The following is a 57,396-nucleotide window of genomic DNA, read 5'->3' as shown; positions in this document are numbered from 1 at the left end:
ACACATTAGAGAATGTCTCATTGCAACTTGGTCACGTTTATATGAGGAAAGATCAACTTGTAAGAGAAACGATGTCACTTTTAAACAATCAAGAAGGAAGAGTGACTGAGGAAGATATTATAGGTTGTATTGAAACGATGCAAAGTGAAGGGAAAGTCATCATAGAAGAAGAACGAGTGTATTTAGCAACTTTATTCTACTCTGAAAAAGGTGTTGTAAAGTCTATTCGTCGATTGATGAATCAAGAGGAAACACCTTCATTTCCTGAAGCAGAAGTGTTAAAAACATTAGGTGAAATTGAAGAACAGTTAAACGTGCAGTATGCACCGTTTCAGCAAGAAGCGATTCAAACGGCACTTCATAAGCCAATGATGTTATTAACAGGTGGACCAGGAACGGGGAAAACAACTGTTATTAAAGGGATTGTTGAAATGTATGCGTCACTTCACGGATTATCGTTAAATCCGAATGAATACAGTGATGATAATCCATTTCCAATACTATTAACAGCTCCAACAGGAAGAGCAGCGAAGCGGATGAGTGAATCGACAGGACTTCCAGCTTGCACAATTCACCGTTTGCTTGGCTGGACGCCAGAAGGATCTTTCCAGCGTAATGAAACGGATCCTGTCCAAGGTAAGCTCCTTATTATTGATGAATTTTCAATGGTTGATATTTGGCTTGCGAATCAGCTATTTAAGTCGCTACCGACGAACATTCAAGTTATCGTTGTAGGTGATGAAGATCAGTTGCCATCTGTAGGACCTGGACAAGTATTAAAAGATTTATTAAATGCAGGCGCAGTTCCGACAGTGAAGCTTACTGAAATTTATCGTCAAGCAGAAGGCTCATCTGTTATTCAACTTGCCCATGCAATCAAAGACGGCACGCTCCCGCCAGATTTAGCACAAAATAAAAAAGATCGTTCATTTATCAGCTGTACAGGGGCTCAAATTGTTGAGGTTGTGAAAAAAGTTTGCGAAAATGCTAAAACAAAAGGATTTAGTGCAAGGGATGTCCAAGTATTAGCGCCGATGTACCGCGGGCCTGCTGGTATTAATGTATTAAACGAAGCATTGCAACAAGTATTTAATCCGAAGAGGGAAAAGAGTAAAGAAATTGCTTACGGTGATGTTGTATACCGAAGAGGCGATAAAGTACTGCAACTCGTTAATCAGCCAGAGAGCCAGGTGTTTAATGGTGATATTGGAGAAATTGTTTCGGTGTTTTATGCGAAAGAAAACGTTGAGCAACAAGATATGATTATCGTTTCATTTGATGGAATTGAGGTAACGTATACAAAGCCCGATTTAAATCAAATTACGCATGCATATTGTTGTTCCATTCATAAATCACAAGGTAGTGAATTTCCGATTGTTATTATGCCGATCGTGAAAAGTTACAACCGTATGTTACGTCGTAATTTAATTTACACGGGCATTACAAGAAGTAAGAAGTTCCTTATTATTTGCGGGGAGGAAGCAGCTTTCAAATCCGGTGTAAATCGCCTTGATGATGCAATGCGTCAAACAACTTTGGCTAGTCGCTTGCAGGAATCACAAGGAGAAGTACAGATGGTCACAGTTAATGGCGAAGAAATGGACGTGGAAAACATTTCACCGTATGATTTCATGTAACAAGGTGAAATTATATAGTGAAACTTTCAAACGCATAGCGTTGAAAGGCTCCAGCGATGTATAAACGAATGCAGTTTGGACATAATGGCGAATAGAATCTGGGAGTCTGTAAGGAGATGAAAGCCATATGTTCATTTGTCCAAATTGCAAAGGGAAAGACATTGGAAAAATAGGTGTCAACCAATTTTATTGCTGGAATTGTTATATCGAATTATCGGTTTCAAAGGGGAAAATCCATACGCATCAAGTTGAGGAAGATGGTTCATTAAGCTCTCTTGATGATTTATTTGATGAGAATGAAAGAACGATCGGATAACGAAAAGGGGGATTTACTTTGAATCTACGCAATTCATTAATCGCATTAGGTGTTGGAGCTGCAGCATATCAATATGCTCGTAAGCAAGATGTATTTTCAAAACGCAATATGAAAAAAGCACGTAAGATGATTAAGTCTTACTTATAATCATTTCGATAAAGTGAAAAACTCCCTTATTGACGAGGGAGTTTTTTTATGCGCTCATATGCAAATAAAAAAGTCCGATTTCTGAGAAAAGATAAGATAGACCGTAGCAGCCAACGCCGAGTATTCCATACTGCCATAATTGCTTCGCTTTTTCTTTACGTGAGGAACGAATAAAGAACCCCTTCCAAATACCAAACCCGATACAAATCCATTCAAGAATCATAAAAAGTGCTGATAATCCAAGCATAAACAAAACCATAATTAGCCCTCCTGATTATATTAATTCATGCTGTATTCTCAGGGGTGGTTGTCCTTGTTATGTTATTTATATGTACGTCTTTAAAAAACAGTATGGTCCGTATGAAAAGATTTTAAAAGTTTCGCACATAACCTACCCCATTTATTTTCAAAATAAAGGTGGAGGAGGTTTTTCATGTGAAGAATCTTAAAATCATTTGGATATATCGTTTAGGATTATTATTACTTGTTTTTCTTTGTTTGCTCGTCTTTTTAAAAATTAAGCCACTATGGGCACCGATTATTTTTGTATTTAAAGTAGCAATCACGCCATTTCTTATCGCTTGTTTTATTGCGTATTTATTGCATCCTTTAATTGAAAAAATCCATAAGGAAGGGATGCCCCGTACACTTGCCATTTTGCTTATTTATATCCTTTTCTTTGGCGGAATTGGTTATGGGATTTATAAAGGAACGCCAGTCGTTATTAAACAGTTACAAGAGATTAATGAACAATTTCCGCAGTTTACAAAGATGTACGATTCGTGGATGGATGGCGTTACAGAACAAACAGCGAATTTCCCTTCGTTCATTCATGAAAAGGTGAAACAACTTTTTGTGGGTGTGGAAACGAAGATTCAAGCGCTTTTAAATAAAGTGATGAGTACAGCTCGTGGTGTACTCGATTCATTGCTCATTATTTTCTTAATACCGTTCATTGTATTTTACATATTAAAAGATTATGGTGAGTTTTATCATATCTTTTGGAAACTAGTCCCAAGTAAATGGCGAGGTACGGGGCAAATGCTTGCGAAAGAAATTGATAAGTCACTTGGAAGTTATATTCGAGGACAGTTATTTGTTTGTTTGGTATTAGGGGGAGTATCAGCTCTTTCTTTTTGGTTTATCGGTATGAAATATCCATTATTGCTTGGTATTATTATTGGGGTAACGGATATAATCCCGTACTTCGGCCCTATTTTAGGAGCGATCCCGACGTTAATGATTGCAGCAACAGTATCAACGAGCTTACTTATTAAGGCGGGTATTACGATTGCTATTTTGCAATTTGTGGAAAGTAACATTTTATCGCCTTACATTGTTGGTAAGTCACTTCGTATGCATCCCGTTATTATTATGCTTGCATTACTAGTTGGAGGGGAAGTAGCTGGTATTGTAGGGTTACTAATATCGGTTCCCATCTTAGCAGTTATTCGCACCGTCATTGTTCATGTGAAGCCTCTCTTGAAAAAAGAAGATGTGTAAGTATAGAAGCCCTCTATGTAAGAAATAGAGGGCTAATCGTATATTTATTTAGAAATCTGCTCGTGTATCTTTTGAACGAGGGAGCTCACATCATTTGTTTGAATATGTTTTATTTTTTTCCATTCGTTATCATACATAAATACAATTTGATTGTTGAAAAGACGCTTTTGTTCTTTTAGATTAGAAATTTTTGCGAAAGAGTACTCTTCAAATATTGGATTGTTACTTACATCTGGTCCATAAAAGAATAGCCTTTTGTTCGTTAAAATCAATAGGCCTGGTCTCGCGACGGAACGATAAATAAATATGTCTAATGAACATGCTGCGTAAAGTAATATTGTTTCGTTAGTCGCTAATATGTTTTTAGCTTTGCTAAGTAAGGTTGTCATTGTGATCGCTCCTTTATTTTATTAACAATAATTTAATTATAGCAAAAAAGGTAATATTTATAATTTTTTATAAATTATTCTTGTAAGGAGATTCCGATTTGTTAATAAACGCATAATATATGAAAAGGCTGTTAAGAATGAATAGTAGAATACCTATGATAAATAAGCAATTAATACAATATAAATGATTATCTACATTGACAAACTTAAGAGAATTCTATTATATTTAGTCATATAATACATTAAATCAATGACGGAACAAGTACGTTACAGTCCATTTATAGAGAGAAGCTTCCATATGGCTGAAAGAAGCTTTAAATGAAGGGTAACAGAAAGCTAATCCTGAGAGCAGCTAATCACTGCCGTCTTGCCACGTTACGGCACCATGAGGTGATGAATTGATTGTTATTGTAATCAATTCATAATTAGGGTGGTATCGCGAGTTAACTCTCGTCCCTTTTATAGGGACGGGAGTTTTTTATATTTAAGGAGGAAAATACAATGAAACAACTAACAGGCGCACAAATTCGTCAAATGTTTTTAGACTTTTTCCAAGAAAAAGGACATGCAGTAGAACCTAGTGCATCACTAGTTCCACATGAAGATCCATCTCTTCTATGGATTAATAGTGGTGTAGCTACATTAAAAAAATATTTTGATGGACGTGTAATCCCACAAAATCCACGTATTACAAATGCTCAAAAATCAATTCGTACAAACGATATTGAAAACGTAGGGAAAACAGCTCGTCACCATACATTCTTTGAAATGTTAGGAAACTTCTCAATCGGTGATTACTTCAAAGAAGAAGCAATTACATGGGCTTGGGAATTCTTAACGAGCGACAAATGGATCGGATTCGATAAAGAATTACTATCAGTTACAATCCATCCAGAAGATGAAGAAGCATTCACAATTTGGAATGAAAAAATGGGCGTTCCAAAAGAGCGTATTATCCGCTTAGAAGAAAACTTCTGGGATATTGGTGAAGGACCAAGTGGACCGAATACAGAGATTTTCTATGACCGCGGGGAAGCTTACGGTAATGACTTTAGTGACCCAGAATTATATCCAGGCGGAGAAAACGAGCGTTACTTAGAAGTATGGAACCTTGTATTCTCTCAATTTAACCATAATCCAGACGGTTCATATACACCACTTCCTAAGAAAAACATTGATACAGGGATGGGTCTAGAACGTATGACATCTATCGTTCAAGATGTGCCTACAAACTTTGATACAGACCTATTCATGCCGATGATTGGTGCAACAGAATCAATTTCTGGTGAGAAATATCGTAATGGCGATTTAGAAAAAGATATGGCATTCAAAGTAATTGCTGACCATATCCGTACAGTAACATTCGCTGTTGGTGACGGTGCTCTTCCATCTAACGAAGGTCGTGGTTATGTATTACGTCGCTTATTACGCCGCGCTGTTCGTTATTCGAAGAAATTAAACATTAACCGTCCATTCATGTTTGAATTGGTACCGGTTGTTGGAGAAGTAATGAAAGACTTCTATCCAGAAGTACTTGAAAAGAAAGATTTCATTGCGAAAGTTGTGAAAAATGAAGAAGAGCGTTTCCATGAAACACTTCATGATGGTGAAGCAATTTTAGCTGAAGTTATTGCAAAAGCAAAAGAAGAAAAAACAACTGTTATTTCTGGAGTAGATGCGTTCCGTCTATATGACACATACGGTTTCCCAATCGAATTAACAGAAGAATATGCAGAAGAAGCTGGTATGACAGTTGACCAAGAAGGCTTCGAAAATGAAATGGAAAAACAACGTGAGCGTGCACGTGCTGCTCGTCAAGACGTTGACTCAATGCAAGTTCAAGGCGGTGTACTTGGAGAAGTTAAAGTAGCGAGTGAGTTCGTTGGTTACGGTACAGTTGCAACGGAAAGTAACGTTGTTGCACTTGTGAAAAACGGTGAGTACACAGATAGCTTACAAGCAGGGGAAGAAGGACAGTTAATTCTTGACGTAACACCATTCTACGCTGAGAGCGGTGGACAAATTGCTGACCGTGGTTACCTTCTTGCTGACGGCGTGAAAGTTCTTGTAAAAGACGTACAAAAAGCACCAAATGGTCAAAACTTACACAAAGTAGCTGTGGAAGAAGGCACGTTAACGAAAGATGCAGCTGTGAAAGCTGTTATCGATACGAAAAACCGTAGTAGCGTTGTGAAAAATCATACAGCAACTCACTTACTACACCAAGCATTAAAAGACGTACTTGGAACGCATGTTAATCAAGCAGGTTCTCTTGTAACTTCTGAACGTCTACGCTTTGACTTCTCTCACTTCGGTCAAGTGCAAGCTGACGAATTAGAAAAAATTGAGCGTATGGTAAACGAGAAAATTTGGGAAAGTATTAACGTTGAGATTTCTCAAAAATCAATCGGAGAAGCAAAAGAAATGGGCGCAATGGCATTATTCGGTGAAAAATACGGTGATGTTGTACGCGTTGTACAAGTTGGCGATTACAGCTTAGAGCTTTGCGGTGGTTGTCACGTTGATAATACAGCTTCTATCGGTATTTTCAAAATCGTTGCTGAGTCTGGTATCGGTGCAGGAACTCGTCGTATTGAGGCGGTAACTGGTAAGTCTGCATACGAATTAATGAACGATCAAGTAGGTTTATTAAAAGAAGCAGCAGGAAAAATGAAAACAAATCCGAAAGATATTTTAACAAGAGTTGATGGTCTATTTGCTGAAGTGAAACAACTTCAAAAAGAAAACGAATCTCTTGCTGCGAAATTAAGCAATATTGAAGCTGGAAACTTAACTGATTCTGTAATGACAGTTGATGGTGTGAATGTATTAGCAGCGAAAGTAAATGTTGCAGATATGAACAACTTACGTACGATGATGGATGATCTAAAAAATAAATTAGAGTCAGCAGTTGTTGTATTAGCGTCTGTTAATGACGATAAAGTAAACATCCTAGCAGGTGTAACGAAAGACTTAATTAGCCAAGGTTACCATGCTGGTAAACTTGTGAAAGAAGTAGCTTCTCGTTGCGGCGGTGGCGGTGGCGGCCGTCCTGATATGGCACAAGCAGGTGGTAAAAACCCAGCTCAAGTCGAAGAAGCTTTAGCATTTGTACAAGAGTACGTTAAATCTGTTTCAAAATAAAGAGATAGTAGTGTACAATGGTAGGGAGAGGAGAAGTTCTTCTCCCTATACTTACTATATAAGTGAGGTGCTTGAAATGGACGGTTTTGATAAAACAATGAAGTTTAGCATTCAAGATGAAAAACAGAGTGTCCATGTAAATGATGTACTTTTAACTGTGTATGATGCACTTCAAGAAAAAGGCTATAATCCGATTAACCAAATCGTCGGTTATTTATTAAGTGGAGACCCAGCATACATACCTCGCCATAAAGATGCACGAAGCATCGTTCGTAAGCTTGAACGTGATGAGATCATTGAAGAGCTTGTGAAGTCTTACTTGAAACATCATCGTGAGGAGTAGTTTATGCGGATATTAGGTTTAGATGTAGGTACAAAAACAGTCGGAGTTGCAATGAGCGACGAAATGGGCTGGACAGCACAAGGATTAGAAACAATTAAGATTAACGAAGAACGAGGTCACTTTGGTTTTGATCGTATTTCTGAGTTAGTAAAGCAGTACAATGTGGACAAAATAGTAGTAGGTTTACCTAAAAATATGAATGGTACAATTGGCCCACGTGGTGAAGCGTGCCAACAATTTGCAGAAAACCTACGAGAGCTGTTACAATTAGACGTTGTAATGTGGGACGAGCGTTTGTCGACGATGGCAGCGGAACGTCTACTCATTTCAGCGGATGTAAGCCGTAAGAAGCGAAAACAAGTAATCGATAAGATGGCTGCAGTCGTAATCTTACAAGGATTTTTAGATAGTAAATAAGAGGTGACCAAAATGGAAGAAAATCAAATTACAATTGTAGACGAAAAAGGTAACGAACATTTATGTGAAATTATTTTCACTTTTGATGCTGAAAAATTTGGTAAAAAATCATACGTAGTCTTCTCTCCAATCGGTGAAGTAGACGAAGATGGAGACCAAATTTATGATGCAATGGCTTATGAGCAAAATGAAGAAGAGGGCGGAAGTTTACTTCCAATCGAATCTGAAGAAGAGTGGGAAATGGTACAAGAAATGTTCAACACTCTTGCTGATGAGCAAGAAGCTGAATAATAAGTACTGAAAAGATGGACGACATACAGTCCATCTTTTTTTTGTATTTATATGTAAAATGAAAGATTTTTTGTCGAAACTGTGTAATCCTTTGTAGTATAATGAGACGGATTGTAGAAAAATAAAATGGATACTAAAAAAGATAGGCGAATTTGTTGTGGCTTTCCATCATGCTGTATAGAAACATATACATATGGTCTACAATTGAATAAGGAGGAAGAGTTTTGATAGAGAATCAAGTGAAAAAGAAGCGTAGACGCATCTTTTTATTTTCGATTATTGCACTGCTTTTAGTTTGTGGTTCAGTCTATGCGTATATTTCATCCGCATTAGGACCAGTTGATAGCGGGAATAAAAAAGAGATTGAAGTAGAAATTCCGAAAGGATCATCTACAAGTAAAATTGGAGAAATTTTAGAAGAAAAAGGCGCTGTGAAAAACGGTACAGTTTTTAGTTTTTATACAAAGGCTAAATCGAAAAGTTTACAAGCAGGTACATATTTATTAAATCCTTCGATGAAGGCTAAAGATGTTATCGAACAAATGTCATCTGGCAACGTGCATCGTCCAGCTCTTTATAAAGTGACGATCAAAGAAGGAGCTCAAGTAACTGAAATTGCAGAAACGATTGCGGCAGAACTAAAGTGGAATAAAGATGATGTTACGCGTCAATTAAACGATAAAGCATTTATTCAAAAAATGCAGCAAAAGTATCCGAAGTTATTAACGGATAAAATCTTTGATAGTAATATTAAATACCCATTAGAAGGTTATTTATATCCTGCGACGTATTCATTTTATAAGAAAGATACGACGTTAGAAGAAATCGTAATTCCGATGCTTGAGAAAACAAATGCAATCATTGTTCAAAATGAGGCAAAAATGAAAGCAAAGAACTGGGATGTTCATCAGCTTTTAACATTATCTTCACTTATTGAAGAAGAGGCAACTGGTTTTACAGATCGTCAAAAGATCTCTAGTGTCTTTTATAATCGTTTAGAGAAAGGTATGCCGCTTCAAACGGATCCAACGGTATTATATGCACTTGGAAAGCATAAACAACGTGTATTATACGAAGATTTAAAGGTCAACTCACCGTACAATACGTATGTTGTAAAAGGATTGCCGGTAGGGCCGATCGCAAACTCTGGTAAACATTCAGTGGAAGCTGCGTTAGAACCTGCGCAAACAGATTATTATTATTTCTTAGCTGCACCAAGTGGTGAAGTGTACTATGCGAAAACATTAGAAGAGCATAATGCATTAAAGCAAAAATACATTACGAAAAAACAGTGAAATGGGGAGGGATAGCGAAAAAAGTCGCACATCCCTCTTTTTTGTGGTAAAATATATCGGGTTAAAAACTGGCAGAAGAATCGTTTTTAATATCAAAACGGGACGTACAAGCTAAGGGTAAAACTGGCTTGTATTTTTATTGCATTCTATGTGGGAAAAGACGTCATAGAGGCACTTCTCCATGTAAATAAGGAGGACCATTTATGGAGGATGCAGTTAACGAGTACCTATTATCATTTATTGATCCGAAAGATAAATTAATTCTTGAAATGGAAGAATATGCAACAGAAAATCATGTGCCGATTATGGATCGACTTGGAATGGAATTTATGCTGCAATTTTTACGTTTAATTGGACCGAAAAGCATTTTAGAACTTGGAACAGCAATCGGTTATTCTAGTATTCGTATGATGCAAGCTATTTCAAATTCACGTATTGTGACAGTTGAGCGCAATCGTGAGCGATATGAAAAAGCACTTGAATATATAGAACGTTCCCCAGTAACAGATCGTATTTCAGTTATTTACGGTGATGCGTTAGAGACAGGTGAACAAGTAAAAGAACACGGGACATTTGACGTTATTTTTATTGATGCAGCAAAAGGACAGTATCGTCGCTTTTTTGACTTATATGAACCGTTATTAAATCCTGGTGGCGTAATTATTTCAGATAATGTTATGTACCATGGTCTTGTAACGACAAAAGAGAAAATTGAAAACAGACGTACACGTGGTTTAATCCGTCGTATTAAGACGTACAATGAGTGGCTTATGAACCATGAAGGATACGATACAACGATTTTCCCAATTGGTGATGGAGTAGCTGTTAGTAAAAAGAGAGGGTGACCAAGGTATGAAGAAACCTGAATTGTTAGTAACGCCAAGAGCGGTGGCGGATATCGAACTTCTTGCGAAAGCAGGAGCAGATGCGGTAATGATCGGTGAGCAAAATTTTGGTTTACGTTTAGCAGGGGAGTTTTCACGTGAAGATGTAAAACAAACTGTGAAGATTGCACATGAAAATGGTGTGAAAGTATACGTAGCCATGAACGCTATGTTCCACAACGATAAAGTAGAAGAATTAACAGATTACGTTTCATTTTTAAATGAAGTAAATGTAGATGCAATTGTTTTCGGAGATCCAGCAGTATTAATGGCTGTTCGCGAAGTAGCGCCAAATATGCAGTTGCACTGGAATACAGAAACGACAGCAACAAACTGGTTCACTTGTAATTACTGGGGACAAAGAGGAGCGAAGCGCGCTGTATTAGCTCGTGAGCTGAGCTTAGATGAAATTGTTGATTTAAAAGAAAATGCTGAAGTGGAACTAGAAGTACAAATTCACGGTATGACTTGTATGTTCCAATCGAAGCGTTCATTAGTAGGAAATTACTTTGAGTATCAAGGACGTAATCTTGACATTGAAAAGAAAAAATATGAAGAGAATATGTTCTTATATGACCCAGAGCGTAACAATAAATATCCAATTTATGAAGATGAAAATGGTACTCATATTATGAGTCCGAACGATATTTGTTTCATCGATGAATTAGAGGAACTAATCGAAGCTGAAGTTGACAGCTTAAAAATCGATGGTGTACTAAAAAGCTCTGAATACATTATTGAAGTAACGAAGAAATATCGTCAAGCGATTGATTTATGTGTGGAAGATCGTGATGCATATTATGACTTGAAAGATGCTCTATATAAAGAAATAGAAGAAATGCAACCAGTAAATCGTCCGTTAGACACAGGATTCTTCTTTAAAGAAACGGTTTACTAAACGAGGAGGGTGTAGGAAATGACTGTACAAGAAATTTCACGAGTGATCGATGGCAAACGTGTTATTGTGAAGAAACCTGAACTGTTAATCCCTGCGGGTAACTTAGAAAAATTAAAAGTAGCTATCCATTACGGGGCAGATGCTGTATATTTAGGTGGACAAGAATTTGGTCTTCGTTCGAATGCAGGTAATTTTACGCTAGAAGAAATGGCAGAAGGCGTTGAGTTTGCAAAGAAGTATGGAGCAAAAATATACGTAACAACAAATATCTTTGCACATAATGAAAATATGGACGGGCTAGAGGAATATTTAAAAGGGATTGAAAAAGCTGGCGTAACGGGGATTATCGTTGCTGATCCGCTTATCATTGAGACTTGTAAACGTGTAGCGCCTTCTGTTGAGGTGCATTTAAGCACACAGCAATCACTATCCAACTGGAAAGCAGCACAGTATTGGAAAGAAGAGGGTTTACATCGTCTTGTATTAGCTCGTGAAGCAAGCTATGAAGAAATGAAAGAAATCAAAGAAAAAGTGGATATTGAAATTGAAGCATTCGTCCATGGTGCAATGTGTATCGCATATTCAGGAAGATGTACATTAAGTAACCATATGACAGCGCGTGACTCTAATCGTGGCGGTTGTTGCCAATCTTGCCGCTGGGATTATGATTTAGTTCAAACAGTATCACAACATAAAGATGCAAAAGAGCTTCCTCTATTCCAAGAAGAAGATGCTCACTTTGCGATGAGTCCAAAAGATCTAAATTTAATTTTATCAATTCCGAAAATGATTGAAATTGGAATCGATAGCTTAAAGGTAGAAGGACGTATGAAATCAATCCATTACGTAGCGACTGTAGCAACTGTATATCGTAAAGTAATTGATGCTTATTGTGCGGATCCAGATAACTTTGAGTTTAAACAAGAATGGTTAGATGAGCTTGATAAATGTGCAAATCGTGATACAGCTCCTGCATTCTTTGAAGGGGTTCCAGGACATCAAGAGCAAATGTTTGGAAATCATAGTAAGAAAACAACGTATGATTTTGCTGGTTTAGTGTTAGATTATAATGAAGAAACGGGCATCGTAACGATTGAGCAACGTAATCATTTCAAACCAGGACATGAAGTGGAGTTCTTTGGACCAGAAATAGAAAACTTTACGCAAACGGTGGAGAAAATTTGGGATGAGGATGGAAACGAATTAGATGCAGCGAGACATCCGTTGCAAATCGTGAAATTCAAAGTGGATCAACGAGTGTATGTGAATAATATGATGCGCAAAAGCATACTTCAATAAGAAAGAGTGATAGTCGAATGGGGACGAATAAGCCTGTTGTAATTGGAATTGCTGGTGGTTCGGGATCAGGTAAAACGAGTGTAACGAAAGCGATTTTTGACCATTTTAAAGGTCATTCTATTTTAATCTTAGAGCAAGATTATTATTACAAAGATCAAAGCCATTTACCAATGGAAGAGCGTTTAAAAACAAATTATGATCATCCGCTTGCGTTTGATAATGATCTGTTAATTGAACATTTGCAGCAGTTGCTTGCATATGAGCAAATTGATAAGCCTGTATATGACTATACATTGCATACACGTTCAGAAGAAATTATTCCAGTTGAGCCGAAAGATGTAATTATTTTAGAAGGAATTCTTATTTTAGAAGACCCACGTCTTTGCGAGTTAATGGACATTAAATTATTCGTTGATACGGATGCTGACCTTCGTATTCTGCGCCGCATGCAGCGTGATATTAAAGAGCGCGGTCGTACGATGGATTCAGTTATTGATCAGTACGTAACTGTTGTACGTCCAATGCACAATCAATTTATTGAGCCTTCTAAGAAATTTGCGGATATTATTATCCCTGAAGGTGGACAAAACCATGTTGCAATTGATATTATGGTGACAAAAATTGCAACAATTCTTGAACAAAAAGTAAATTTGTAATAGCATAGTAAAAGATATACGGTAGGAAGGGATTTTTTCCCTTCCCATCGAATACAATGAAACATGCAACCTCATCTATATATAGGTGAGGGCATATTTATATCAACTTTCCATACATATCTTCTTTATATAAAGAAGAATTGGAAATACGGGGTTGTATGTGACAACTCCGCTAGTGCAAGGGTACTAGAAACCTCCGCTAACAATGGAAGCGGAGGAGTTTTCATATGGAACTCCTCTTTTTTTCGGGGGATTGGTATATAAAAGGAGTGGAAAATATGTCAACAGAAAAAACATACCCTATGACACAAGAGGGTAAGCAAAAACTAGAGAACGAACTTGAGCAATTAAAAACAGTAAGACGTAAAGAAGTAGTAGAACGTATTAAAATCGCACGTAGCTTCGGGGACCTTTCTGAGAACTCTGAGTACGATGCAGCAAAAGATGAGCAAGCGTTCGTAGAAGGACGTATTACACAATTAGAAAATATGATTCGTAACGCAGTTATCATTAAAGATAATGGCGAAGTATCTACTGTTGTTACATTAGGTAAAACAGTAACATTTAAAGAATTACCAAACGGAGATGAAGAAGCGTACACAATCGTAGGTAGCGCGGAAGCTGACCCATTTGAAGGAAGAATTTCTAACGATTCTCCAATCGCAAAAAGCTTATTAGGTAAGCAAATTGGTGAGAAAGTAACAATCCAAACACCAGGCGGAGAAATGCAAGTAGAGATTGTCTCTGTAAAATAAAAAAAAGATTCTCCTATCGGGAGAATCTTTTTTTTTGTAGAATGAAAAAAATTGTGTAAACCTTAGAGTAATTCGACAAAAAATGTCAAAAAAACACTTTAAGCTTTGATATCATAATTGGAGAATATAGGTTTTAAAAGGGAAAAGGGGCTAATTATGAAACATAAAATCTTTACAGGATTGGTGTGTAGTATATCCATATTAGGACTTGCTGCATGCGGAACGAATGAAGAAACTACATCATCAAAGGGAGAAAAAGTAAAGCAAGAAGAAAAAAAGGATATTAAAGCAACTGAGAGTTCAAAAGCCTTAGAAAATCCAAAAGATAAAAAGGAATTTAATGATTTTGATGTAGCGTATCAATTAGCTATTGTTATGAAAATATTTCAAGATGTAACGATTAAGTATGATTACGCAATTGGAAATCCAGATTATTTATTGCGAGATTCGATGGATCAAAAAACAATAGATGATATGAAGAATATGTTACAAGAACAGGCGAAGAATAATGATAAAATTTTAAAAGATGAAGTGAATCAAGCGTATACATATTTAAAACAATCGAAAGTAAGTAATAAAGATGATATTCAAAAAATAATAGATGCACAAAATAATTATTTACATATTGTAGATAAGATGATTACTTGTATTGATTCTGTAACAGTTGAGAATGCAAAAGAAAAAAGAAATGAAATGGATAATCTTAGTAAGGATTATTTAAAAATAGCGGCTAATGTAACAACCACTGTAATTGAAGTTGCTAAAAACACTGGAGTGAATGAAACTGAATTTAGATCGCTTCTTATGAAATTTTTAGAGAAGCCAAAGAAACAATAATAACCTTATATAATATCTGTTTTTGTTTTGGGGATTGTATAAATAAAATAGTACCTCGTCTAAACTATAATAGACGAGGTGTTTTTTTATGAAAATAAAACGGAGAATTGCAATTGTTTTAATTTGTTTTATGGGCATTATGTTTTTATTGCTTTGTCGTTTAATTCAAATCCAAATTATAGATACAGAATCATTTACTAATCGCAAAATAAATTTAATTGAAAAAAGTGTTACGCAACGTACGCAATCCATTGCAGTAGACGATGGACGTGGGCAGTTTATAGATCGTAATGGTAAAGAAATAGGGGAGGAAAAGTATCCTGTTTTAATTGTTTTTCCATTTTTACAAATAAAAAATGACATGTTAGAGAAAATCGCGCATATCATTGGTGTGTCGAGACAAGAGATCAGAAGACAAATGAAAAATAAAAAAAATGCATTTATACTGCAAGGGGAAACTGCTCCATTTCGAGTGACACGAGAGCAGATGGAGAAGGTGAATCAATTACATGTATTAGGTATTGTAGCAGCTGAAGTGCGATTAAAACAAACTGGGGAGATAAATCATTTAATTGGTGATGTAGGGGAGAACGAAAGAGAATTTCAAAAGCGATATGGAGAAGTGAAAAAAATTTCAAAACAAACGCCGATAGGTATTTCAGGATTACAGCAATCATTTGATGAATTTTTATTGACTGATGGAGAGGCAAAAGTATTGTATCAAGTAGATCGGCAAGGAGAACCAATTTTCGGAAAGCAAGCGAAATATACTTCACCAGGAAATCCATTTTACCCAGTTAGGATTCAAACTACTTTACATAAAGGGTTGCAGCAAAAAGCAGAAGAAGTGATTGAAGCAAATGAAATAAAGAAGGGGGGATTAGTATTACTTGATGTAAAGACAAATGAAATATTAGCGATGGTCAGTAAGCCGTCTTTACAAGTAAGAGATAAGAATTTATATGAGACTACACTTGAAAATCAAATGTTAACGCCGCATTTTCCAGGCTCTGTTTTTAAAACAGTAGTTGCAGCTGCAGTCATTGATCAAAAAGTAAATTTGTTTAATCGGACATTTAATTGTAATAAAGATTTATATGGTGAAAACGACCCACAAGTTATGATGGGTACACTTAACTTCAAAGAGAGCTTTGCTAGGAGCTGTAACAGGACATTTTCCGAGTTAGGTAACGAGCTATTACAAAAGGATAGGACGGTGCTAGAAACATACGTAGCAGCTTTAGGAGCAAATGAAAAGGTCGGATGGAAAGGTTCTGTATTTCATACACCTCATTTCGAGCAAATGCCAGAAGAAAAAGGCTCTACTATTTGGGGGAATGAAGAAAACAAAAATAGTAAAAAAGCGGTAGAGCAAACAGCGATTGGACAGAAAGATGTACGTATATCACCTCTAGCAATTGCTAATATGATGGCGACGATTGCGAGGAATGGAAAAAAGATGGAAGTGAAAGCTGTTGAAAAAATAGTATATAAAAATGGAGCGGATTTTTTTACATTTGAGAACCATACGTTACATGGAAAACAGCTTTCGTATGAAACAGTGAAAACATTACAAGAGTTATTAAGAGGCGTTGTAACAAGGGAGAAAGGAACAGGAACGGCATTCCACTCGTTGCCGCTCAGTGTCGCTGGAAAATCCGGGACAGCGCAAACAGGGAAAGGGACGAGGGTGAATCGCTGGTTTGCAGGTTATTTTCCGTATGAGAATCCAAGATATGCTTTAGTTGTTGTTGATCTAGAGACTGATAACAAAGTGAATAAAGTCACACCTATTTTTAAAGATATGGTAGGAGCAATCTATCAATTGGAGAATGAAAAGTAATCTTGCAATTTATAGTGAATTGTTTTCATTTCATGAAAATATCATTGTAAATGTTCAACCTTTCTAGATTTAATGTTACAATAGCAATTAGGAAAAACTGCATGGAGGTTTGGAGAATGGCAGGAGGATCAAGATTCCAACAGAAACAACAAAAACGTCGTCAAAACGGTGTTTTAAATATTGCAATCGCTATTGTATTACTATTAGTAGCTATTGTAGCATATCAATTGTTCGTTCCTAGTACGAAAGAGCAAGCATCTTCTACTGATAAGAAAGTCTCTCAACAAACAACAAAGAATGAGAAAGCTGGAAAATCAGAAGATAAAGAATCTGCTAAGAAAAAAGAAAAAGAAAAAGAGCAAGCAGAAGCTAAGCAAAAAGCTGAAGAAGAGAAGTTAAAGGCTGAGGAAGAAAAGAAAAAAGCTGAAGAAGAAGCGAAAGCTAACGAGAAAGTATCAGCTGAAAAAACTGTATCCAAGGCAAAAGAGGCTTATACAAAACCTTCTTGGAAAGCTGTAGGAACAGAACAAGGTTCATCACCAGCGATGACGTTTAAACAGGGGTCATCAGATTGGAATGAGATGCAAAGTGCAATTGCTGCAGGTATTGAAGTACCGAAGGAGCAATTAGTATTCCATTTTGTTGGAAGAGACAAAACTGGAAAGAGTAAAGCTTATGGTGACGTTCAAGATAAGCAAAGTGGAAAAAGATATTACGTAAATATTGATTGGGTAGATAATGAGGGCTGGAAACCAGTACTTGTTCAAACTCTAAACTAAAAAAGAGAAGCTCCTTAGGAGCTTCTCTTTTTTAGTTAACGCAATTTCTTTAATTTAAAATGAACAACCGCGCTATAATACGGTCTTTTGCTTTCAGGATCCATAACCATTTGATGTGAGATGTGATGAACTTCAAGCATAAGTGCTTTATTATTATCGATTTGTTCACTAATTTTTCGTTCTAAAGAAGCTAAGTCTCCCGCTTCAAAAAATTCTACTTTATCTTCTAACATTTCAAAGGTAAATGACATGAAGACGGCCCCTCTCCTATGTAATCAACTATAGTGTAACAAAGAAAAGAAGGAAATACCATGTACATTTCAATTGACATTTTTAGAAAGAGGGAATATCATACTGATAAAACCGATAAGAAAAAGGGGAATTTTTATGGGCACAGAATTTAATGGTTTATTTGATGAGTGGGCTCATACGTACGACTCATTCGTACAAGGCGAAGATATACAATATAAAGAAGTTTTCGCCCATTATGAGGATATTCTAGAGGATGTAGTTAACAAGTCATTTGGTAATGTATTAGAATTTGGTGTCGGTACAGGTAATTTAACAAATAAATTATTACTTGCTGGCCGCACAGTTTACGGTATAGAACCGTCGCGTGAAATGCGTATGATTGCAAAAGAGAAATTGCCAAAAGAATTTTCGATTACAGAAGGTGATTTTCTTTCGTTTGAAGTCCCAAATTCAATTGATACCATTGTAAGCACCTATGCATTTCATCATTTAACAGATGATGAAAAAAATGTAGCGGTTGCGAAGTATAGTCAATTGCTAAACAAAGGTGGTAAAATAGTGTTTGCTGATACGATATTTGCAGATCAAGATGCATATGATAAAACTGTTGAAACAGCAAAACAAAGAGGTTTTCACCAGTTAGCAAACGATTTGCAAACGGAATACTATACACGTATTCCAGTTATGCAGACTATTTTTGAAAACAATGGCTTCCATGTAACGTTTACGAGATTAAATCATTTCGTTTGGGTAATGGAGGCAACTAAGCAATAGAAAGAGGGATTAGATTGAGAATTGCTGTAATTGGAGCAATGGAAGAAGAAGTACGTATTTTACGTGACAAATTAGAACAAGCAGAGACAGAAACGGTTGCAGGTTGTGAATTTACGAAAGGACTATTAGCAGGACATGAAGTAATCTTGTTAAAGTCTGGTATTGGTAAAGTAAACGCAGCGATGTCAACGACAATTTTATTAGAAAAATATAAGCCTGAAAAAGTAATTAATACTGGTTCAGCTGGTGGATTCCATCATTCTCTAAACGTTGGTGATGTAGTTATTTCCACTGAAGTTCGTCACCATGACGTAGATGTAACAGCATTTAACTATGAATATGGTCAAGTACCAGGAATGCCGCCTGGATTTAAAGCTGATGAGGCGTTAGTTGCATTAGCTGAGAAATGTATGCAAACTGAAGAAAATATTCAAGTTGTAAAAGGCATGATTGCAACAGGCGATTCATTTATGAGTGATCCGAACCGCGTTGCAGCCATCCGTGATAAATTTGAAAATCTTTATGCGGTAGAAATGGAAGCAGCAGCTGTCGCACAAGTATGCCACCAATATGAAGTTCCGTTTGTTATCATTCGCGCACTTTCTGATATTGCTGGTAAAGAATCAAATGTTTCATTTGATCAGTTTTTAGATCAAGCAGCTCTTCATTCTACAAACTTTATCGTAAAAGTGTTAGAAGAGTTAAAGTAATGTAACAAAAAGGCAACTGTCTCATATAAAGAAAATACATACAGTTGCCTTTTCTTTATTGGCAAACAAGGGGGAGAACACGATGAATGTATATCGTGGAGTTCATGAGTTAATTGGTCATACACCAATTGTAGAAATTACTCGTTTTTCACTTCCGAAAGGGGTCCGCTTATTTGCAAAGCTTGAATTTTATAACCCAGGCGGAAGCGTTAAGGATCGTTTAGGAAGAGAATTAATCGAAGATGCGCTAGAAAAAGGGCTTGTTACCCAAGGTGGAACAATTATTGAACCGACTGCTGGGAATACTGGTATTGGACTGGCACTTGCAGCATTAGAACATGATTTACGTGTTATCGTTTGTGTACCAGAGAAATTTAGTATTGAAAAACAAGAATTAATGAAAGCACTAGGTGCAACGGTCGTGCATACACCGACTGAGCAAGGAATGACCGGTGCAATTGCAAAAGCAAAAGAATTAGTAAATGAAATACCGAATTCATACTCTCCAAGTCAGTTTGCGAATGAAGCAAACCCGCGTGCTTATTTCAAAACACTAGGTCCTGAACTTTGGGATGCACTGAATGGAGAGATTAACATATTTGTTGCTGGAGCAGGAACTGGCGGTACGTTTATGGGGACTGCATCTTATTTGAAAGAAAAAAATATAGATATTAAAACAGTTATCGTAGAGCCAGAAGGATCTATTTTAAATGGTGGTAAGGCTGGTTCACATGAGACCGAAGGAATTGGACTGGAATTTATCCCGCCATTTTTGAAGACATCTTATTTTGATGAAATTCATACGATTTCTGATCGAAATGCATTTTTACGAGTGAAAGAATTAGCGCAAAAAGAAGGACTTCTCGTTGGGAGCTCTTCAGGAGCAGCATTTCATGCGAGCTTACTTGAGGCAGAGAAGGCAGCACCAGGTACAAATATTGTAACCATTTTTCCTGATAGTAGTGAGCGCTATTTAAGTAAAGACATATACAAAGGATGGGAATAAAAAATGAGAGCAAAGACAAAGTTAATTCATGGTATTCGCATAGGAGAACCTTCAACTGGATCTGTAAACGTACCGATCTATCAAACAAGTACGTACAAACAAGAAGCGGTTGGTAAGCATCAAGGATATGAATATTCACGTACAGGTAACCCAACACGTGCAGCTTTAGAAGAAATGATTGCCGTATTAGAAAATGGTCATGCTGGATTTGCATTCGGTTCTGGAATGGCTGCTATTACAGCGACAATTATGTTGTTCTCAAAAGGTGACCACGTTATTTTAACAGATGATGTTTATGGTGGAACGTATCGTGTTATTACGAAAGTATTAAACCGCTTCGGTATTGAACATACATTTGTAGACACAACAAACTTAGAGGAAGTTGTAGAAGCAATTCGTCCAAATACGAAAGCGATCTATGTGGAAACACCAACGAACCCATTACTAAAAATTACTGATATTAAGAAAATATCTACTCTTGCTAAAGAGAAAGATTTATTAACAATTATTGATAATACATTCATGACGCCATATTGGCAGTCGCCGATTTCTTTAGGAGCAGACATTGTACTTCATAGTGCAACGAAATATTTAGGAGGTCATAGTGACGTAGTTGCAGGTCTAGTAGTGGTAAATAGCCCACAACTAGCAGAAGACCTTCACTTTGTACAAAACTCAACAGGAGGTATTCTTGGACCACAAGATAGCTTCTTACTACTTCGCGGTTTAAAAACATTAGGAATTCGTATGGAAGAACATGAAACGAATTCACGCGCTATTGCTGAATTTTTAAATAATCATCCAAAAGTAAATAAAGTATATTACCCAGGTCTTGAATCACATCAAAACCACGAATTAGCAACAGAACAAGCAAATGGATTTGGTGCTATTATTTCGTTTGATGTAGATAGTGAGGAAACATTAAATAAAGTACTTGAGAAACTGCAATACTTTACACTTGCTGAAAGCTTAGGAGCAGTAGAAAGTTTAATTTCTATCCCATCTCAAATGACACATGCATCAATCCCAGCAGATCGCCGTAAAGAATTAGGAATTACAGATACATTAATTCGTATTTCTGTCGGTATTGAAGATGGTGAAGATTTAATTGAAGATTTAGCACAAGCGCTAGCGTAATAAAAAATGCACTGCTAATGTGGAGCAGTGCATTTTTTATTATGTTAATTTGTGAAATATTTCACAAATTATACATACGCAAATGAAATGATTTCATGTATATTGAATTCATGAAATGTTATTCACGAGTAAACTTGTGAAGTGTTTCACAAACAATGGGATTCATGTAGGACGGTAACTCTATTTTTTTTCGCTAATCGGGACTTATTATGACCTATAGGGACTTATAAAGACCGTGATAACAGAATAGGAGGAAATTTACATGGTAGTCAAAGAGAAAGTTGTAAATGAAATGCAAGAGGTAAAAGAGATGATTGATACGTTAGTAAATAACGGTCAACAAGCTTTACAAGCATTAGAAAGTTTTACACAAGAGCAGATTGACAACATTGTTCATGAAATGGCATTAGCAGGTGTTGATCAACATATGCCACTTGCAAAATTGGCTGTTGAAGAAACAGGCCGTGGTGTCTATGAAGACAAATGCATTAAAAATATTTTTGCCACTGAATATATTTGGCATAGTATAAAGCAAGATAAAACGGTAGGAATTATTCACGAAGATCCTCATGAAGAAATAATAGAAATTGCAGAACCTGTCGGTGTAGTAGCTGGGGTAACACCAGTAACGAATCCAACGTCGACAACAATGTTTAAAGCGTTGATTGCGATAAAAACGAGAAATCCAATTATTTTCGCATTTCATCCTTCTGCACAAAGTTGTTCGGTGGCAGCAGCGAAAACCGTATATGATGCAGCAATGAAAGCTGGTGCACCAAAACATTGTATTCAATGGATTGAAAGACCGTCTGTCGAAGCGACGAAACAATTAATGAACCATGATGGTGTGGCACTCGTTCTAGCAACTGGAGGCGCTGGTATGGTGAAATCAGCTTACTCTACTGGAAAACCAGCGCTAGGTGTAGGTCCTGGTAATGTACCGTGTTATATAGAAAAATCAGCACATGTAAAACGAGCTGTTAATGATTTAATTTTATCGAAAACATTTGATAACGGTATGATTTGTGCATCGGAACAAGCAATCATTGTCGATAAAGAAATCTATGATGATGTTAAAACAGAAATGATCGAAAACAATTGTTACTTTGTAACAGAAGAAGAAAGAAAAAAATTAGAAAAGCTCGTTATAAATGAAAATACATGTGCAGTAAATAGTGATATTGTAGGAAAATCAGCACAGTATATTGCCGAATTAGTTGGGATTACTGTTCCTGAACATACAAAAATGCTTGTAGCTGAAATTCAAGGTATCGGAGCAGCATACCCGTTATCTCGTGAGAAACTGAGCCCAGTATTAGCCTGTGTGAAGGCGAATTCATTAGAAAAAGGATTTACATATTGCGAAGAAATGTTGAACCTCGGTGGTTTAGGACATTCAGCAGTTATTCATTCTACAAATAAAGAAGTGCAAAAGCAATTTGGATTACGTATGAAAGCTTGCCGTCTCATTGTAAATGCACCTTCATCACAAGGTGGAATAGGGGATATATATAACGGATTTATTCCATCACTTACACTTGGTTGTGGTTCTTACGGAAAAAATTCAGTTTCCCAAAATGTAACAGCGACTCATTTATTAAATATAAAAAGGCTGGCAAATAGAAAAAAGAATATGCAGTGGTTCAAATTGCCACCAAAAATTTATTTTGAAAAACATGCTACAGCGTATTTAGCAAATATGCCTAACATTTCACGTGCATTTATTGTAACGGATCCTGGAATGGTTGAACATGGCTATGTGGATACAGTCACGCACTATTTAAACAAGCATGCAAATGATGTGAAAATTGAAGTTTTCTTTGAGGTCGAACCAGATCCATCAGATGAAACTGTCTTTAAAGGTGCGGAAATGATGAGAAGCTTTAAGCCAGATGTAATTATCGCACTTGGTGGTGGTTCAGCTATGGATGCAGCAAAAGGAATGTGGTTATTCTATGAGCATCCAGAAACGACATTCTATGGCATTAAACAGAAGTTTTTAGATATAAGAAAACGTACATGTAAATATCCGGAATTAGGAAATAAGGCACAGTTTGTTGCGATTCCAACAACATCAGGAACAGGATCAGAAGTGACACCATTTGCGGTTATTACAGATAAGAAAAATAATATAAAGTATCCGCTCGCAGATTATGAATTAACACCAGATGTAGCAATTGTTGATCCACAATTTGTAATGACAGTACCACCACATGTAACAGCAGATACTGGTATGGATGTTTTAACACATGCAATTGAGGCGTATGTTTCTGTTATGGCAAATGACTATACAGATGGATTAGCATTAAAAGCTATTGATCTCGTATTCAAATATTTACCAAGAGCATATAAAGATGGAAATGATGAAGAAGCACGAGAAAAAATGCATAACGCTTCTGCAATTGCAGGGATGGCATTTGCAAATGCTTTCCTCGGTATTAATCACAGCTTAGCACATAAGATTGGACCAGAATTCCATATTCCGCACGGACGTGCAAATGCCATTCTAATGCCGCACGTAGTCCGCTATAATGCTATTAAGCCAAGAAAACACGCATTGTTCCCAAAATATGAGCACTTTGTAGCAGATGAACGCTATGCACATATTGCGAGAATGCTCGGGCTTCCAGCAAGCTCAATAGCAGAAGGTGTGGAATCACTCGTCAAAGCAATTACTGAGCTTGGAAAAAGCTTAAATATTAATATGAGTATTGCAGGACAAGGGGTAGATAAAGAGCAATTTGAAGAGGTTGTTGGAGTATTAGCAGAAAGAGCTTTTGAAGATCAATGTACAACTGCTAATCCAAAGTTACCGCTTATTTCAGAGCTGAAAGAAATTTATATGGAAGCATATAAAGGTGAATAATGATTAAAAAAGAGCCGCAGTAAAGCGGCTCTTTTTTTGTTGGAAAACATCTCCCAGAATGGCTGTATTTACTGGTCTTTCAGTTTCATAGAATATGATAAAGTGAAATGGAGGAGTGAGAATATAATGAGAGAATTACAAGGGAAAATAGAAGATTATACTAGGTTCGGACAAATTCTTCTCGCTGTAAGTACATTGTTAATGGTTGGCTTGTTGATTCCGGATGGAGCAAAAGAGACAATCCAATTTTTTGTTATGATGGGGAGTATCGTTATATTTTTAAGTTTATCGTTCTTTTTCTTTCAGCGTGTGAAAGTGATGCGTGACCAGTTAGAGGAAAATGAATGTGAATAATATTGTTAACTAGAGCGCGGCGAAAAGAAAGAATCTTTTTGTCGCGCTTTTTGTTTTTTGTAGAAAAATGTATGCGTTTCATGTTGACAATGATAATCCTTATCAATTAAAGTAGAATAGTAGTTAATGATTATCATTATCAATTAGAGGTGAAGGAATGAAAAAATCTATTACGCTATTTACAGCGATTTTATCTATTTTTTTCTTGTTAATAGGTTGCAGTGCCAAAGGGGACGAAAAAGCGTCTGCAACCAAAACAGAAAAAGGAAAAGAAAAAATCGAAATTACCGACCTGTCAGGGAGAAAGGTAACATTCGATAAAGTACCAGAAAGTTTTGCAACATTAAGTATGGGAGACATGGATATTATTCATGCTTTAGGTGGAAAAGTAGTAGGTCGTCCGGATACGAAATTAACTCTTCCAGAGGAGTTAAAGAAAGCAAAAGTAATCGGGAATGCACATCAACCGAACTTTGAGCAAATTGCTAGTTTAAAGCCCGATGTACTTGTTGCTAACAATGGATTCCAAAAGAATGTGCCAACGGTTGAAGGACAGGGAACGAAAGTAATCATTTCTTCTGCGAATTCTGTACAAGATATTCAAAAGAATATTGAATTATATGGAACGGCAATGAAGAAAGAAGATAAAGCAAAAGAACTTAATCAAAAAATCAATAATGAAATGAAGAAATATGAGAAAAAGAGCGATGTGAAAGCATTGCTAGTGTATGGCGCACCAGGTACTTATTTAGCGGCATTACCAACATCTTTATCAGGTGATATTTTAGAAAAAACAGGCGGAAAAAATATTGCTTCTGATTTTCCAGAAATGAAAGAATATCCGCAATATGCACAGCTAAGTGTAGAACGTATTATTGAGGCGAATCCAGATGTGATTTATTTAATTACACACGGAGATCCAACAAGTGTGAAAAAAGCATTCGAAGGCGAAATGATGAAAAATGAAGCGTGGAAAAATTTAGATGCAGTAAAACAAAACCGCGTAGTTATTTTGCCACCTGATTTATTTGGATCTAATCCTGGGACAAAAGTTACAGAAGCAATGGACTTTATGTATAAAAGTATACAAGATGTAAGGAAATGATACGTATGGAAAGTAGTGAAGTAGTAAGAGAAAAGGAACATCCTTTTGCGAAAAAAAGATGGATAATAGCAGTTACTTTAGTTGTATTAACAATTCTAGGCCTCTTTTACGGACTTTTCGCAGGAAGTTTATCTTTTTCTGTAAGAGACATTCTAACAGGTATACAAGATGAGGGTTCGACAGTTCATCGAATTGTATGGGATCTTCGCATACCGAGAGTTCTCGTTGGGTTTATAGTAGGAACATGTTTAGCTGCATCTGGTACACTGCTGCAAGGGGTTATGAGAAACCCTCTTGCAGATCCTGGTATTATCGGAGTTTCATCTGGGGCAGGCCTTGTAGCAATTGTCATCATGATTTTATTCCCACAGCATCTAGCTTTTTTACCACTAGGGGCGTTTTTAGGAGCTTTCATAACAGCGATGGTTATTTATGCTTTATCATGGCAAAAAGGGGCACCACCTTCAAGAATCGTCTTAGTAGGGGTGTCGATCAATGCATTAATTGGTGCAGCAACGTCAGCATTAATGTTATTACATAGTGACAAAGTACAATCCGTGTTACCGTGGCTAGCGGGTGGTATTGGTGGTGTAAGTTGGGCACATTTAAACATGATTATTTATTATGCAATATTCGCCATTATATTAGCTTTCTTTGGCATTAAGCATATTCGAGTGTTAATGCTTGGAGATGAAATGGCAAAGTTATTAGGACATAACGTGGAAAAAAGTCGGTTTTATTTAATCGTAGTAAGTACATTATTAGCTGGAATTGCAGTAAGTGTATCTGGTCTTATTGGATTTGTCGGTCTTGTCGTACCACATATGCTACGTTTATTAGTTGGAAATGATTATAGATATTTGCTACCTTTATCATGCCTTGGCGGCGGTGTATTACTTGTTTTTGCGGATGCAATAGCTCGAAGTTGGTTCGATCCAATCGAATTGCCTGTTGGTATTTTACTGTCCTTCTTAGGTGGTCCGTTCTTCTTATATTTAATTCATAGAGGAGGAAAACAACGTGATTTCCGTTAACAAAGTGTTTTATGCACACTCTGAAAGATTTCAAATGCAAAATATGAATGTACATATTAAGGCTGGAGAAATCGTTAGTTTAATTGGTCCGAATGGATCGGGAAAATCTACTTTGCTTCGTTTAATAGCAAGGCTACTGAAACAAAGCGAAGGGGACATCATTTTAGATGGGAAAAACATTCATATGATGAAGAGTGCTGATGTAGCGAAGCAATTAGCAATGTTACCACAAATGCATGATCATCAATTAGATTTAACAGTGAAAGAACTAATTGAGTTCGGAAGAGGTCCACATAAATCATGGAGTAGCCGCTTAAATAAAGAAGATGAAGAAATTGTTGATTGGGCATTGTCTGTTACAAATCTTGAAGGGTATGAATATCGTCTTTTACATTCTTTATCAGGAGGGGAACGGCAACGTGCTTGGATTGCCATGACGCTAGCGCAACGTACAAATGTCTTACTATTGGATGAACCAACAACCTTTTTAGATATCGTTCACCAGTTGGAAGTAATGGAACTTGTGAAACGATTAAATGAGGAGTATGGAATGACAATTATAATGGTTTTACATGACATTAACCAAGCTGCTCAATATAGCGATCGTTTACTCGTATTAAAGCGAGGAAAGATTCAGTATGATGGTATACCAGAAGAAGTGCTATGCCATGAAATGTTTCAACATGTATTTGGCATAGATGTAGATATCTTTCAAGGAAGTGACAAGCCGTTTTTTACACCGAAACGAATTTCTAAAAGGGGAGAAGAGCGATGCAAACAGAAGAGCGTATTACCACTGAATTAGTAAGAGAATTTGTTATGGCAGCTCACGGGGATTTAGAGAAAGTACAAGAGCTATTGGTTGAATCGCCAAGCTTACTTCACGCCTCTTATAATTGGGGTGGATCAGATTGGGAAAGTGCGTTAGGGGCATCGGCACATGTAGGTCGTAAAGATATTGCTCTTTATTTACTAGAAAAGGGTGCTCGGATGGATATTTTTGCAGCAGCTATGCTTGGTGAATTAGAAGTTGTACAAGCTATTTTAGTAGCTCAACCAGAAGCATTGCGTGCATCTGGTCCTCATGGCATTTCTCTTCTTCAGCATGCACGAATGGGTGGAGAGAAATCTAAGCGTGTATATGATTATTTAGCAATACTATCTTAATGAACGAAGGAAGTTCTTATGTGCGGTAAACTTTTCACTTGAAACAATTGGAAAGTTTACCGCCCGTTAGAACGGGATAAGTATCTAGTATATTTGAAAATCCTACACCCCCTCAACTGTAGTTTTCTTAATACTAGTTATGATATGGATGCAGTAGACGAAATTTGTCTACTGCTTTTTTTAGTCGTTAAGAATGAATATTCTGTATTTTATTGTAGGTTCATTTATCCCGCTATTTGCGGGCAGTAAGTCTCCCGCCTCAAAATTCAGCTAGAGCAAAGAAGTTAGATGGGAGATCCACTGCCCGTAAACGCTCGATTGGTGAGGGCTGATAATCAGTGGGGGTGAACAAAATTCCCCACTGATTAAAGTTTCACTTTATAATTAATAGTAACATTTCGTATGCATACAAAACATGATCGTGAAATTAAGAATAAATTAGTGGAAAGGAGTGCAGGCATGTTTCATACAGATTGTTTACAAATTCGCAAATATACAATGGATGATTTACAGTTCTATGCTTCACTATGGGGGAACGAGAAGGTAATGCGCTATATTGGAAATGGGACGTTAAAAACATATATACAGTGTAAAAAAAGTTTGGAGGAGTGGGTCATTCCTAGCTATAAAAACGGTCTCGGTTTATTTGTATTGATTGAAAAGGAAACGGGAACAAGAATTGGTCATGCAGGGCTGGTAAAGCAGCAGATTGATGGAAAAGAGGAAATTGAAATTGGTTATTGGTTACTTCCTCAGTATTGGGGAAAAGGGTATGCAAAAGAAGCGGCGGCAGCATTTCGAGACTACGGTTTCCAAGCATTACGAATGAATAAATTAATTTCTCTCATTAACCCGAATCATCCCGCCTCAATATTTGTTGCTAGAAAGACAGGGCTCAGCTATGAGAAAACAACTTTATTTCATGGGATGGATGTTCTTGTTTATTCCATTAAACGTGTTGGATGAAAAATTACTTTTTTAAAGGTAAATTGCATTTTTTGAAGAATGGTATATGAAAATAAAGGGGGGATTACATGTACATTTATCATAATGGACTTATTATTCGTGAGGGAACGAGTAGCGTACCAGCATATGCAATTAAAGCATTGTTTGAAGATGCCGGTTGGAGTAATGATAATATCCCTTCTTGGCAAATTGAAAAATTTACGATAGCATTTGAAAATTCAACATGGGCTTTCACAATTTGGGATGAAGAAGAGATGATTGCGATGGTTAGGGTCATTTCGGATGGAATTATGATCGCGAATATAGTAAATTTAGTTGTGAAGTGTGAATATAGAGGGAAGGGATTAGGTAAGAAGCTTGTAGCTCTTTGTTTGCAAAAACTTCCCCACGGTGATTGGTTTGCGCATACATCTGCGAACAATTTTGATTTTTATAGAAGTTGTGGATTTGAAGTTAGAGAGCTATCGAGAAATGGAACATGTGCGTACTATGGATATCAAGTCGCGAAAAGAGATGGTCACCGATAAATGAACGGAAAGTAAAAAAGTATAGCGAGGTAATTTTGAGACTTTTGATAATAGAGAATGGATTGAGGCTCTTTTTATGATAAAATAAAAGAAAATTCCGTTTATTATTAGGGGGATAAAAATGAGTATAAAAGTTGGGGATGTATTTAAATATGAAAGAAGATTTACTGAGGAGGAAGTTTTTGAATTTGCAAATATTACAGGTGATAAAGGTAGACACCATATGGAATACGATGAAAACGGAAGACTAATGGTTCATGGTTTATTGACTGCTAGTATCGGAACAAAGGTGGGCGAAGAGTTACATTACATAGCAAGAGAATTAGTAAGTGAGTTTATTAGACCAGTTTTTACAGGAGATACGATCACTTGTGAATTAACTTTAACAAATATTGAGCAAATGGAAGGTTATAAAAAAGTTTCAATCGAGTCAGTTTATCGCAATCAGCATGAAAAGACGGTACTAGTTGGGACAAGTTATGGAATTATAAGGGGATAAAAAAGAAGCCTGTTAATCAGGCTTCTTTTTTATTATTTAGTAAACACGTTTTCGATTTTCCGCATAACTCGAGATGAGTAATAATGCAGTTTCTTCTCCTATATTACGAACAATATGAGGAACGCATGCATTCCATGAGAAAGAATCACCTTCTTCTACAATTGCAATATCTTCACCGTGCTGAACTTCTAGTTTTCCGCGTAATACAAGGTGACATTCTTCCCCTTCATGGGCATTTGGTGAGTTTTCTTTCGGGAATCCAGTAGGGATTTCTACTAAAGATAGGCGAAGGCCCCCTTGCTCCGCAACATGTTCAATTCTTTGCTCATCTTTGCCGTATACACTGTATTTCCGTTCTTCTTTTTTGACAATTTTTAATCGATCTTTTTGCTCTAACAATAAATAGGGAAGGGGAACGTTTAAAAAATTGGAGATCGTTTCTAAAGTTGAGATAGATGGTGATGTTTTATTATTTTCAACCTGACTCATAAATCCTTTAGAAAGACCTGTTCCCTCGCAAATTTGTGCAATTGTTATGCCTCTACGTTGACGAATTTCACGTATTGCAGAACCAATATTCATAAAATCAAGCTCCTTTTTGTAAACAACTATTTGTATCATAGCAAAAAAAATATATTTTTTCCCAGTGAAAATGAATTGACGAATAAAAAAAATTAGTGTATGTTTTGTAATGTAAATAAAAGTTTTGTATAATAAAACTATAAAGGAGAGAATGAAATGAATCAACATATTGGTAACTTAATTATTCGTATCGTGTTAGGGGTAACATTCTTCATGCACGGTTTAACAAAATTCCAATCAGGAATTGACAATATTGCAGGATGGTTTACAAGTATTGGTTTACCAGGAGGACTTGCATACGGTGTAGCAACGTTTGAATTAGTTGGAGGTCTATTATTAATTCTAGGTTTAGGTGTAAGATATATTGGATTATTATTTGCACTTGTTATGGTTGGAGCAATCGTAAAAGTGAAATGGTCAGCTGGTTTATTGGGAGATGGAAAAAATCCTGGTTTCGAATTAGAACTTGCATTATTAGCAATGGGTGCATACTTATTTGTTGCAAAAGCTGATGGTTTTGTAGATAATTTCTTAAAAGAAAAAATGTCAAAGAAGAACTAATTTAAATGGGGGGGCTAACAAGATGAGTTTTCAACTTCATCCCGATACAACACTTGATGTTGTTCATTTATACGTATCTAATGTAAAGAAATCACTAGAGTTTTATACGGAAGTACTAAGTATGAAGGTGCTAAAAGAAGAAGAAGCAGTCGTTACATTTGGGAATGAAAATGATGAACCACTTCTTATCATTGAAGAAAAGAAAGAAGCTTTTCCGAAGCAAAGAGGAAGAACAGGGTTATATCATTACGCAATTTTATTACCAAGTAGACAGGATTTAGCGAATGTTCTTCGTCATCTTGTAGAGATGGTATATCCACTACATGGCGGAGCCGATCATTACTTTAGTGAAGCTCTTTATTTAGCTGATCCAGATGGAAACGGGATTGAAATTTATCATGATCGACAAAAAGAAGTTTGGCGTGATGAGAATGGAGAACTCCCATTTGTTAGTAACCCGTTAGCTGGTGAAGAATTATTACAACAAGGAAGTACATGGAATGGCTTTCCAGCTGGTACTGTGATGGGGCATATTCATTTCCATGTAGCTGATTTAGAGGAAGCGAAACGTTTCTATGTTGATGGTCTTGGTTTTGAAGTAACGATCCCAGCTCGTAATGGAGCGTTGTTCGTATCTGCAGGTGGTTATCATCACCATATCGGTTTAAATACATGGCAAGGTGAAGGGGTACCACCGCAAATGCCAGGTTCTGTTGGTTTAAAATATTTCACAGTTGTACTAGCGAATGAAAAACAAAAAGAGCAAGTATGTGAAAGCTTAAAAAATATTGGCAAGATTGCTACGTACAAAGATGGAATATTACAAGCCCAGGATCCATTTGGACATTGTATCCATTTCAAAATAAAAGGAGAAGCCTAAAAAGGCTTCTCTTTTTTATTTTCTTATAATTGCTTTTTCGTTTTGTAAAAATAGTTCATCAAATTGTTTTGCAAGCTCAAAATCTAGTTTCGTTAAACCTTTTGCATTCCAAGATGACAAAGTAATAATAACTGCTTTATACTGGATAAGGATAAATGGATGGTGATTATGTTCTTCTGATAGTTTGGCGGCTTCAGAGACAAATTCGACTCCTTTTAAGTAGTCGGAAAACATATATTTTCGTTCAATCCATTTCTCATCTTTTACCATCCATTTATCTACCTTCAATAATTCTTCGTGAACTTCTTCTTCAGTTAATCTTAGCATCATTTTTCACATCCTTTACTGGAAGTAAAGCAAGACCATTGTTAATAAGGCGTGTTACAGCTTCATCAGTTGTGAAAGTAGAAAGTTGTTGTAGTAATGTTGCCGATGCTTCATGCCCTTTGTTATGCTCTAAAAGTAACTCTAATATTTCAAGGCGCAGCAACCATTCTTTCGCATAAAATTTATTTAATACTTCTTGAATTGCTACTAATTGATCGATATGCGCGTTGTGTAAAATCCCCTCACTTCGAATATCTCGCACTGTTTGATACATACGTTCAAGTTCATTCAGTACAAGTGGAGCAGGAAGTCCTTGAACTTCTTCATCCATTGGGAAAAATGCTGCGGCATCTGCGGCACCTGGGAATACTGAAGTGATTTGTGAGCCAACAGCCATATCAAATGCGCCCCATGAAGCATCAAATAAAACGCGGGCGTTATAAGTAACTGTGCAATCGATAAAGGAAATAAGAGCAATTTTCTTATCGTTTTTCACAATATCTGTTACTGTTCCTTTTACATGAATACCACTTGCGAAAGTAAACTCAGCGATAGTTCCAATTGTAATTCCTAATGATTGTAGTTGTTCGTCTGTACAATTTTCTAATGCAATATTTTCAGTGAGTAATCCAATCGGTGTTCCAAATCCGTCACTGTGTACAGAAGTAGAATGATTCGCTAACTGTTTATTATGAAGCGCTAATGCCGTTGGCGAATTTGTTCGCATGTAAATTAATTCACCTGCATCGTTTTCAATTGTCTCGCTAAATGTACCTGTAATTTGTAATCCACTATTTAGCTCAGCTGTTGCATAGTTCTCAGAGCGAATTGCTTTTTCTAAACCTTCTTTTCCACCTGTTTTAAAGGCCATTGTTTTAGAAAATGTTTCAAGCGCATCTGTTAATTCTTCAAAGGATTCACAAACAAATAGTTGTGGTTGCATTTTTGTTACGTCATAAGTTGTCCCTGTACATGCTTCGATAGAAAATGGAACCTTTTCTACAGCGTCTGTTAAGCAATGTTTGCTTTCGCCAACAGAAGAAAGGAGACCAGCACCATATATCTTTGGATCATCTATATTTCCGATCAATCCATATTCTACTGTCCACCAGAAAAGACGTGAAATTTGTTCAGCTTCCGATAAACCAGAAACTAAGTTTTGTTTTTCAATTACAGCATTTTCAGCAGCCTTAACTTCATCAGGAGTAGAAGTAGGGCTTTCTTTTACTATCGTTAATGTACGAACAGCTTCAAATGCATCATGTTCTTCTTTTGTAGAGAAAGCTTTTGCACCAATTTGCCCAAAACGTTTCACATATTTTGCATATGTAGGATCAAGTAAAATCGGTGCGTGTCCTGCGGCTTCGTGTACGATATCTGGAGCTGGTGTGTACTCGATATTTTCTACTTTCCGGATATCTGTTGCAATCGGTAGTAATCCGTGTCCTTGAAAATCGAAGAATGCTACGCCAGGAATAAGTCCGTCAATTGTTACAGCGCCCCAGCCGCTTGGTGCCAAACACTCATTCATTTCTTCTACTTTTGGAATTGCATCTATATTAATACCAGATGATTGTAGTCCGTTCACATAGGCTGGATGAGCAACGTCTTTTAAGAAGCTATGATTTTGTCTCATAATATAACGCCACACAGCGTGATTCACCGGTGTGTATTGATCATAATGTTGTGTGGATACAAATGGTTTTAAATGCGATGGAATTTCTGTTTTCTTTGTCATTTAGACATCCTCCTTTTTTTCAATAAAATTGAATATCGATTTCGAATAGCTTGTATCACCCCCTTTCATTATTTGTAAGCGCTTATAAAATTTTATCATAAGATTCGGAATTATTTAACATATGTTTCTGTGATAAATAGAAAAAGCCCCTATCGGAAAATCCGATAGGGGCGAAAGAATCGCGGTACCACCCTATTTGTAAGTGAAAATATACTTACATCTCAATTAATGATAACGGAAAAATTCCGTCTTTTCCTTCATGCATAAAAGCACTACGAAAAAGAAGCTCCAGAATTGTAATTCATACTTATATATGTGCTAATTTCCACCGACCATTAGCTCTCTGTAACAGGGATATAAGGTACTACTGCGATTCTTTCAACGCGTATATATGAAATTGTGTAAGAGGATGGATGCAAAAAAGTCCCTATCGGAAAATCCGATAGGGACGATAAAAATCGCGGTACCACCCTATTTGTAAACAACTAATTGTTTACCACTCACTTTACGATAACGGAAAGATCCGTCTTTCTCTTCATGCATAAAAAGCATTACGGGAAAGAAGCTCCAGAATTGTAATTCACGCTTGTATATGTACTGATTCGCACCAACCATCAGTTCTCTGGGACAGTGATATAAGTCGCTACTAGCATTCCTTCAAAGCCGATATATAATTCGTTCAACTAAACTATGTTTTGTATTATAAAACTATATTAAAAAAATTGTCAACAAAAATTTTTTATCCCGTGTTAATGAGCAGTAAAATTCCTACCTCAAAATTCGGTGGGAGAATAATTGCCCGTAACCCCCGATTGGTGAAGGCTAATAATCAGTGGGGATGAACAAAATCTCTACTGATTAAGGCTTCACTTTATTTCACTTCTAAATTAACAGTTAAATTAGAGGTATTGCCAGCTGCATCAGTTGCTACAATGTGAATAGTATTTTTTCCTTCTTGTAATTGAGTGCGATCGAAATAAATGTCATAGCTTTTCTCCCAAGGGTTCAGGAATGCCTGTTCCCATACACCATTTCCGTTAATTTCATATTGCATTCTCACTGGAATACCAGGTGCTATCCAACCAGATTCTGACATCCAATCTAGTAGAATATCATCAACTTTTCCTCTAATTACGAGATTTTCTTGGTCAATCTCGTGTGTTAACTTAGGTGCAGTTCGATCAAGAAATACAGCAGCTGTTTGCTTTGTTTCTCCGCCAGAATTTGAAGCAACTGCTTCAATTTGATATAGCCCGTCAGCTAAAGGAGTGCCATCTGCTTTTGTACCATTCCATTTGAAAGGTTTATACCCAGGAGTTGCATTTTTAGCTTGATGGATAATCCCTTGATAAGTTACACGTTCTTTCGTAACTAAATTTGCATGCAATGTGAAATCATCCACAGGTGCAACTAAATAGTAGTTGATGAGATTATCATCTAGTACGTGGTCGCTATTTGGGCTAAAAGTAGAATTAATAATTTCAAGTCCATCAATACGTTTATAATCTTTAGGATCTATACTAAATGTGAATGGAATTCGAATTTCTTCTTTCGCCCCGTGTTCTTTTACATATACATTTCCAGTATACACACCTTGTGGTAGTGAGCTATCTACAGTGATAGTAAATGGTTTTTCGGTACTACTATTCGGTTGTATGCTAATCGATGAAGGGACAGAAGTTTTTACTTTTGTTTTTGTGTTTGCATCTAATAATTCCACCCGAGTTGAAAAACTTTTCTTTTTACTAGAAAGGTTTTGTAATGTAACATTTTGTGTTAGTTTTACTTTTCCGCTATTGGGCTTAATAAGACCAAAACTGACATTGTTAGGTTTTACTAATATATTTGTTTGAGCTGCTTTCGGAATGTTAATTAAACCAGATCCTTGTGCCATAACAGGGTATGTATTTTCATTGACATCATGTAATGTTTTTGCATTGTTAGCAAGTGCCGCTTTCAATTGTTCTGTCGTCCAATCAGGATGCATTTGACGCAAGAGGGCAACCGCTCCAGCTACTTGCGGAGCAGCCATACTTGTTCCGTTATGCGATTCATATCCGCCTCGCGGTACTGTACTAGTAATTTGTACTCCAGGTGCAACAACATCAGGCTTTATTAGCCAACTTCCTTGTGATGGTCCTCTTGAACTAAAGTTACCGATAAGTTCTGTGTGCTTTGGTTGTCTAATTTTTATATTTTTCTTTCGTTTTGTAATTAAAGTTTTTAATTCTTCCCCATTTGTATTTGATAATTGCATTACTGGGACAGCTAGATGTTCACGTGAAAAATATTCCGGCATCATATTAATTTCTTTTTCGCTAGAGATTAATAACACACCAAGTGCACCAGCTTGCTTCGCTTGTTCTGCTTTTACTAATGTACTAGAAGTACCTTGTAAAATAAGTGCGAATTTCCCTTTCACATCTTGTTTTGCATAATCACTTGGATTGCCATAACCAACATATACAAGAGGAGAATCATTTCCTATTGGAAAATCGGATTTTGATAATGGTAACCCTTGATATGTTTTGCTGGAACCAGTTACTTGAAATGTTGGAAACGGGATAGAAACCGTAGATGCTCCAACAGAAATGACACTACTTGCGTTACCGGGAGCATCAACAGACCAAGGTTTTGGTCCGTCATTTCCATTTGAAACGACAGCAGTAACACCAAGTTTCGCTGCTCGTTCTAACGTTAATGTTACAGGCTGATCAGGTACATTTAAATCCTGCCCAAGGGAGAGGTTTAACACATCCGCACCATCTTGAATTGCTCGCTCAATTCCTTGGATAATATCATCTGTTGTACCAGTTCCACCGTCATTCATTACACGATAGGCTAGAATAGAAGCGTTTGGAGCAACGCCTTTAATTTTTCCATTACCTGCAATAATTCCAGCTACATGAGTACCATGTACGTTACCATCCATTGGATCGTTATCTTCATCAACCGTGTCATATCCACCGATATAATTTGCCTTTAAGTCAGGGTGTGTATAGTCTACGCCAGAATCGATAATGGCTACTTTCATGCCTTTTCCATCAAGCGGTTTGCCAGATGGATCTTTTAAATTCCACGCTTCAGGTGCACCAATTGTCAGTCCACCGGTATTTGGTGCTTCTTCGTTAGTAGCACTTTTTGATGTTTCATGCAATTTATATGTTAAGTTCGGATAGACTGCTTTTACTTCAGGTAAAGAGGCAAGAGAGGTAATTTGATCTCCAGGAACTGAAATAGAGAATCCAGAAAATAACGTATTATACACTTCTTTAATTTTTGCACCAGGTGCTTTTTCTTTTATTTTCTTAGTCGTATCTTCTTGTGATTTTTTTAGCTCAGCATGATAAGACTGCGCATTACTATTTTGTAAATCTGGAGCATGCTGAATATTAGTTTGAGCAGCGAGAGGTGCATGTTGTAATTCTACAATTACTGATATTTCTTTTGTTGTTTTCGTTTCAACATTTTGAGCGATTTTATGTTCTCCCCACTGTTCAATCGTTGTTTTTAATTGTGGACTAAATTGCTTCTCCTTTTGTAGTGATTCAGCATGAGCGCTTAAAGCTCCAAAACTAGAAAAGACAAGCGCCATGCTTAATAGTGTAGATGTAGTTTTTTTCATTGATACTCCCCCTAATAAAAGTGCTAATATTCAGAAATAAAATCTTACATTTAATTTGGAAATTATAAATATAAATGTTAGCTAAACTATACTTTCGACATAATTCATACCAATCCTCTATGGATTGGAAATTTCTTGGGAAATTTTTTCTGATTATGTCGAATCGATATTTTTCACATATTGTAGGGAGAAAGTGAGGAATGCTATGAGGGAAATGGAGTGATGGTATGAAAAGGCTAATGGTAAGTGGTAGTGTAGTGTTGTTTATGTTTTTATGTTCTATCACTATTACTAGTGCAGAAAATAATAGTGTGAAAGTTGCTTTTATTCGTCATCATAACCTTTGGATTAAAGTTGATGGGAAAGAAATACAGATTACAAAAGGAGAGTACATAACAGGGCCGAAGTGGTCATATGACGGGGAGTGGCTAGCATATGTAAAAGGGAAGAAACAAAGTATTCTTGAGTTATATCGGCTGAAAGATGGAAAAAAAGTTACGCCGTTTCACTCAGAAGCATCGAATTATCAATGGTCACCAACAGAAAATATAATTGCATTTATATTTACAGGTACATTAAATACATTTGATGTAGAAAAAAAGAATGCAGATTTTGAAAATGTATCGGCTGGTGTAGGGGATTATGCATGGTACCCCGATGGAAAGAACTTTCTTGTATCCTCTGAAGCGAACTTACTTCCAACAGGATGGACAGGGGCTCAGCTATATGAAGTGCAAAAAGATGCACATATGAATCCTCACAAAATGAAGCATTTGTATGCATTGCCAAATGAACATGATGATTTCCTAGCGCTAGTAGCAAGTGGCTTTAAGTGGTCACCAGATCAAAAGTGGATTTCATTTTTAGCAGTACCGACAGCTTCATGGTCAGCTGATAGTAATACGCTTTGCTTAGTTCGTGCAGATGGAAGTCGGTTTGAAAAAGTAGATCAAATGTTATTAAACGAACAATGGTTTCAATGGGCACCATCAAAAAATATATTAGCTTATATTGAAGGGAGCGGAAGAGTTGCATTAGAAAATAAACATTTAAAAGTAAAGGAATTGCCAGCACTTCAGCAGAACATATTTACGCCGAAAGGATATGTTGATTGGGATTTTGTATGGAAGAACGATAGAGTAATTATCGTTTCACGAGCAAAAGAGGCAGGAATAGAAACTCCACCAGAAAAAAGGCCACTACCATCTTTATATGAGGTCGATAGTACAAGTAATGCACAGCATCAAATCACAAAGAAAACGAACAAGCAAGGGGATTACCACCCGATCTTCATGAAGAAAAGTAATCAATTAATTTGGATACGTTCAGACCGTAAGAAAGCGGATGTATGGCTTGCTCATAAAGATGGGAAACAGGAAAAGAAGTGGATTGAAAATATAGATGTACCAGCGTGGTATTATGAGAAATGGAATTGGGGAAATGTTATCTCGGTGAAATAACAATAAAAAAACTGCCTAAAAAATCATTTTAGGCAGTTTTTTATTGTTATTTATGTGTTTTATTTGGCTTTTTTTTCGCTGGGTTTCCGTTCCCTTGGCGCTTTCTATTTTGTTCATCTTTTGCTTGTTTTTCATGTAGTGTATCTAAAAATTCATTCGAGTTACTCATGTTTATATCTCTCCTTTCATTTTGTCATGATTACTATAACCATTTAGGAGGATAATCATGAGTTAGAAATTAGGCACTTAATTTTCTTCGATAATGTAAGTAAAATATTCCATACATAACAAATAGCATGAGTAAAACTTGTATCTCTACATTTTCTTTTAAAAAAGCTGCGATAGGGTCTGGTAAGTACGGTGATTTATCGTTTGTGCTTAAACCTAACCATTTATTTAAGAGGCTAATGGTACAAAACATAAAAACACCGGACCAGCTTGCCGTAATTGCTTTTTGTTTAATTTTTGTTTCACGTTCATCATCTGCAATCCAAGGATTAGCAGTTTTATCACTACTAAAGAAGCCATTTATATATCCCCATAGAATCATTCCAATAAAGACAATTATCCATTTCATATATGTAATTCTCCTTTCAGTGTAAAAAGTATTTTACATATTGGTTTTCATACAGCAGGAATAAAGAATGCAATAGGGAAGAAATATGTGTGAGGATTTTATAGTAAGAGGAGGCTGAATATGAAACTTGTTTTTGTTCGGCATGGTGAAGGTGAACATACAACGGATTTACCGGAAAGCTTGCAAGTGTTGGATCCACCATTGACGAGAGTAGGAATGGCTCAAGCTAAATTACTTCAACGTGATGTATCATTACAAGAAACGGATATATTAATTGTTAGCCCTACACTTCGAACTTTGCAAACAGCGACAATATGGAGTGCGAAATGTAGTTGTCAAAAAATCGTTCATCCATATGTATCTCCGTGTATTTTTCCTTATCGAGAAGGCGCGAAAACATTACCATGCGATCGCATAGTAGATCAGGATATGATAAAAAAGTTATTTCCACATTTTTCGATAGAGAAAAGCTCAAATAATCAGTTATGGAAGGAAGGTATAAACAATATTTCAGAGAATAGTTTTCAGCAAATAGTAGATGAATTTCTTCTTTGGTCTTATGGACTGGGTGCTGAAAGAATTTGCATTGTATCTCATGATGGAACAATTACAGCATATAGACAATATTTACAGAAAGTCGTTTTAACTAGATCAGATTTTTTGAAAGAAACAGGTATATATGAAATGGCTTTATCCCATAAAAGTCTGATTGATAAGGGCTGATTATAGAATGGGGGTTGTATGTTGAATATTGCATTAGTAATTGGTTTTAATTCGGATTTAGAGGCGCAATCAATCCGAGCATCTCTTGAATATTTTGGTGCAAGGGTTGTGACATATTGGATTGGTAGACCGAAAGATTTTGTGGAAGTTCTTTCTGGAAAGAACTTATTTAACAATATTAATTATATTATTTTTTGCTTTCATGGTGAAGAAGGGAAGTTTGTCATGGAAGAGTTAGGCGAAGAAGTATATGAACAAGATGAACCGAGAGGGTATTTTGGTGCAGCAGAAATTTATAAATATGCAAAATTGCATAATACACATATTGTAAATAGCGGGTGCACGTTAGGGGAGCAAAATCTAGCAAAATTTTTTTTACATAGTGGTGCGAAATCATATATTGGATCGATTAATTATGTAGATGGAAATGCAGCACTTATGTTTACTATACGCTTATTTTATGGGGTTATTAACCATGGGAAAACGTTAGAAGAAGCGTTTCAAGAATCGAGTTTAATTGATGAGGAGACACATACATTTCGATTCTATAATTAGTGTGAAACACGTTTATTCTATATTCGAATAAACGTGTTTCACATTTAACTCACAATTTTTTTACATTTTTTTCAATGAAAATGATTATCACCTGTGGTATGATATGTTCAAGTTTTTACAGGTAATAAAAGTTACTATATAAACGTTAGTTTTTAATGTTTCATACATATGTCATGAATTATTCATAATTAACGTTTGAAAAATAAGTAACTAATGTTATTATATTAACTGTAACTAACTTAATTACAACTTTAGGAGGAAGATATGGTTATTCAATTTTTAAGAGAAAACAAAGCAGTTTCTTTTGCATTAGCAGTAATTCGAGTATATCTTGGTTACACATGGTTAATGGCTGGAATCGGTAAACTACAAGGAAAAGGATTCGATGCAACAGGTTATTTGCAAGGCGCAATTGAAAAATCTAAAGGCGCACAACCGGCTGTTCAATCTTGGTGGGCATCATTCTTACAAGAGTTTGCAATTCCAAATGTAGATTTGTTTAATACGCTTGTAACATGGGGAGAAATTTTAGTCGGAATTGGTTTAATTGTAGGCTGTTTAACAAAAACAGCGGTCTTTTTTGGTCTTGTAATGAACTTTTCCTATATGTTTAGTGGGTCAATTGGTGTGAATCCTGAGATGGTTATCTTATCTATGTTTGTTCTTGTTGCCGGTATGAACGCTGGGAAATTTGGAATGGATGGCTTCGTTATCCCGAAAGTATTAGGATCAAAAACTCAAAAACGCCAAAAGCAAGCTGCTTAATATATGAAAATGGGTATCTCACAATGAGATACCCATTTATGTTATTTTTCAATTTTGATCGGATTGTTCTTAAAGAAGTCTTGTACATACCCGACAAATTCTTGTGGTTCTTGGCGAAATGGTGCATGATAACCTTTTTCAATAATATGTAAAGTGCTATTTTTTAAGAATTGATGATACGTTTCTCCTTCTTTCCAAGAAACGCTACTATCATTTCTGCCCCATATAATTAAAGTTGGCTGTTTCATTTCATTCGCATTAATTTTAAGACGTCTAGGCCATAGTTTCATTTTGTTATAATGTTCTTCATCATTACGTTTGAATTTCACTTTGCTCTCATCATAATCTGTAATAGAAGAAACGGCATTTAAATCAGTCGACAATTGTGGTTTTGGTGAGCCTTGTTTATTAACGAATGTATGAGGGCCACCTGTAGCATCAGTTAAAATAAGGTGAGTAACTGCTTCAGGATATAAATATGTTAAATTTAGAGAAATTTCTCCCCCCATGGAATGCCCCAGTATTGCGAATGAATCATATCCTAGTTTTTTCATTAATTTATAATACAAATTTGCATGAGTTGGAAAAGAATAATAAAAATCCATTGGCTTAGATGAGCGCCCGAATCCCAAAGCATCTACAGAAATAATTGTATGATCTTTTGCTAAATCGGAGTAGATCTTTTGAAAACCATCTGATGACCCTCCAAAGCCATGAATCATAAGTAAAGGTGGTTTTTCATTACCAATCTTTTTAAAGTAAATGGTTTGACCATCTATTTCTACCATTTTTTCCTCGGTAGCTAGTTTCGCTGTAATTGTATTTTTAACTTGCTTTACTTGTTCTACTGGCTTTTCTGCTGCACTACATCCTACTAATAGTGTAAGAGTAAGACAACCTATCATAAAATAGCTAAATCGCTTCAATTAGGTGTCTCCTTTCTAACATAACGCTGTATCTATCATAGCAAATAGCATATTACGATTTCCAGGAAGTTGGCTACCATTTTTTATCATAAGAGGTGAAAGGAGCGTTTCTTGGAAATTTTCTGTTTGAAGAAATTGACGAAATGTAAATTGTGAGTGTGGGACATCAATTCGTACTATACCATTCCAACATTCACATATCTTTTTTAATAATTGAATAGAATCTTCTTCTTGCTTGGCGATAAGTGGATTGATACATAATATATTGCCCTTTCGTATGCATAATGAAAAAGCTTCTATACAGTTATTTCTTTCAATTTTAAAAGAGTGTACGGCCCTTGGTAATAGCAAAGAGTAAAGTAGAGAACGATTCATACCAGTTGCAATTTGATCGAGAGAAGTAAGAGATATAAGGTCTTCTTCTTGTACTTGTTGTAAGTGAGAAGGGTACGTTTTAATAGTTTGCTTTTCAAAACGATGAATCGTTGTTGCTGTTTGAAATCCGCATGATGTGTATAGAGGTTCGCCAGCTTTTGTCGCAATAAGTGCAATGGGTTGTTTTGGATGAATTTGTTCCAAGCAATGATTTAGCAACATGCGCCCGATTCCGCGTCCTTGAAAATTAGGGTGAACGATTAACATACCAATGGAAGTGAAGTTACTTGTAAAGGGAAATACTCCTCCAGTCGCAATGAGTTTGTTTTCATGAATGTAACCTACAAGTGTGCCGATAGAAAGATACATTTCGAATTGTTTTTTCATAAAAATTTCATCGTGTAACCATCCAACAGATTTGCAAAGATTAAGTAATTCAAAAATAAAAGATTCATTTAGCTTTACTATTTTCATAAAGGCTCACCGCATTTCTATTTATTTTCATAAACATTGAGTCAAAATGTAAAAAAAGAGATTTACGTTAAATGAAATCCAGCTTGTTTATATTTAAATTGTAAAGGGCAGGATAGTTGATACGAAAAGACAAAGTTATACAAATTATAACTGATATTTACATAAGTTAACAAAAAATTTACATACAGCTAATTTTCTCTTAATAGTCTTCCATTAAATTTGATAGTGGGAAATGAATAACCTAATTAGGGGGACAAGACAGTGAAAAAGTTTGTGAAAAAAGCATGGCCATTTGCAGTTGTGGCATCATTAGCAGTTACTTCGGTAGCAACATGGAATTTTACTCGTTCTAGTGAGGTTAATGCAGATGAGAACGGAAGCAATGCAAAGATTAAAAATGTTATCGTATTAATTGGGGATGGTATGGGCCCTTCATATATGACGGCTCACCGGTATATGAAAGATAATCCAAAAACTTTTGAAATGGAATCTACAGAATTTGATAAGCATCTTGTAGGAACACAAAAAACATACCCAGAAGATGAACATGAAAATATTACAGACTCTGCATCAGCAGCAACAGCTATGTCAGCAGGGATTAAAACATATAATGCTGCAATTGCAGTTGATAATGATAAAGCGGAAGTGAAAACGGTTCTTGAGCAAGCGAAAGAAAAAGGGAAATCAACGGGACTTGTTGCAACTTCTGAAATTACACATGCAACACCAGCTGCTTTCGGTGCGCATGACATTAGCCGTAAAAATATGGACGCAATTGCAAATGATTATTTTGATGAGAAAATTAAAGGGAAGCATAAAGTAGATGTTATGCTTGGCGGCGGCGTAAAGAACTTTGTTAGAAAAGATCGTAATCTTACAGAAGAGTTTAAGAAATCTGGTTATAGCTATGTAACGGATCGAGATCAATTGTTAAATGATAAAAATAATGATCAAATTCTTGGTTTATTTGCACCAGGTGGATTAGATAAAATGATTGACCGTAATGATAAAACACCTTCATTAGAAGAAATGACTAATGCAGCAATTGAGCGTTTGAACAAAAATAAAAATGGTTTCTTCTTAATGGTGGAAGGAAGTCAAATCGACTGGGCTGGACATGATAATGATATCGTTGGTGCAATGAGTGAAATGGAAGACTTCGAAAAAGCTTTCAAAGCAGCGATTGAGTTTGCGAAAAAAGATAAAAATACGTTAGTTGTTGCAACGGCAGACCACGCTACAGGTGGATTATCTTTAGGTGCCAATGGCGAGTATAACTTTAAAGTAGATCCAATTAAAGCTGCAAAACGCACACCAGACTTTATGGCAAATGAGATTGCAAAAGGTGCAAATGTAGAAGAAACATTAAAAAAATATATTGATTTACAATTAACTCCAGAAGAAATTCAAGCTGTAAATGATATAGCTCCGTCAAAAGATGTAACAAAGATTGATAATGCAATTGAAGATATTTTCAATAAACGCTCGGTTACAGGCTGGACAACAGGCGGGCATACAGGGGAAGATGTAAACGTGTATGCATTTGGTCCTGGTAAATACTTATTCTCTGGCGTTCAAGAGAATACAAATATAGCGAAACGTGTCTTTGATATTGTTGGCGGCGGCGATCCGAATAAAGGAAGACGATAATTAAGAGCGAAAGTGAGGCGAACTGCCTCACTTTTCTTTTTAGGAGTTGGGAATATGAAAAAATTATTTAGGGAATTAAGATTCCTTCTAGTATTTGTAGTATTACTAGTTGGATGTCAACAAGAAGAGAATAACGTAGAACAAAAATCTATTATTAAAAAAACTGAGGAAAAGGTACAAATAACAAAAGAAGAAGAGAGATCTATTCAAGATGTTATGAATACATTTGTGCGAACGACGAATGAAAAAAATCTTGCAGAACATATGGAGTTATTTTCAAAGAAGATGCCTAGTGCTGAAGACTTAAAAACACAAAAAGAAGCCGCATTTCAAAAGGGAAATAAGAAAATTGAATTGGAACATATAGATATGAAAGCTAGTAAAGTAGGGTATGTTATTGTTGAAACGAAAGAAAAGGAAGTAGATGACAGTATCACTCTTCAAAAGAAAGTACAGTATGCTCTTGGAAAAGAAGATGGTAAATGGAAGATTGAAGAGGTTCGAACAATAGAGAAAAAATAACGTGAAACTTTCATAAGTGTGGGGGTCGTACTTCCCAAACTGGTAGAAAAAAGGTTCTCATTGGCGAGAACCTTCTTTTATAGTGGTAGCATAATTTGATTTGAGCATGCCTCAATATCATCAATATCTTGACGAATTGTGGCCATTTTATTATCAAGATCTTCAGCTTTCATTGCTGCATCATGTAGTTCATCTTTTAAATACTCCGGTATTTTCCCTTCATATTTATAATAAAGTTTGTGTTCTAAACTTGCCCAAAAGTCCATTGCCAGTGTACGTAACTGAATTTCTGCAAATACATCTTTTGTACCAGAATTTAGTGATAAAGGGTATTTAATAATCATGTGTAAACTTTTATATCCGTTTCGTTTTGGGTTAGCGATATAATCTTTTACTTCAATGACTTCCATATCTTCGCGTTTTTGAATGACTTCTTTCAAATGATAAATATCTTCTACGAAGCAACATGTAATACGAATACCAATAATATCTTGTAAATTTGTTTGAGCGTTTTCAACTGTTGGTAATAAGCTTTTGCGTTCTAGCTTTTTAATAATACTTTCAGGTTGTTTTAGTCTTGTTTTTATATGTTCAAACGGGTTGTAATCCTCTAGAAATTGAGCTTCCCGGTTCATAATTTCAAATTTAGTTTTTAACTCTTCTAAAGCAAATGTATATGGTAATACAAAAGCTTTCCAGTAGTTAACTGTTGATTGATTATATTCCATTTATATACACACCTTTTCCTATTTACAAGTGAGGTCGTTATTATACTAAATACCAAATCATATAAGCACAAGCAGCAAATGATGAAATCATAAAGCGATATTTAGTTTTCATACTTTCAACTCCTTTCGAGTAAGATTCTATATAAATAAACGTGATTGTTAATAAGTTCACTATGTACAATTTCTATAGTAATGGATTCGTGTGAATTTCGTATGAACTAATTGTTTCAGCTTTTTGTCTTTTTTGCTGTTAATCATAATTATTATTCGGATTTAAAGTGTTTTTATTTGATTTATCTATTCGTATAAATTAATGTATATTTAAATTTACAGTTATCGAGGAGGATATATGGTGAACTTTGAAGAATTAGCAATTGCTAGACGTTCTGCAATGAAATTTATACAAGGTATAGAAATCCCTGATGAGGATTTTAAAAAAATATTTGAGTTAACTAAGCTTTCTCCATCTTGCTATAATTTGCAGCACACACATTATGTTGTAATTCGTGATCAAGAGCGAAAAGAAAGATTAAAAGAATTAGCATTCGGTCAATATAAAGTATCGAGTGCATCAGCGGTAGTGCTCGTTTGTGGTGATAAGAGAGCATACCAAAATGTCGAAAATATTTACTTCGGTATGAAAGTTTTAAAAATGATTGATGAATGCGAATATGAAGATACCATTAGGCAAACGAAAGGTTTATATGAAGGAAAAGGAGAGCGTTTCATGGAGGATGAAGCGATTAGAAATGCTTCATTAAGCGCGATGACTTTTATGTACGCAGCTAAATATTATGGCTATGATACATGTCCAATGATTGGTTTCGATGAAAAAGCAGTACAAAGTGAATTAAATATGCCAGAGCATGTAATACCTGTTTTAATGATTACGATAGGGAAAAGTGATACGACTAAAGTTCGTCCAAGAGGATATCGAAAGCCAATTAGTGAGTTTGTTACATACGAATCGTTTTAATAAAATTTATTTAACTATAAAAACAAGGGGATTTTAAATGGAATCTTCTTGTTTTTGCAATTGACAAATAGAATGAAGTTTTATAATATATAAATCGTAATCATTACGTTTTAGTTTGCGATCTTTGAAAGAAAGGAGAATTACCTATGCGTGTAAATATTACATTAGCTTGTACGGAGTGCGGTGATCGTAATTATATTTCTAAAAAAAATAAACGAAACAATCCAGAACGTATCGAACTAAAAAAATATTGTCCACGATTAAAGCGAGTAACGTTACACCGTGAGACGAAGTAGAAGACTAGAGATATCTCTAGTCTTCTTTTGTTAATAAGTTTTGGTTTTCTTTGTTATAATTACCTTAAATTGTAACGAGGGAGAGGGCATGGTGAATCAAAAAGATAAAGAAAGAAAAGAGCACGTAGCTCATCTTATTGAAATTCCAGATGAATATAGGCTTGTTGTAGATGATCAAGAAGGGGTTGATGACCCGTATCATCTATTATGGTGGGGACATAAAGATGATGAGGAGAAACAGATACAAATTACATTAAATAGACATACTGGTAATTTAATTGAATTTAGGATAGATGATGGAAATTCTTTTTCGAGTGATAAGGGAGCAATAGAGGAGAATAAAGCAAGAGAGGTTGCAAATACATTCTTAAAAAAATATACAAAAGAAGGATATGAATTCTATACATATGTAACGGTTAAGGACGACAGGCGCGGTTGGAAAGAAGTAAATTATATGCAAGAAGTGAATAGCTATCCATTGCCGAATACTGGGTGTGTTGTGCAAGTGCACCCTTCAGGTAATGTTGTGCATTTTCATTACAATGGACAAAAAGCCATAGAGAAAAAGCCGTTATGGCCAAGTGAAATTGTTGGGGAGAATATCGTTTTAGAAAATTTGAAAGCTAGACAAGATATGAGACTTGTATTTGTAGATTTAACATACTCTTCATGTGAGTATGAAAACGGGGAAGAAGTAAAAGGGTACCATCTTGTATATGAACCAGAGCCTAGTCATGCGTTTATTGATGCAAGTACAGGTAAAGATTTATATGGGCCAGAACACTATAAATTACCTTCTACAGTACTTGTTGATAAACCGCTAAAGAGTAATCAAAAAAAAGATGTGTTTGATTTATTTGATTGGGACAAGGGGAAGTTTGTCAAAATAGATGAAAAAGTAGATGAGGATGAAGTCCGGATAAAATTTGTATTAAAAGAAGAATTACAAAAAGAAATAGAAGAGAAGGGTTCATATTCAATGGATGAGTTTTATAAAAAACATTTTCCAATGTTGAAACATGATGAATTCGTAGTAATTACTCTAGATAAAGAAACAAATCAATTGCTTTCTTTTTTTATGTGGAAGGATGAGAAAAAAAGGAAAACAATCTTATCAAGAGAGCAATGTTTAAGCAAGGCACTTCAATTTTTAGAGCATATTATCCGAGATGCGACAAAGTATGTTCAACTTTGGGATAATTATGAGGAGGAAGAGGGGATAGAGAGGTTTTCCTTTTCAATCTATGTAAATGACATTCATGTAGAGCGGAAATATATTATGATCAACATCAATGCAGAAAATGGTGCTGTGATGCACTACTCTGGAGAGTGTGGCAACTTTATAAAAGAATTACTTACATATGAAACAACACCAAAAGTAACAGAAGAAAAAGCGTTAGAAATATACAGAGAGGCTATCCGAGTTAAATTAGAATGGTTTGTAGATCATGATGCAGAGGAAACGAAATACAAACTACTGTACAAACAAACGACAGATGAAAAACATAAAGAACCTTTTGATTGTAGTCGGGAAATTCGTTATATTGATGCTCAAACTGGGAGAAAGATTTGGAGTAAGTAAAATAAAAAGAGTTATTTTTCAAAGAATATAAAAATAACTCTTTTTATTTTTATAATTTGCCTGTTCGTTTTTCAAAAGTAAATGTGATAGGAAAATCGGAATGAGAACTATCATTTTTAAATGTTACTTTCCATTCTTTAGTATGGGCTTTAATTTCAAAATTAAGAAGATTCATTGCTCTACGTTTATCTATTTCTAAAAACATATTATGAATTTCCGGTTCTTGCTGTAAATTAAGAGCCTTTAGTGTGACTGTAAATGTGAAAAAATTCTGCCCTTCATATACTATCCTTGCTATTTTTGTTTTTGGTGTATTTAACACTACATAAAAACGGTCTGATTGAGTTAATTGTACAGAGTCATCGGTAATTTCATTCTCGCTATTATAAAGTTCAACTAAGAAAGATGTACTACGGGAAGAATCTGTTTTGCTTGTAATATGTAATTCAGTAGGAATCATGGGTATTTCATAAAACTCATTTTTTATTATAGTATTGTAGTCTTCTGAAAATTTACGAACTTCTTTTGGAAAAGAGTCTTCTTCTTGTGTATTTAAAAAGGTTTTATGTTGCTTTGGAAATTTTTTATTAAACTTTAATGTTTCTTTAAAGTAATAATTGGATCCAGTCAAAAATAAACAACTACAAATTAATAAAAAAATTCGATACGGATTTTGAAAGTGAAAGAAAAATAGTATACATGTAATAATTCCAATTACATAGAGAATAAAGATAAGTAGTTCTAGTTTTGAGTGAAAAGAAAAACCATAGTTATGAAAAAATTTCATTCCAGTTATAATTTGAGCTCCAAAAAATAAAGAAATTCCAAATTGAAAAAATAATAAATCAGGCCCTCTTTTAATAACAAAAGTAATGAACGAAATGAAAAGTAAAAATCCCCCTAAATAAATTGTTACATTTAATAATCGATCTAATGTAATCATGAATAGTGTCCCCTTTAATAGCATATTCATATATAAATAGCAATTTCTTTTAATTATAATATAACAATAAAATATTTTAAATGTTAGAAGTGTTGAGTTTTATAAATAAACTGTACAGACACAAACAACCTCACGCCTACATACACATAATAAAGACCACTATTTTGGCGGAGGTGAAAGGTTTGAGTCTATTCGCCGCAATTGGATATATGGTTCGAGAAGTGTTTGTCTTTGTTTCTTATGTAAAGAATAATGCGTTCCCGCAGCCGTTATCATCAGATGATGAGAGAAAGTACTTAGAGTTAATGGAGCAAGGTGATGCTCAAGCGAGAAATCTTTTGATTGAACATAATTTACGGCTTGTAGCTCATATCGTTAAAAAATTTGAGAACACAGGAGAAGATGCAGAAGATTTAATTTCAATTGGTACGATCGGGCTCATTAAAGCGATCGAGAGCTATTCTGCAGGAAAGGGAACAAAGCTTGCGACGTATGCAGCACGCTGTATTGAAAATGAAATTTTGATGCATTTACGTGTACTAAAGAAAACGAAAAAAGATGTTTCACTTCATGATCCGATTGGGCAAGATAAAGAGGGCAATGAAATATCGCTTATTGATATATTAAAATCAGAGTCTGAAGATGTAATTGATATGATTCAGCTTAGTATGGAGTTAGAAAAAATTAAAGAGTATATCGATATTTTAGACGAAAGAGAAAAAGAAGTGATTGTGAAACGTTTTGGACTTGGGCTAGATAAGGAGAAAACACAGCGGGAAATCGCTAAGGCGCTTGGTATTTCTAGAAGCTACGTATCAAGGATTGAAAAGCGTGCTTTAATGAAGATGTTCCACGAGTTTGTAAGGGCAGAGAAAGAGAAAAAAGCGAAAGAGTAAAGTGTATTAGAAGCAGCCATATTTTAAAAGGGGCTGCTTTTCTTATTGTAAATAAGAAAAGAAAACGCGTTATGCTAAGAAGAAATACATGTTCACTGTTGAAAATGACGGATTCTATCTGTAATATTAGAAGGTGCTAAATAATTTAAGAATAATACCATACTTAGTTTTCTGTATGTATAATAAGGCTGCTTTATATGATATGTGGGAATAAGAACCAATTTTACATATGATATAGAAAGAAAAAAAGGGAAAACTAAAGTTATAGACTGATTAGGGGGTTTCGCAATTTGCGACGTACATTATATCGACTTATGATAGAACTTACAAATGGTCGCTTTACTTCTTATATATTACGTAAATTTGCACAATCTCGTTTGAGCTCTATCATTATTCCATCGTATGCGAAAGTTTTTCAAATTAATCAAGATGAGATGGAAAAGGGCTTGAAGGAATATAGAACATTGCATGAATTATTTACGCGTAAGCTAAAAGAAGGAAAGCGTAGTATTGATACAGATGCATCGAGTATCGTTAGTCCTGTTGATGGTGTTTTTGCAGATCATGGTCCTATTGAGGATACAAAAACATTTGATATTAAAGGAAAGCGCTATTCAATTGTGGATATGCTAGGTAATGAAGAACGTGCAACGCGATATGCAGGCGGTACATATATGGTAATTTATTTGAGTCCAAGTCACTATCATCGCATTCATAGTCCGCTTTCTGGTTCTGTGACTGAAAGGTTTGTACTCGGTAGAAAATCATATCCGGTAAATGCAGCTGGTATGGAATACGGGAAAGAACCGCTGTCAAAAAATTATCGTTCTGTTACAGAAATAAGCAGTGATGGTGAGCATATGGCTCTTGTAAAAGTAGGTGCCATGTTTGTTAATAGTATCGAGCTTTTGCATGAGAGAGATACTGTTCAAAAAGGTGAAGAAATGGCATACTTTACATTTGGTTCAACAGTTGTGTTATTGTTTGAAAAAGATATGATAGAAGTAGTGCAGGAATTAAAGAGTGGACAAGAGCTTCGTCTTGGTGAAAAAATAGCTACTCGATTAGCTCATAAATAAAGAAAAGCTTTTATAACCGTAAGTAAGAGTTATGGGCAAAGATACTTAATGATGAAATCCCCTAGATGGGAGTACTTGTTTATTCGAGAGCCATCGTAGGATGGCTCTTTTTACAGGGCATCCAATAATTTATCCTGTAACTGTTTGATTGGTACGGGCTAATTAAACCTTTCACTTTATATGTAATCAAGAAGATTTGACAAGCTTGTCCTCTAATGAGCGTCTAATGATTTCTTGTTTTATAAGTAAAATGAAGTCGGGATTTAATTTTAGTTCTTTTGCTTTATAATAAGACTCAGTGAGTAACTCAGTGGATAACTGTTCCATATGTTTTGTTTTCAAGGTGAGTCACCTCCTAATAATATAAGGATTGATTCGTTGATGCATTTAATGTACCAAAAAAATATGACAGTCACAAACGGGTGGTTATCCACATACCTAGGTGGATAAAGTGTGTATAGTTTGTTAGTAAATTCCAAATTAACTGAAAAATTAATGTGGAAAATGTGTACAATTTTATCCACAGGTTATATATCGAAAAATGTTGTCGAAAAATTTTATGAAAAATCCTCAAAGAGGTGAAAGAAATTGAAACTATTTTTACCAAATGAATATGTGAAAAATGTATATCATGTTCAACCAGAAGATTTAAAAAAACGTGGGATTAAAGGTGTTATTACTGATTTAGATAACACTTTAATTGAATGGGATCGTCCAAATGCAACCCCGCAACTTGAAAAATGGTTCTTGAAAATGAAAGAGCACGGCATCCAAGTAACGGTTGTTTCAAATAATAATGAGCAACGTGTAAAAGATTTTGCTGACCCATTAGGCATTCCATTTATTCATAGTGCACGTAAACCATTTGTTCGAGCGTTTAAGCGTGCGATACAAGAGATGCGTTTACAGGCAGAGGAAGTTGTGGTAATTGGAGATCAGTTACTGACTGACGTGCTTGGTGGAAACCGAGTAGGGCTTCATACAATTTTAGTTGTACCGGTAGCACAAACGGACGGATTAGTGACGCGCTTTAATCGAAAAATTGAACGCAGAATTATGAAAAATATGAAGAAAAAAGGTTTAATTAACTGGGAGGAATAAAGTTTGACTGAAACAATTAAATGTATTGGTTGCGGTGTAGAAATTCAAACAGAAAATAAAAACGAAGTGGGGTATGCTCCTACCTCATCTTTAGAGAAAGAACAAGTTATTTGTCAACGTTGTTTTCGCTTGAAGCATTACAATGAAATTCAAGATGTATCGTTAACAGATGATGATTTCCTACGCATTTTAAATGGAATTGGAAAATCAGATGCATTAGTAGTCAAAATTGTAGATATTTTTGATTTTAATGGTAGCTGGTTACCTGGTTTACATCGTTTCGTAGGAAATAATAAAGTATTACTTGTTGGAAATAAAGCTGATTTAATTCCAAAGTCAGTAAAACATGATAAAGTAAAGCATTGGATGCGCTATAGTGCAAAGCAACTAGGATTAAAACCAGAAGATGTCTTTTTAATTAGTGCAGCGAAGGGACAAGGAATTGCTGAACTAGCAGATGCTATTGAGTATTATCGCGGCGGCAAAGATGTTTACGTTGTTGGATGTACGAATGTAGGGAAATCGACATTTATTAATCGTATGATTAAAGAATTTAGTGATGAGACTGAAAATGTAATTACAACATCTCATTTCCCAGGAACAACACTTGATTTAATTGATATTCCATTAGACGAAGAATCTTCTTTATATGATACGCCAGGTATTATTAACCACCACCAAATGGCTCATTATGTTGGAAAGCAAAGCTTAAAGCTTATTACACCAACAAAAGAAATTAAGCCGATGGTATTCCAATTAAACGAAGAACAAACGTTATTCTTTAGTGGATTGGCACGTTTTGATTATGTAAGTGGTGGTCGTCGTGCGTTTACTTGTCACTTCTCGAATCGCTTAACAATTCATCGTACAAAGCTTGAGAAAGCAGATGAATTATATAAAAATCATGCTGGGGATTTACTAAGCCCACCAACGCCAGAAGAATTAGCAAATATGCCTGAGCTAGTGAAATACGAATTTAATATTCGTGAACCTAAAACGGATGTTGTATTCTCTGGATTAGGATGGGTTACTGTGAACGAACCAGGAGCAAAAATTGTTGCACACGTACCAAAAGGAGTAAGTGTTTCACTACGTAAATCTTTAATTTAATATGGAGAGGGATTTATGAAACAATTATATGGTGTAATCGGAAATCCAATTGGACATTCATTATCACCCGTTATGCATAACAATGCATTTGAACACTTGAATATGGATGCCCATTATCATGCGTTTCTTGTTGAAGAGGAAGTGCTAGGGGAAGCAGTAAGAGGTTTAAAAGCATTAGGTATTTCAGGATTTAATGTAACAACTCCGCACAAGGTTGCTATTATGGAGTATTTGGATGAGATTGACCCATTGGCAAGGAAAATCGGTGCAGTAAATACAGTGGTTCATAAGAATGGAAGGTTAATTGGCTACAACACAGATGGGATTGGTTTTGTTCGAGCGTTGCAGTCAATTAGTCATGAACCACTTCAAGGGAAACGTATTTTGTTACTTGGTGCAGGTGGTGCTAGCCGAGCTATTTATTTTTCTCTTGCTGATGTAGGTGTAAAAGAGATTGATGTAGCCAATCGTACAGTAGATAAGGCGAAAGAACTTATTGCTGCACGTACGGCCGATGTTAATTCTGTTGCTTTGTCGTTAGAAAAAGCGACAGAAGAACAAGGGAATTATGATATTATCATTCAGACGACAACAATAGGTATGCATCCACACGTCGAACATACGCCATTACAAATTTGTTCGTTAAAAAAAGGAACGATTGTATCAGATATAATTTATAATCCATTTGAAACGAAAATTTTATGTGAGGCAAAAGAGCAAGGTGCAATCATTCAAAATGGTATTGATATGTTTGTGTATCAAGGAGCACTTGCATTTGAAATGTGGACAGGAAGTGTACCGAATATCGGGAGAATGAAACAATTAGTTATAGAAAAGCTTGGAGGCTAACATATATGTTAACAGGAAAACAAAAAAGATTTTTACGTGCACAAGCACATCATTTAACACCAATTTTTCAAGTAGGAAAAGGCGGAGTAAATGAAAATATGATTAAACAAATCGCAGATACTTTAGAAGCTCGTGAGTTATTTAAAGTAAGTGTATTACAAAACTGTGAATTTGATCGCCGTGAGGTTGCGGAAGAACTTGCAAAAGGTGCACGTGCTGAAATCGTTCAAGTAATTGGAAGCACAATCGTTTTATACAAAGAATCAAGAGAAAATAAACAAATTAAGCTTCCTCGATAAAAAGATTAGCATGCGCTATTTTTATCGCTGATGCGTAATGATGTAGAGAGCGAAACCAATTGAACTTTTATTAATAGCAACTCTCTTCATTCCTAACCAAGGAGAGTTGCTGTATGTAAAAGGAAGGGGCGTTTCTTTTGAGGAAAATTGGCATCATTGGCGGTACATTTGATCCGCCTCACTATGGACATTTGCTAATTGCAAATGAAGTATATCACGCTTTGGATTTGGAAGAAGTATGGTTCTTGCCAAACCAGATTCCGCCACATAAACAAGGACGTAATATTACAAGTATAGAAAGACGTTTACATATGTTAGAGCTCGCGACTGAGGCAGAAGAACACTTTTCTATTTGTTTAGAAGAGTTAAGCAGGAAGGGCCCATCTTATACGTATGACACTATGTTGCAATTGACGAAGAAGTATCCGGATGTGCAGTTTCACTTTATTATTGGTGGGGATATGGTTGAGTATTTACCGAAGTGGTATAACATTGAAGCTTTACTTAATCTTGTAACGTTTGTTGGAGTTGCGAGACCTGGGTACACATTGCATACGCCGTATCAGATTACTACAGTGGAAATTCCGGAATTTGCAGTTTCTTCATCCTTATTACGTGAGAGATATAAGGAGAAGAAAACGTGTAAATACTTACTTCCTGAAAAAGTACAGGTATATATCGAGAGGAATGGGTTGTATGAATCGTGAGAATGCACTTCATATTGTTAAACAACAAATGCATGAAAAACGTTATACACACACAATTGGTGTAATGGAGACAGCGATTGAGCTGGCTAAGTTATACGGTGTGGACGAGAAAAAAGCAGAGATGGCAGCTATATTCCATGATTATGCGAAATGTAGAGCGATTTCAGAGATGGAAGAGATTATTAAACGTGAAGATTTGCCGAAAGATTTACTTTGCTATAATAAAGAGTTGTGGCATGCGCCTGTTGGGGCATACTTAGTAGAAAAAGAGGTAGGCATTACGGATTCTGAAATTTTGCAAGCTATTACATATCATACAAGTGGTCATGAGAACATGACAATGTTAGATAAAGTGATTTATGTAGCTGATTACATTGAGCCAGGGCGAAAGTTTCCAGGTGTGGAAGAGGCTCGTAAACTCGCATATACGGATATAAATCAAGCTTTATTATTTGCGTTAAAGAAAACAATTCAATTTTTAATGGAAAAAAATCAGACGATTTATCCATTAACATTCCAAACATACAATGCAGTTATCAAGGAGGAAATGAGTAAATGAACGATAAAGATTTATTAGTATTAGCGGCAAAAGCAGCTGATGATAAAAGAGCAGAAGATATGGTTGTCCTAAATATGCAAGGTATTTCACCAATTGCAGATTATTTCATTATTTGTCACGGTAATTCAGATAAACAAGTGCAAGCAATTGCACGTGAAATTAAATCAAAAGCACATGAGTTCCAAATCGACGTACAACGTATGGAAGGTTTTGACGAAGCACGTTGGGTATTAGTTGATCTTGGAGATGTAGTTGCTCATGTATTCCATAAAGATGAGCGTAATCACTATAATTTAGAGCGTTTATGGGGCGATGTGCCACGTGAAGATATTACAGAAGAGCTAGGCCAATGAAATACGAACAATTTGCATCGTTGTACGACGAACTAATGAATGATGTCCCTTATGATAAATGGGTGGAATTCACAGAGGAAAGCCTGCAGCAAGCAGATATGAAAGAGGCAAAAATTCTTGATGTAGCATGCGGTACGGGTAATGTAACCCTTCCGCTTGTGCAAAAGGGTTACGATTTAATAGGTGTCGATCTTTCAGAAGAAATGTTAACAGTCGCTCAGCAAAAACTGGGAGCAGAGGGATACTTTATTCCTTTTTATCAACAAGACATGCGAGAGCTTGATGTTCCAGGTGAGTTTGATTGTGTAACCATCTTTTGTGATTCATTAAATTATGTATTGCAAGAAG

General features: G+C 35.7%; 65 protein-coding genes and 3 other annotated features (2 of these 68 cut by a window edge). Of the genes, 51 read left to right on the top strand and 14 right to left on the bottom strand.

Going from position 1 to position 57,396, the window contains the following annotated elements:
• The 3 genes from recD2 to NZ044_RS21635 all read left to right on the top strand — a co-directional run.
• A protein-coding gene (gene recD2 / locus NZ044_RS21645; protein ID WP_340949983.1) for an SF1B family DNA helicase RecD2 crosses the window boundary here: on the top strand, positions 1–1,637 show its 3' portion. It extends 700 nt beyond the left edge of the window; the window shows 1,637 of its 2,337 coding nt (coding positions 701–2,337); the start codon falls outside the window, past its left edge; the stop codon is at positions 1,635–1,637.
• A gap of 127 nt (positions 1,638–1,764) precedes the next feature.
• On the top strand, positions 1,765–1,953 hold the full coding sequence (locus NZ044_RS21640; protein WP_000469281.1) for a hypothetical protein: 189 nt from the start codon (positions 1,765–1,767) through the stop codon (positions 1,951–1,953).
• Positions 1,954–1,971: 18 nt separating this feature from the next.
• The gene (locus NZ044_RS21635) at positions 1,972–2,100 is read left to right on the top strand and encodes a YrzQ family protein (RefSeq protein WP_001053553.1); all 129 of its coding nucleotides are present in this window, start codon (positions 1,972–1,974) and stop codon (positions 2,098–2,100) included.
• Positions 2,101–2,146: 46 nt separating this feature from the next.
• On the opposite strand, the gene NZ044_RS21630 is transcribed toward NZ044_RS21635, so the two are convergent.
• Complete coding sequence (locus NZ044_RS21630) at positions 2,147–2,359, bottom strand: hypothetical protein (protein ID WP_000242539.1); 213 nt, start codon at positions 2,357–2,359, stop codon at positions 2,147–2,149.
• A gap of 176 nt (positions 2,360–2,535) precedes the next feature.
• Between NZ044_RS21630 and NZ044_RS21625 the strand changes: the two genes are divergently transcribed.
• Positions 2,536–3,603: an AI-2E family transporter gene (locus NZ044_RS21625; protein ID WP_000793127.1), complete on the top strand. Its 1,068-nt coding sequence runs from the start codon at positions 2,536–2,538 to the stop codon at positions 3,601–3,603.
• Between the two features lie 44 nt (positions 3,604–3,647).
• On the opposite strand, the gene NZ044_RS21620 is transcribed toward NZ044_RS21625, so the two are convergent.
• On the bottom strand, positions 3,648–3,992 hold the full coding sequence (locus tag NZ044_RS21620) for a PH domain-containing protein (RefSeq protein WP_000209589.1): 345 nt from the start codon (positions 3,990–3,992) through the stop codon (positions 3,648–3,650).
• Positions 3,993–4,233: 241 nt separating this feature from the next.
• Positions 4,234–4,453: a binding site (T-box leader), on the top strand.
• 40 nt (positions 4,454–4,493) lie between these two features.
• On the opposite strand from NZ044_RS21620, the gene alaS reads away from it, so the two are divergent.
• The 13 genes from alaS to NZ044_RS21555 all read left to right on the top strand — a co-directional run bounded on the left by alaS (position 4,494) and on the right by NZ044_RS21555 (position 17,433).
• Positions 4,494–7,136, top strand: coding sequence for an alanine--tRNA ligase (gene alaS / locus NZ044_RS21615; RefSeq protein ID WP_000811809.1), 2,643 nt, complete (start codon positions 4,494–4,496; stop codon positions 7,134–7,136).
• A 76-nt stretch (positions 7,137–7,212) separates the two neighbouring features.
• Complete coding sequence (locus tag NZ044_RS21610) at positions 7,213–7,479, top strand: IreB family regulatory phosphoprotein (protein WP_000348591.1); 267 nt, start codon at positions 7,213–7,215, stop codon at positions 7,477–7,479.
• A 3-nt stretch (positions 7,480–7,482) separates the two neighbouring features.
• On the top strand, positions 7,483–7,896 hold the full coding sequence (gene ruvX, locus NZ044_RS21605) for a Holliday junction resolvase RuvX (RefSeq protein WP_001221202.1): 414 nt from the start codon (positions 7,483–7,485) through the stop codon (positions 7,894–7,896).
• A gap of 12 nt (positions 7,897–7,908) precedes the next feature.
• The gene (locus NZ044_RS21600) at positions 7,909–8,187 is read left to right on the top strand and encodes a DUF1292 domain-containing protein (protein ID WP_000392246.1); all 279 of its coding nucleotides are present in this window, start codon (positions 7,909–7,911) and stop codon (positions 8,185–8,187) included.
• A gap of 224 nt (positions 8,188–8,411) precedes the next feature.
• Positions 8,412–9,482: an endolytic transglycosylase MltG gene (mltG, locus tag NZ044_RS21595; RefSeq protein ID WP_098505656.1), complete on the top strand. Its 1,071-nt coding sequence runs from the start codon at positions 8,412–8,414 to the stop codon at positions 9,480–9,482.
• 203 nt (positions 9,483–9,685) lie between these two features.
• Entirely contained in the window at positions 9,686–10,327 is a 642-nt protein-coding gene (locus tag NZ044_RS21590; protein ID WP_000389103.1) for an O-methyltransferase, read from the top strand.
• Between the two features lie 7 nt (positions 10,328–10,334).
• Complete coding sequence (locus tag NZ044_RS21585; protein WP_098505657.1) at positions 10,335–11,264, top strand: peptidase U32 family protein; 930 nt, start codon at positions 10,335–10,337, stop codon at positions 11,262–11,264.
• A gap of 18 nt (positions 11,265–11,282) precedes the next feature.
• Positions 11,283–12,563, top strand: coding sequence for a peptidase U32 family protein (locus tag NZ044_RS21580; protein ID WP_000217970.1), 1,281 nt, complete (start codon positions 11,283–11,285; stop codon positions 12,561–12,563).
• Between the two features lie 17 nt (positions 12,564–12,580).
• Positions 12,581–13,219 carry a uridine kinase gene (udk, locus tag NZ044_RS21575; RefSeq protein WP_000537080.1) on the top strand — a complete coding sequence of 213 codons (639 nt, stop codon included), beginning with the start codon at positions 12,581–12,583 and terminating at the stop codon, positions 13,217–13,219.
• Positions 13,220–13,497: 278 nt separating this feature from the next.
• Entirely contained in the window at positions 13,498–13,974 is a 477-nt protein-coding gene (greA, locus tag NZ044_RS21570) for a transcription elongation factor GreA (protein ID WP_014894880.1), read from the top strand.
• Positions 13,975–14,130: 156 nt separating this feature from the next.
• The gene (locus NZ044_RS21565; RefSeq protein ID WP_000680875.1) at positions 14,131–14,811 is read left to right on the top strand and encodes a hypothetical protein; all 681 of its coding nucleotides are present in this window, start codon (positions 14,131–14,133) and stop codon (positions 14,809–14,811) included.
• An 88-nt stretch (positions 14,812–14,899) separates the two neighbouring features.
• Entirely contained in the window at positions 14,900–16,654 is a 1,755-nt protein-coding gene (locus NZ044_RS21560) for a peptidoglycan D,D-transpeptidase FtsI family protein (RefSeq protein WP_000695118.1), read from the top strand.
• Positions 16,655–16,770: 116 nt separating this feature from the next.
• Positions 16,771–17,433, top strand: a complete 663-nt coding sequence (locus NZ044_RS21555) for a YrrS family protein (RefSeq protein ID WP_000897094.1) — start codon at positions 16,771–16,773, stop codon at positions 17,431–17,433.
• Positions 17,434–17,468: 35 nt separating this feature from the next.
• Here NZ044_RS21555 and NZ044_RS21550 read toward each other — a convergent pair whose 3' ends face one another.
• Positions 17,469–17,684, bottom strand: a complete 216-nt coding sequence (locus NZ044_RS21550) for a YrzA family protein (protein WP_000010984.1) — start codon at positions 17,682–17,684, stop codon at positions 17,469–17,471.
• A 136-nt stretch (positions 17,685–17,820) separates the two neighbouring features.
• On the opposite strand from NZ044_RS21550, the gene NZ044_RS21545 reads away from it, so the two are divergent.
• From NZ044_RS21545 to NZ044_RS21485, 13 genes are all read left to right on the top strand, one after another.
• Positions 17,821–18,459 (top strand): class I SAM-dependent DNA methyltransferase, encoded by a 639-nt coding sequence (locus NZ044_RS21545; protein WP_000536323.1) that lies wholly within the window; start codon positions 17,821–17,823, stop codon positions 18,457–18,459.
• A 14-nt stretch (positions 18,460–18,473) separates the two neighbouring features.
• On the top strand, positions 18,474–19,169 hold the full coding sequence (gene mtnN / locus NZ044_RS21540) for a 5'-methylthioadenosine/S-adenosylhomocysteine nucleosidase (RefSeq protein WP_001217027.1): 696 nt from the start codon (positions 18,474–18,476) through the stop codon (positions 19,167–19,169).
• 82 nt (positions 19,170–19,251) lie between these two features.
• A complete protein-coding gene (locus NZ044_RS21535) occupies positions 19,252–20,175 on the top strand; it encodes an O-acetylserine dependent cystathionine beta-synthase (protein WP_001103877.1) in 924 nt (307 codons plus the stop codon).
• A 3-nt stretch (positions 20,176–20,178) separates the two neighbouring features.
• A complete protein-coding gene (locus NZ044_RS21530; protein WP_001201921.1) occupies positions 20,179–21,312 on the top strand; it encodes a bifunctional cystathionine gamma-lyase/homocysteine desulfhydrase in 1,134 nt (377 codons plus the stop codon).
• Between the two features lie 262 nt (positions 21,313–21,574).
• Positions 21,575–24,178 carry a bifunctional acetaldehyde-CoA/alcohol dehydrogenase gene (adhE, locus tag NZ044_RS21525; RefSeq protein WP_098505658.1) on the top strand — a complete coding sequence of 868 codons (2,604 nt, stop codon included), beginning with the start codon at positions 21,575–21,577 and terminating at the stop codon, positions 24,176–24,178.
• A 126-nt stretch (positions 24,179–24,304) separates the two neighbouring features.
• Positions 24,305–24,532 (top strand): YrhC family protein, encoded by a 228-nt coding sequence (locus NZ044_RS21520; protein ID WP_098505659.1) that lies wholly within the window; start codon positions 24,305–24,307, stop codon positions 24,530–24,532.
• 157 nt (positions 24,533–24,689) lie between these two features.
• Positions 24,690–25,637, top strand: a complete 948-nt coding sequence (locus NZ044_RS21515; protein WP_098505660.1) for an ABC transporter substrate-binding protein — start codon at positions 24,690–24,692, stop codon at positions 25,635–25,637.
• Positions 25,638–25,642: 5 nt separating this feature from the next.
• Positions 25,643–26,671, top strand: coding sequence for a FecCD family ABC transporter permease (locus NZ044_RS21510; protein WP_002082127.1), 1,029 nt, complete (start codon positions 25,643–25,645; stop codon positions 26,669–26,671).
• A complete protein-coding gene (locus NZ044_RS21505) occupies positions 26,658–27,476 on the top strand; it encodes an ABC transporter ATP-binding protein (RefSeq protein WP_000626531.1) in 819 nt (272 codons plus the stop codon). Before NZ044_RS21510 ends, NZ044_RS21505 begins: the two co-directional genes overlap by 14 nt.
• Entirely contained in the window at positions 27,443–27,838 is a 396-nt protein-coding gene (locus tag NZ044_RS21500) for an ankyrin repeat domain-containing protein (protein ID WP_001192766.1), read from the top strand. Before NZ044_RS21505 ends, NZ044_RS21500 begins: the two co-directional genes overlap by 34 nt.
• Positions 27,839–28,240: 402 nt before the next feature.
• Positions 28,241–28,804 carry a GNAT family N-acetyltransferase gene (locus tag NZ044_RS21495; RefSeq protein WP_118961582.1) on the top strand — a complete coding sequence of 188 codons (564 nt, stop codon included), beginning with the start codon at positions 28,241–28,243 and terminating at the stop codon, positions 28,802–28,804.
• A 68-nt stretch (positions 28,805–28,872) separates the two neighbouring features.
• A complete protein-coding gene (locus NZ044_RS21490; RefSeq protein WP_000276126.1) occupies positions 28,873–29,331 on the top strand; it encodes a GNAT family N-acetyltransferase in 459 nt (152 codons plus the stop codon).
• A 121-nt stretch (positions 29,332–29,452) separates the two neighbouring features.
• Positions 29,453–29,830, top strand: a complete 378-nt coding sequence (locus NZ044_RS21485) for a MaoC/PaaZ C-terminal domain-containing protein (protein ID WP_000025008.1) — start codon at positions 29,453–29,455, stop codon at positions 29,828–29,830.
• Positions 29,831–29,866: 36 nt separating this feature from the next.
• Here the strand turns inward: NZ044_RS21485 and NZ044_RS21480 are convergent, their stop codons facing one another.
• Positions 29,867–30,412 carry a helix-turn-helix domain-containing protein gene (locus NZ044_RS21480; protein WP_001020693.1) on the bottom strand — a complete coding sequence of 182 codons (546 nt, stop codon included), beginning with the start codon at positions 30,410–30,412 and terminating at the stop codon, positions 29,867–29,869.
• A gap of 156 nt (positions 30,413–30,568) precedes the next feature.
• Between NZ044_RS21480 and NZ044_RS21475 the strand changes: the two genes are divergently transcribed.
• Positions 30,569–30,973, top strand: a complete 405-nt coding sequence (locus NZ044_RS21475) for a DoxX family protein (protein WP_001071553.1) — start codon at positions 30,569–30,571, stop codon at positions 30,971–30,973.
• A 22-nt stretch (positions 30,974–30,995) separates the two neighbouring features.
• Positions 30,996–31,853 (top strand): VOC family protein, encoded by an 858-nt coding sequence (locus tag NZ044_RS21470; RefSeq protein ID WP_000009841.1) that lies wholly within the window; start codon positions 30,996–30,998, stop codon positions 31,851–31,853.
• Positions 31,854–31,868: 15 nt separating this feature from the next.
• On the opposite strand, the gene NZ044_RS21465 is transcribed toward NZ044_RS21470, so the two are convergent.
• The 3 genes from NZ044_RS21465 to NZ044_RS21455 form a co-directional block, all read right to left on the bottom strand.
• On the bottom strand, positions 31,869–32,183 hold the full coding sequence (locus tag NZ044_RS21465) for a 4a-hydroxytetrahydrobiopterin dehydratase (protein ID WP_000979537.1): 315 nt from the start codon (positions 32,181–32,183) through the stop codon (positions 31,869–31,871).
• Positions 32,164–33,918 (bottom strand): aromatic amino acid hydroxylase, encoded by a 1,755-nt coding sequence (locus NZ044_RS21460; RefSeq protein WP_000163195.1) that lies wholly within the window; start codon positions 33,916–33,918, stop codon positions 32,164–32,166. Before NZ044_RS21460 ends, NZ044_RS21465 begins: the two co-directional genes overlap by 20 nt.
• A 163-nt stretch (positions 33,919–34,081) precedes the next feature.
• Positions 34,082–34,309: a binding site (T-box leader), on the bottom strand.
• A 50-nt stretch (positions 34,310–34,359) separates the two neighbouring features.
• Positions 34,360–34,588: a binding site (T-box leader), on the bottom strand.
• 201 nt (positions 34,589–34,789) lie between these two features.
• Positions 34,790–37,543, bottom strand: a complete 2,754-nt coding sequence (locus tag NZ044_RS21455; protein WP_098505661.1) for a S8 family peptidase — start codon at positions 37,541–37,543, stop codon at positions 34,790–34,792.
• 227 nt (positions 37,544–37,770) lie between these two features.
• Here NZ044_RS21455 and NZ044_RS21450 point away from each other — a divergent pair, with 227 nt between their 5' ends.
• Positions 37,771–39,003, top strand: a complete 1,233-nt coding sequence (locus tag NZ044_RS21450; RefSeq protein ID WP_063675711.1) for a TolB family protein — start codon at positions 37,771–37,773, stop codon at positions 39,001–39,003.
• A gap of 46 nt (positions 39,004–39,049) precedes the next feature.
• On the opposite strand, the gene NZ044_RS21445 is transcribed toward NZ044_RS21450, so the two are convergent.
• Both NZ044_RS21445 and NZ044_RS21440 read right to left on the bottom strand, forming a co-directional pair.
• A complete protein-coding gene (locus tag NZ044_RS21445) occupies positions 39,050–39,172 on the bottom strand; it encodes a DUF4023 domain-containing protein (RefSeq protein ID WP_000071866.1) in 123 nt (40 codons plus the stop codon).
• A 69-nt stretch (positions 39,173–39,241) separates the two neighbouring features.
• Positions 39,242–39,580: a phosphoglycerate mutase gene (locus tag NZ044_RS21440; RefSeq protein ID WP_098505662.1), complete on the bottom strand. Its 339-nt coding sequence runs from the start codon at positions 39,578–39,580 to the stop codon at positions 39,242–39,244.
• Between the two features lie 120 nt (positions 39,581–39,700).
• Here NZ044_RS21440 and NZ044_RS21435 point away from each other — a divergent pair, with 120 nt between their 5' ends.
• From NZ044_RS21435 to NZ044_RS21425, 3 genes are all read left to right on the top strand, one after another.
• Entirely contained in the window at positions 39,701–40,303 is a 603-nt protein-coding gene (locus tag NZ044_RS21435) for a histidine phosphatase family protein (RefSeq protein ID WP_098505663.1), read from the top strand.
• An 18-nt stretch (positions 40,304–40,321) separates the two neighbouring features.
• Complete coding sequence (locus tag NZ044_RS21430) at positions 40,322–40,858, top strand: delta-aminolevulinic acid dehydratase (protein ID WP_098505664.1); 537 nt, start codon at positions 40,322–40,324, stop codon at positions 40,856–40,858.
• A gap of 264 nt (positions 40,859–41,122) precedes the next feature.
• Positions 41,123–41,623, top strand: coding sequence for a DoxX family protein (locus NZ044_RS21425; RefSeq protein WP_000236591.1), 501 nt, complete (start codon positions 41,123–41,125; stop codon positions 41,621–41,623).
• Between the two features lie 41 nt (positions 41,624–41,664).
• Here the strand turns inward: NZ044_RS21425 and NZ044_RS21420 are convergent, their stop codons facing one another.
• Positions 41,665–42,549: an alpha/beta fold hydrolase gene (locus NZ044_RS21420; RefSeq protein ID WP_098505665.1), complete on the bottom strand. Its 885-nt coding sequence runs from the start codon at positions 42,547–42,549 to the stop codon at positions 41,665–41,667.
• A gap of 15 nt (positions 42,550–42,564) precedes the next feature.
• Positions 42,565–43,398, bottom strand: a complete 834-nt coding sequence (locus NZ044_RS21415; RefSeq protein WP_000706701.1) for a GNAT family N-acetyltransferase — start codon at positions 43,396–43,398, stop codon at positions 42,565–42,567.
• 261 nt (positions 43,399–43,659) lie between these two features.
• Here NZ044_RS21415 and NZ044_RS21410 point away from each other — a divergent pair, with 261 nt between their 5' ends.
• Positions 43,660–45,048 (top strand): alkaline phosphatase, encoded by a 1,389-nt coding sequence (locus tag NZ044_RS21410; protein ID WP_098902502.1) that lies wholly within the window; start codon positions 43,660–43,662, stop codon positions 45,046–45,048.
• Between the two features lie 54 nt (positions 45,049–45,102).
• Positions 45,103–45,570: a hypothetical protein gene (locus NZ044_RS21405; protein WP_097981579.1), complete on the top strand. Its 468-nt coding sequence runs from the start codon at positions 45,103–45,105 to the stop codon at positions 45,568–45,570.
• Positions 45,571–45,647: 77 nt separating this feature from the next.
• Here the strand turns inward: NZ044_RS21405 and NZ044_RS21400 are convergent, their stop codons facing one another.
• Positions 45,648–46,298 (bottom strand): GTP pyrophosphokinase, encoded by a 651-nt coding sequence (locus NZ044_RS21400; RefSeq protein ID WP_097981580.1) that lies wholly within the window; start codon positions 46,296–46,298, stop codon positions 45,648–45,650.
• A gap of 349 nt (positions 46,299–46,647) precedes the next feature.
• Between NZ044_RS21400 and NZ044_RS21395 the strand changes: the two genes are divergently transcribed.
• From NZ044_RS21395 to NZ044_RS21385, 3 genes are all read left to right on the top strand, one after another.
• A complete protein-coding gene (locus NZ044_RS21395) occupies positions 46,648–47,274 on the top strand; it encodes a nitroreductase family protein (protein ID WP_000245980.1) in 627 nt (208 codons plus the stop codon).
• 146 nt (positions 47,275–47,420) lie between these two features.
• Positions 47,421–47,570, top strand: coding sequence for a 50S ribosomal protein L33 (gene rpmG, locus NZ044_RS21390; protein WP_001265617.1), 150 nt, complete (start codon positions 47,421–47,423; stop codon positions 47,568–47,570).
• A gap of 88 nt (positions 47,571–47,658) precedes the next feature.
• Positions 47,659–49,152 carry a YcdB/YcdC domain-containing protein gene (locus NZ044_RS21385; RefSeq protein WP_340949977.1) on the top strand — a complete coding sequence of 498 codons (1,494 nt, stop codon included), beginning with the start codon at positions 47,659–47,661 and terminating at the stop codon, positions 49,150–49,152.
• Positions 49,153–49,201: 49 nt separating this feature from the next.
• On the opposite strand, the gene NZ044_RS21380 is transcribed toward NZ044_RS21385, so the two are convergent.
• Positions 49,202–50,095, bottom strand: coding sequence for a hypothetical protein (locus tag NZ044_RS21380; RefSeq protein ID WP_063675703.1), 894 nt, complete (start codon positions 50,093–50,095; stop codon positions 49,202–49,204).
• A gap of 182 nt (positions 50,096–50,277) precedes the next feature.
• Here NZ044_RS21380 and sigK point away from each other — a divergent pair, with 182 nt between their 5' ends.
• Positions 50,278–50,991, top strand: coding sequence for an RNA polymerase sporulation sigma factor SigK (gene sigK / locus NZ044_RS21375; RefSeq protein ID WP_000051382.1), 714 nt, complete (start codon positions 50,278–50,280; stop codon positions 50,989–50,991).
• A gap of 290 nt (positions 50,992–51,281) precedes the next feature.
• Positions 51,282–52,070, top strand: coding sequence for a phosphatidylserine decarboxylase (locus NZ044_RS21370; protein WP_001254999.1), 789 nt, complete (start codon positions 51,282–51,284; stop codon positions 52,068–52,070).
• A gap of 186 nt (positions 52,071–52,256) precedes the next feature.
• Here NZ044_RS21370 and NZ044_RS21365 read toward each other — a convergent pair whose 3' ends face one another.
• The gene (locus NZ044_RS21365) at positions 52,257–52,412 is read right to left on the bottom strand and encodes a sporulation histidine kinase inhibitor Sda (protein ID WP_000850094.1); all 156 of its coding nucleotides are present in this window, start codon (positions 52,410–52,412) and stop codon (positions 52,257–52,259) included.
• Between the two features lie 246 nt (positions 52,413–52,658).
• On the opposite strand from NZ044_RS21365, the gene NZ044_RS21360 reads away from it, so the two are divergent.
• From NZ044_RS21360 to NZ044_RS21325, 8 genes are all read left to right on the top strand, one after another.
• Positions 52,659–53,171, top strand: a complete 513-nt coding sequence (locus NZ044_RS21360) for a YqeG family HAD IIIA-type phosphatase (RefSeq protein ID WP_000765316.1) — start codon at positions 52,659–52,661, stop codon at positions 53,169–53,171.
• A gap of 3 nt (positions 53,172–53,174) precedes the next feature.
• Positions 53,175–54,281: a ribosome biogenesis GTPase YqeH gene (gene yqeH, locus NZ044_RS21355; RefSeq protein ID WP_000140807.1), complete on the top strand. Its 1,107-nt coding sequence runs from the start codon at positions 53,175–53,177 to the stop codon at positions 54,279–54,281.
• Between the two features lie 15 nt (positions 54,282–54,296).
• Complete coding sequence (gene aroE / locus NZ044_RS21350; protein WP_000812105.1) at positions 54,297–55,130, top strand: shikimate dehydrogenase; 834 nt, start codon at positions 54,297–54,299, stop codon at positions 55,128–55,130.
• Positions 55,131–55,135: 5 nt separating this feature from the next.
• On the top strand, positions 55,136–55,429 hold the full coding sequence (gene yhbY, locus NZ044_RS21345) for a ribosome assembly RNA-binding protein YhbY (RefSeq protein WP_000955224.1): 294 nt from the start codon (positions 55,136–55,138) through the stop codon (positions 55,427–55,429).
• 137 nt (positions 55,430–55,566) lie between these two features.
• Entirely contained in the window at positions 55,567–56,136 is a 570-nt protein-coding gene (gene nadD / locus NZ044_RS21340; RefSeq protein ID WP_001226031.1) for a nicotinate-nucleotide adenylyltransferase, read from the top strand.
• On the top strand, positions 56,126–56,695 hold the full coding sequence (yqeK, locus tag NZ044_RS21335; protein WP_001078483.1) for a bis(5'-nucleosyl)-tetraphosphatase (symmetrical) YqeK: 570 nt from the start codon (positions 56,126–56,128) through the stop codon (positions 56,693–56,695). The genes nadD and yqeK overlap by 11 nt, the downstream gene beginning before the upstream one ends.
• Entirely contained in the window at positions 56,692–57,048 is a 357-nt protein-coding gene (gene rsfS, locus NZ044_RS21330; protein ID WP_000998173.1) for a ribosome silencing factor, read from the top strand. The genes yqeK and rsfS overlap by 4 nt, the downstream gene beginning before the upstream one ends.
• A protein-coding gene (locus tag NZ044_RS21325) for a class I SAM-dependent methyltransferase (protein WP_098505668.1) crosses the window boundary here: on the top strand, positions 57,045–57,396 show its start. It continues 398 nt past the right edge of the window; only the first 352 of its 750 coding nucleotides appear in the window; the start codon lies at positions 57,045–57,047; its stop codon lies beyond the right edge, outside the window. Before rsfS ends, NZ044_RS21325 begins: the two co-directional genes overlap by 4 nt.

The sequence above is a fragment of the Bacillus sp. FSL K6-1338 genome (assembly GCF_038006965.1).
GTDB lineage: Bacteria > Bacillota > Bacilli > Bacillales > Bacillaceae_G > Bacillus_A > Bacillus_A thuringiensis_S.
The sequence above is the reverse complement of the archived record's forward strand: the minus strand, read 5'-3'. Positions and strand labels throughout refer to the sequence as shown.

Excerpts from the sequence above, each read along its gene's own strand:
- NZ044_RS21640 (WP_000469281.1), top strand. The coding sequence starts at position 1,765 with ATGTTCATTTGTCCAAATTGCAAAGGGAAAGACATTGGAAAAATAGGT.
- NZ044_RS21630 (WP_000242539.1), bottom strand. The coding sequence starts at position 2,359 with ATGGTTTTGTTTATGCTTGGATTATCAGCACTTTTTATGATTCTTGAA.
- NZ044_RS21620 (WP_000209589.1), bottom strand. The coding sequence starts at position 3,992 with ATGACAACCTTACTTAGCAAAGCTAAAAACATATTAGCGACTAACGAA.
- alaS (WP_000811809.1), top strand. The coding sequence starts at position 4,494 with ATGAAACAACTAACAGGCGCACAAATTCGTCAAATGTTTTTAGACTTT.
- NZ044_RS21610 (WP_000348591.1), top strand. The coding sequence starts at position 7,213 with ATGGACGGTTTTGATAAAACAATGAAGTTTAGCATTCAAGATGAAAAA.
- ruvX (WP_001221202.1), top strand. The coding sequence starts at position 7,483 with ATGCGGATATTAGGTTTAGATGTAGGTACAAAAACAGTCGGAGTTGCA.
- NZ044_RS21600 (WP_000392246.1), top strand. The coding sequence starts at position 7,909 with ATGGAAGAAAATCAAATTACAATTGTAGACGAAAAAGGTAACGAACAT.
- NZ044_RS21590 (WP_000389103.1), top strand. The coding sequence starts at position 9,686 with ATGGAGGATGCAGTTAACGAGTACCTATTATCATTTATTGATCCGAAA.
- NZ044_RS21585 (WP_098505657.1), top strand. The coding sequence starts at position 10,335 with ATGAAGAAACCTGAATTGTTAGTAACGCCAAGAGCGGTGGCGGATATC.
- NZ044_RS21580 (WP_000217970.1), top strand. The coding sequence starts at position 11,283 with ATGACTGTACAAGAAATTTCACGAGTGATCGATGGCAAACGTGTTATT.
- udk (WP_000537080.1), top strand. The coding sequence starts at position 12,581 with ATGGGGACGAATAAGCCTGTTGTAATTGGAATTGCTGGTGGTTCGGGA.
- greA (WP_014894880.1), top strand. The coding sequence starts at position 13,498 with ATGTCAACAGAAAAAACATACCCTATGACACAAGAGGGTAAGCAAAAA.
- NZ044_RS21565 (WP_000680875.1), top strand. The coding sequence starts at position 14,131 with ATGAAACATAAAATCTTTACAGGATTGGTGTGTAGTATATCCATATTA.
- NZ044_RS21560 (WP_000695118.1), top strand. The coding sequence starts at position 14,900 with ATGAAAATAAAACGGAGAATTGCAATTGTTTTAATTTGTTTTATGGGC.
- NZ044_RS21555 (WP_000897094.1), top strand. The coding sequence starts at position 16,771 with ATGGCAGGAGGATCAAGATTCCAACAGAAACAACAAAAACGTCGTCAA.
- NZ044_RS21550 (WP_000010984.1), bottom strand. The coding sequence starts at position 17,684 with ATGTCATTTACCTTTGAAATGTTAGAAGATAAAGTAGAATTTTTTGAA.
- NZ044_RS21545 (WP_000536323.1), top strand. The coding sequence starts at position 17,821 with ATGGGCACAGAATTTAATGGTTTATTTGATGAGTGGGCTCATACGTAC.
- NZ044_RS21535 (WP_001103877.1), top strand. The coding sequence starts at position 19,252 with ATGAATGTATATCGTGGAGTTCATGAGTTAATTGGTCATACACCAATT.
- NZ044_RS21530 (WP_001201921.1), top strand. The coding sequence starts at position 20,179 with ATGAGAGCAAAGACAAAGTTAATTCATGGTATTCGCATAGGAGAACCT.
- adhE (WP_098505658.1), top strand. The coding sequence starts at position 21,575 with ATGGTAGTCAAAGAGAAAGTTGTAAATGAAATGCAAGAGGTAAAAGAG.
- NZ044_RS21520 (WP_098505659.1), top strand. The coding sequence starts at position 24,305 with ATGAGAGAATTACAAGGGAAAATAGAAGATTATACTAGGTTCGGACAA.
- NZ044_RS21515 (WP_098505660.1), top strand. The coding sequence starts at position 24,690 with ATGAAAAAATCTATTACGCTATTTACAGCGATTTTATCTATTTTTTTC.
- NZ044_RS21510 (WP_002082127.1), top strand. The coding sequence starts at position 25,643 with ATGGAAAGTAGTGAAGTAGTAAGAGAAAAGGAACATCCTTTTGCGAAA.
- NZ044_RS21500 (WP_001192766.1), top strand. The coding sequence starts at position 27,443 with ATGCAAACAGAAGAGCGTATTACCACTGAATTAGTAAGAGAATTTGTT.
- NZ044_RS21495 (WP_118961582.1), top strand. The coding sequence starts at position 28,241 with ATGCATACAAAACATGATCGTGAAATTAAGAATAAATTAGTGGAAAGG.
- NZ044_RS21490 (WP_000276126.1), top strand. The coding sequence starts at position 28,873 with ATGTACATTTATCATAATGGACTTATTATTCGTGAGGGAACGAGTAGC.
- NZ044_RS21485 (WP_000025008.1), top strand. The coding sequence starts at position 29,453 with ATGAGTATAAAAGTTGGGGATGTATTTAAATATGAAAGAAGATTTACT.
- NZ044_RS21480 (WP_001020693.1), bottom strand. The coding sequence starts at position 30,412 with ATGAATATTGGTTCTGCAATACGTGAAATTCGTCAACGTAGAGGCATA.
- NZ044_RS21475 (WP_001071553.1), top strand. The coding sequence starts at position 30,569 with ATGAATCAACATATTGGTAACTTAATTATTCGTATCGTGTTAGGGGTA.
- NZ044_RS21470 (WP_000009841.1), top strand. The coding sequence starts at position 30,996 with ATGAGTTTTCAACTTCATCCCGATACAACACTTGATGTTGTTCATTTA.
- NZ044_RS21465 (WP_000979537.1), bottom strand. The coding sequence starts at position 32,183 with ATGATGCTAAGATTAACTGAAGAAGAAGTTCACGAAGAATTATTGAAG.
- NZ044_RS21460 (WP_000163195.1), bottom strand. The coding sequence starts at position 33,918 with ATGACAAAGAAAACAGAAATTCCATCGCATTTAAAACCATTTGTATCC.
- NZ044_RS21455 (WP_098505661.1), bottom strand. The coding sequence starts at position 37,543 with ATGAAAAAAACTACATCTACACTATTAAGCATGGCGCTTGTCTTTTCT.
- NZ044_RS21450 (WP_063675711.1), top strand. The coding sequence starts at position 37,771 with ATGAAAAGGCTAATGGTAAGTGGTAGTGTAGTGTTGTTTATGTTTTTA.
- NZ044_RS21445 (WP_000071866.1), bottom strand. The coding sequence starts at position 39,172 with ATGAGTAACTCGAATGAATTTTTAGATACACTACATGAAAAACAAGCA.
- NZ044_RS21440 (WP_098505662.1), bottom strand. The coding sequence starts at position 39,580 with ATGAAATGGATAATTGTCTTTATTGGAATGATTCTATGGGGATATATA.
- NZ044_RS21435 (WP_098505663.1), top strand. The coding sequence starts at position 39,701 with ATGAAACTTGTTTTTGTTCGGCATGGTGAAGGTGAACATACAACGGAT.
- NZ044_RS21430 (WP_098505664.1), top strand. The coding sequence starts at position 40,322 with ATGTTGAATATTGCATTAGTAATTGGTTTTAATTCGGATTTAGAGGCG.
- NZ044_RS21425 (WP_000236591.1), top strand. The coding sequence starts at position 41,123 with ATGGTTATTCAATTTTTAAGAGAAAACAAAGCAGTTTCTTTTGCATTA.
- NZ044_RS21415 (WP_000706701.1), bottom strand. The coding sequence starts at position 43,398 with ATGAAAATAGTAAAGCTAAATGAATCTTTTATTTTTGAATTACTTAAT.
- NZ044_RS21405 (WP_097981579.1), top strand. The coding sequence starts at position 45,103 with ATGAAAAAATTATTTAGGGAATTAAGATTCCTTCTAGTATTTGTAGTA.
- NZ044_RS21400 (WP_097981580.1), bottom strand. The coding sequence starts at position 46,298 with ATGGAATATAATCAATCAACAGTTAACTACTGGAAAGCTTTTGTATTA.
- NZ044_RS21395 (WP_000245980.1), top strand. The coding sequence starts at position 46,648 with ATGGTGAACTTTGAAGAATTAGCAATTGCTAGACGTTCTGCAATGAAA.
- rpmG (WP_001265617.1), top strand. The coding sequence starts at position 47,421 with ATGCGTGTAAATATTACATTAGCTTGTACGGAGTGCGGTGATCGTAAT.
- NZ044_RS21385 (WP_340949977.1), top strand. The coding sequence starts at position 47,659 with ATGGTGAATCAAAAAGATAAAGAAAGAAAAGAGCACGTAGCTCATCTT.
- NZ044_RS21380 (WP_063675703.1), bottom strand. The coding sequence starts at position 50,095 with ATGATTACATTAGATCGATTATTAAATGTAACAATTTATTTAGGGGGA.
- aroE (WP_000812105.1), top strand. The coding sequence starts at position 54,297 with ATGAAACAATTATATGGTGTAATCGGAAATCCAATTGGACATTCATTA.
- yhbY (WP_000955224.1), top strand. The coding sequence starts at position 55,136 with ATGTTAACAGGAAAACAAAAAAGATTTTTACGTGCACAAGCACATCAT.
- yqeK (WP_001078483.1), top strand. The coding sequence starts at position 56,126 with ATGAATCGTGAGAATGCACTTCATATTGTTAAACAACAAATGCATGAA.
- rsfS (WP_000998173.1), top strand. The coding sequence starts at position 56,692 with ATGAACGATAAAGATTTATTAGTATTAGCGGCAAAAGCAGCTGATGAT.